At 64.1% G+C, this 42,060-nt stretch carries 40 protein-coding genes, 3 tRNA genes and 1 pseudogene; 25 read left to right on the top strand and 19 right to left on the bottom strand.

What is annotated here, in order from left to right; translation table 11 throughout:
• From OXT71_18880 to OXT71_18860, 5 genes and pseudogenes are all read right to left on the bottom strand, one after another.
• Nucleotides 1-1,077, bottom strand: a 1,077-nt coding sequence (locus OXT71_18880) for an ATP-binding protein (protein MDE2928453.1), incomplete at its 3' end; no start/stop codon positions are given.
• Nucleotides 1,078-1,100: 23 nt separating this feature from the next.
• Nucleotides 1,101-1,490: a hypothetical protein gene (locus OXT71_18875; GenBank protein MDE2928452.1), complete on the bottom strand. Its 390-nt coding sequence runs from the start codon at nucleotides 1,488-1,490 to the stop codon at nucleotides 1,101-1,103.
• Between the two features lie 321 nt (nucleotides 1,491-1,811).
• Nucleotides 1,812-1,976: pseudogene (locus OXT71_18870) on the bottom strand (integrase).
• 186 nt (nucleotides 1,977-2,162) lie between these two features.
• Nucleotides 2,163-2,236, bottom strand: a tRNA-Lys gene (locus tag OXT71_18865).
• A 49-nt stretch (nucleotides 2,237-2,285) separates the two neighbouring features.
• A complete protein-coding gene (locus OXT71_18860; protein MDE2928451.1) occupies nucleotides 2,286-3,161 on the bottom strand; it encodes a sugar phosphate isomerase/epimerase in 876 nt (291 codons plus the stop codon).
• A 245-nt stretch (nucleotides 3,162-3,406) separates the two neighbouring features.
• On the opposite strand from OXT71_18860, the gene OXT71_18855 reads away from it, so the two are divergent.
• The 3 genes from OXT71_18855 to OXT71_18845 all read left to right on the top strand — a co-directional run bounded on the left by OXT71_18855 (nucleotide 3,407) and on the right by OXT71_18845 (nucleotide 6,352).
• Nucleotides 3,407-4,474: an FAD:protein FMN transferase gene (locus OXT71_18855; protein MDE2928450.1), complete on the top strand. Its 1,068-nt coding sequence runs from the start codon at nucleotides 3,407-3,409 to the stop codon at nucleotides 4,472-4,474.
• Nucleotides 4,471-4,971 carry a DoxX family membrane protein gene (locus tag OXT71_18850; protein ID MDE2928449.1) on the top strand — a complete coding sequence of 167 codons (501 nt, stop codon included), beginning with the start codon at nucleotides 4,471-4,473 and terminating at the stop codon, nucleotides 4,969-4,971. Before OXT71_18855 ends, OXT71_18850 begins: the two co-directional genes overlap by 4 nt.
• Before the next feature lie 106 nt (nucleotides 4,972-5,077).
• Nucleotides 5,078-6,352 carry a Gfo/Idh/MocA family oxidoreductase gene (locus OXT71_18845; GenBank protein ID MDE2928448.1) on the top strand — a complete coding sequence of 425 codons (1,275 nt, stop codon included), beginning with the start codon at nucleotides 5,078-5,080 and terminating at the stop codon, nucleotides 6,350-6,352.
• A 37-nt stretch (nucleotides 6,353-6,389) separates the two neighbouring features.
• On the opposite strand, the gene OXT71_18840 is transcribed toward OXT71_18845, so the two are convergent.
• The 3 genes from OXT71_18840 to OXT71_18830 form a co-directional block, all read right to left on the bottom strand.
• The gene (locus OXT71_18840) at nucleotides 6,390-7,559 is read right to left on the bottom strand and encodes a Gfo/Idh/MocA family oxidoreductase (GenBank protein ID MDE2928447.1); all 1,170 of its coding nucleotides are present in this window, start codon (nucleotides 7,557-7,559) and stop codon (nucleotides 6,390-6,392) included.
• Between the two features lie 3 nt (nucleotides 7,560-7,562).
• On the bottom strand, nucleotides 7,563-8,003 hold the full coding sequence (locus OXT71_18835) for a dimethylsulfonioproprionate lyase family protein (GenBank protein ID MDE2928446.1): 441 nt from the start codon (nucleotides 8,001-8,003) through the stop codon (nucleotides 7,563-7,565).
• A 180-nt stretch (nucleotides 8,004-8,183) separates the two neighbouring features.
• On the bottom strand, nucleotides 8,184-9,740 hold the full coding sequence (locus tag OXT71_18830; GenBank protein MDE2928445.1) for a YifB family Mg chelatase-like AAA ATPase: 1,557 nt from the start codon (nucleotides 9,738-9,740) through the stop codon (nucleotides 8,184-8,186).
• Between the two features lie 285 nt (nucleotides 9,741-10,025).
• Between OXT71_18830 and hemE the strand changes: the two genes are divergently transcribed.
• The 3 genes from hemE to OXT71_18815 are packed head-to-tail and all read left to right on the top strand — an operon-like array spanning nucleotide 10,026 to nucleotide 12,750.
• Nucleotides 10,026-11,072: a uroporphyrinogen decarboxylase gene (hemE, locus tag OXT71_18825; GenBank protein ID MDE2928444.1), complete on the top strand. Its 1,047-nt coding sequence runs from the start codon at nucleotides 10,026-10,028 to the stop codon at nucleotides 11,070-11,072.
• Nucleotides 11,069-11,719 carry a hypothetical protein gene (locus OXT71_18820; GenBank protein MDE2928443.1) on the top strand — a complete coding sequence of 217 codons (651 nt, stop codon included), beginning with the start codon at nucleotides 11,069-11,071 and terminating at the stop codon, nucleotides 11,717-11,719. The genes hemE and OXT71_18820 overlap by 4 nt, the downstream gene beginning before the upstream one ends.
• Nucleotides 11,716-12,750 (top strand): hypothetical protein, encoded by a 1,035-nt coding sequence (locus OXT71_18815; GenBank protein ID MDE2928442.1) that lies wholly within the window; start codon nucleotides 11,716-11,718, stop codon nucleotides 12,748-12,750. The genes OXT71_18820 and OXT71_18815 overlap by 4 nt, the downstream gene beginning before the upstream one ends.
• Before the next feature lie 80 nt (nucleotides 12,751-12,830).
• Here OXT71_18815 and OXT71_18810 read toward each other — a convergent pair whose 3' ends face one another.
• The gene (locus tag OXT71_18810; GenBank protein ID MDE2928441.1) at nucleotides 12,831-14,726 is read right to left on the bottom strand and encodes a prolyl oligopeptidase family serine peptidase; all 1,896 of its coding nucleotides are present in this window, start codon (nucleotides 14,724-14,726) and stop codon (nucleotides 12,831-12,833) included.
• Between the two features lie 84 nt (nucleotides 14,727-14,810).
• Between OXT71_18810 and sucC the strand changes: the two genes are divergently transcribed.
• The 5 genes from sucC to OXT71_18785 are packed head-to-tail and all read left to right on the top strand — an operon-like array spanning nucleotide 14,811 to nucleotide 18,536.
• Complete coding sequence (gene sucC, locus OXT71_18805) at nucleotides 14,811-15,995, top strand: ADP-forming succinate--CoA ligase subunit beta (GenBank protein MDE2928440.1); 1,185 nt, start codon at nucleotides 14,811-14,813, stop codon at nucleotides 15,993-15,995.
• Complete coding sequence (gene sucD, locus OXT71_18800) at nucleotides 15,996-16,865, top strand: succinate--CoA ligase subunit alpha (GenBank protein ID MDE2928439.1); 870 nt, start codon at nucleotides 15,996-15,998, stop codon at nucleotides 16,863-16,865.
• Entirely contained in the window at nucleotides 16,862-17,281 is a 420-nt protein-coding gene (ndk, locus tag OXT71_18795; GenBank protein ID MDE2928438.1) for a nucleoside-diphosphate kinase, read from the top strand. Before sucD ends, ndk begins: the two co-directional genes overlap by 4 nt.
• Nucleotides 17,282-17,288: 7 nt before the next feature.
• Nucleotides 17,289-17,510, top strand: a complete 222-nt coding sequence (locus OXT71_18790; GenBank protein ID MDE2928437.1) for a DUF2905 domain-containing protein — start codon at nucleotides 17,289-17,291, stop codon at nucleotides 17,508-17,510.
• 6 nt (nucleotides 17,511-17,516) lie between these two features.
• Nucleotides 17,517-18,536: an SAM-dependent methyltransferase gene (locus tag OXT71_18785; GenBank protein MDE2928436.1), complete on the top strand. Its 1,020-nt coding sequence runs from the start codon at nucleotides 17,517-17,519 to the stop codon at nucleotides 18,534-18,536.
• A 40-nt stretch (nucleotides 18,537-18,576) separates the two neighbouring features.
• Here OXT71_18785 and OXT71_18780 read toward each other — a convergent pair.
• Nucleotides 18,577-18,653, bottom strand: a tRNA-Val gene (locus OXT71_18780).
• A gap of 35 nt (nucleotides 18,654-18,688) precedes the next feature.
• Here OXT71_18780 and OXT71_18775 point away from each other — a divergent pair.
• The 6 genes from OXT71_18775 to eutB all read left to right on the top strand — a co-directional run bounded on the left by OXT71_18775 (nucleotide 18,689) and on the right by eutB (nucleotide 24,475).
• Nucleotides 18,689-19,687, top strand: a complete 999-nt coding sequence (locus OXT71_18775) for a YpdA family putative bacillithiol disulfide reductase (GenBank protein MDE2928435.1) — start codon at nucleotides 18,689-18,691, stop codon at nucleotides 19,685-19,687.
• Nucleotides 19,688-19,718: 31 nt separating this feature from the next.
• Entirely contained in the window at nucleotides 19,719-21,056 is a 1,338-nt protein-coding gene (der, locus tag OXT71_18770) for a ribosome biogenesis GTPase Der (GenBank protein MDE2928434.1), read from the top strand.
• Nucleotides 21,057-21,122: 66 nt separating this feature from the next.
• Nucleotides 21,123-21,389, top strand: coding sequence for an HU family DNA-binding protein (locus OXT71_18765; GenBank protein ID MDE2928433.1), 267 nt, complete (start codon nucleotides 21,123-21,125; stop codon nucleotides 21,387-21,389).
• Between the two features lie 10 nt (nucleotides 21,390-21,399).
• Nucleotides 21,400-21,822: a MerR family transcriptional regulator gene (locus OXT71_18760; GenBank protein ID MDE2928432.1), complete on the top strand. Its 423-nt coding sequence runs from the start codon at nucleotides 21,400-21,402 to the stop codon at nucleotides 21,820-21,822.
• 91 nt (nucleotides 21,823-21,913) lie between these two features.
• Nucleotides 21,914-21,990: transfer RNA gene (locus tag OXT71_18755), tRNA-Pro, on the top strand.
• 85 nt (nucleotides 21,991-22,075) lie between these two features.
• Nucleotides 22,076-24,475 (top strand): ethanolamine ammonia-lyase subunit EutB, encoded by a 2,400-nt coding sequence (gene eutB, locus OXT71_18750; protein ID MDE2928431.1) that lies wholly within the window; start codon nucleotides 22,076-22,078, stop codon nucleotides 24,473-24,475.
• Between the two features lie 20 nt (nucleotides 24,476-24,495).
• On the opposite strand, the gene OXT71_18745 is transcribed toward eutB, so the two are convergent.
• The 5 genes from OXT71_18745 to OXT71_18725 are packed head-to-tail and all read right to left on the bottom strand — an operon-like array spanning nucleotide 24,496 to nucleotide 29,299.
• The gene (locus OXT71_18745; protein ID MDE2928430.1) at nucleotides 24,496-25,410 is read right to left on the bottom strand and encodes an amidohydrolase family protein; all 915 of its coding nucleotides are present in this window, start codon (nucleotides 25,408-25,410) and stop codon (nucleotides 24,496-24,498) included.
• Entirely contained in the window at nucleotides 25,407-27,026 is a 1,620-nt protein-coding gene (locus OXT71_18740; GenBank protein MDE2928429.1) for a M14 family zinc carboxypeptidase, read from the bottom strand. The genes OXT71_18745 and OXT71_18740 overlap by 4 nt, the downstream gene beginning before the upstream one ends.
• Nucleotides 27,023-27,745 carry an HAD family hydrolase gene (locus OXT71_18735; GenBank protein MDE2928428.1) on the bottom strand — a complete coding sequence of 241 codons (723 nt, stop codon included), beginning with the start codon at nucleotides 27,743-27,745 and terminating at the stop codon, nucleotides 27,023-27,025. The genes OXT71_18740 and OXT71_18735 overlap by 4 nt, the downstream gene beginning before the upstream one ends.
• A gap of 54 nt (nucleotides 27,746-27,799) precedes the next feature.
• Entirely contained in the window at nucleotides 27,800-28,762 is a 963-nt protein-coding gene (locus tag OXT71_18730; GenBank protein ID MDE2928427.1) for a hypothetical protein, read from the bottom strand.
• Between the two features lie 36 nt (nucleotides 28,763-28,798).
• Nucleotides 28,799-29,299, bottom strand: a complete 501-nt coding sequence (locus tag OXT71_18725; protein ID MDE2928426.1) for a ferritin — start codon at nucleotides 29,297-29,299, stop codon at nucleotides 28,799-28,801.
• A gap of 138 nt (nucleotides 29,300-29,437) precedes the next feature.
• On the opposite strand from OXT71_18725, the gene OXT71_18720 reads away from it, so the two are divergent.
• Together OXT71_18720 and OXT71_18715 are read left to right on the top strand one after the other, a co-directional pair.
• Entirely contained in the window at nucleotides 29,438-29,875 is a 438-nt protein-coding gene (locus OXT71_18720) for a hypothetical protein (protein ID MDE2928425.1), read from the top strand.
• A gap of 54 nt (nucleotides 29,876-29,929) precedes the next feature.
• Nucleotides 29,930-30,985 carry a membrane dipeptidase gene (locus OXT71_18715; protein ID MDE2928424.1) on the top strand — a complete coding sequence of 352 codons (1,056 nt, stop codon included), beginning with the start codon at nucleotides 29,930-29,932 and terminating at the stop codon, nucleotides 30,983-30,985.
• 40 nt (nucleotides 30,986-31,025) lie between these two features.
• Here the strand turns inward: OXT71_18715 and OXT71_18710 are convergent, their stop codons facing one another.
• Nucleotides 31,026-31,448, bottom strand: a complete 423-nt coding sequence (locus OXT71_18710; GenBank protein ID MDE2928423.1) for a cupin domain-containing protein — start codon at nucleotides 31,446-31,448, stop codon at nucleotides 31,026-31,028.
• 4 nt (nucleotides 31,449-31,452) lie between these two features.
• A complete protein-coding gene (locus tag OXT71_18705) occupies nucleotides 31,453-32,649 on the bottom strand; it encodes a lactonase family protein (protein ID MDE2928422.1) in 1,197 nt (398 codons plus the stop codon).
• A 147-nt stretch (nucleotides 32,650-32,796) separates the two neighbouring features.
• Between OXT71_18705 and OXT71_18700 the strand changes: the two genes are divergently transcribed.
• From OXT71_18700 to OXT71_18690, 3 genes are all read left to right on the top strand, one after another.
• The gene (locus tag OXT71_18700) at nucleotides 32,797-34,398 is read left to right on the top strand and encodes a hypothetical protein (protein MDE2928421.1); all 1,602 of its coding nucleotides are present in this window, start codon (nucleotides 32,797-32,799) and stop codon (nucleotides 34,396-34,398) included.
• A gap of 62 nt (nucleotides 34,399-34,460) precedes the next feature.
• Nucleotides 34,461-35,387, top strand: coding sequence for a dihydrodipicolinate synthase family protein (locus OXT71_18695; protein MDE2928420.1), 927 nt, complete (start codon nucleotides 34,461-34,463; stop codon nucleotides 35,385-35,387).
• Between the two features lie 2 nt (nucleotides 35,388-35,389).
• Complete coding sequence (locus OXT71_18690) at nucleotides 35,390-36,241, top strand: aldo/keto reductase (protein MDE2928419.1); 852 nt, start codon at nucleotides 35,390-35,392, stop codon at nucleotides 36,239-36,241.
• A gap of 14 nt (nucleotides 36,242-36,255) precedes the next feature.
• Here OXT71_18690 and OXT71_18685 read toward each other — a convergent pair whose 3' ends face one another.
• Complete coding sequence (locus OXT71_18685; GenBank protein MDE2928418.1) at nucleotides 36,256-37,584, bottom strand: Gfo/Idh/MocA family oxidoreductase; 1,329 nt, start codon at nucleotides 37,582-37,584, stop codon at nucleotides 36,256-36,258.
• A gap of 228 nt (nucleotides 37,585-37,812) precedes the next feature.
• Here OXT71_18685 and OXT71_18680 point away from each other — a divergent pair, with 228 nt between their 5' ends.
• Nucleotides 37,813-38,766, top strand: a complete 954-nt coding sequence (locus OXT71_18680) for a hypothetical protein (protein MDE2928417.1) — start codon at nucleotides 37,813-37,815, stop codon at nucleotides 38,764-38,766.
• 33 nt (nucleotides 38,767-38,799) lie between these two features.
• On the opposite strand, the gene OXT71_18675 is transcribed toward OXT71_18680, so the two are convergent.
• Nucleotides 38,800-39,342, bottom strand: a complete 543-nt coding sequence (locus OXT71_18675; GenBank protein MDE2928416.1) for a hypothetical protein — start codon at nucleotides 39,340-39,342, stop codon at nucleotides 38,800-38,802.
• Nucleotides 39,343-39,681: 339 nt separating this feature from the next.
• Between OXT71_18675 and OXT71_18670 the strand changes: the two genes are divergently transcribed.
• Together OXT71_18670 and OXT71_18665 are read left to right on the top strand one after the other, a co-directional pair.
• Nucleotides 39,682-40,173 (top strand): SRPBCC domain-containing protein, encoded by a 492-nt coding sequence (locus OXT71_18670; protein ID MDE2928415.1) that lies wholly within the window; start codon nucleotides 39,682-39,684, stop codon nucleotides 40,171-40,173.
• Nucleotides 40,174-40,564: 391 nt separating this feature from the next.
• Nucleotides 40,565-41,344 (top strand): DUF1828 domain-containing protein, encoded by a 780-nt coding sequence (locus OXT71_18665; protein ID MDE2928414.1) that lies wholly within the window; start codon nucleotides 40,565-40,567, stop codon nucleotides 41,342-41,344.
• Nucleotides 41,345-42,060 lie beyond the last annotated feature (716 nt).

The raw sequence follows: 42,060 nt of genomic DNA, 5'->3' as shown, positions 1-42,060 counted from the left end.
CTTAGCGTGCAGGAGTCCTTCGCCGCTTCTCCAAATCGGCAACGTCGGGTCCAAACAGGTACCGGGCTGGATACCGGCCTGCGCTGCATGGGTTCCGTCCTCTTGGTAGCCGCGAAGCAAGAAGGCGCGCCCACCGCGCGTGACGCGCCAGAAATCGGAGTAGGCGGCATCTCGGAGATACCCTTGGCGATTTTCGCCTGTATGCCTACCGAACCAGCACTCGATGGCGCCGCCCCTAATGTATGGAGCAAGGGCCGGCCGAGTTGGAGCCCACCACGTGTTCCAGCCCGTGAGACGCGGTGCATCGCGCAGAACATCCAGCAGGGCGCCGTCTGATCGGAGGGGCGTCCCGCCGTCAACGTGGTAGGCGAACGTAAAGAACCCGTACGGACAACGTGCAGGGCTGTCGGATTGGAGTTCGGCGATTTTGTCTCGCCAGATATTTTCACAATCCTCCGCCCATCGATTCAGTCGGGACATTTCGTCCTGATCTCCTCCCGGCGAAGGCCTGACAGGCAGCAGATTGTGGATTTGACGAAGCAGACCGTGGATGTGATCAAGCGACTCATCACGCTGGACGCTTAAGCACTTTGCAAATAGCTCATTCCACTCGAGCCCAGTAAGAGGCGGTGCGCTTTGCGGCCCCGGACGGCGGATGTAGATTGCGTGCTGTTGAACAGTCTGACTGTTCGGACTGTTGCGCTTGGCGCGTATGGGAAATGGGTGACTTCCCGGAACGCCGATGATCGGATGAGTGACGCCTGAGATGGGATTTTGGATGCACTGCACCGAACAATGAAACGGAGGTTCTGCGTAACGGTGAACAATTCCGTTCACGTTATCCTGAGAGTAGCCTTTGAGATCGTCCGGTCGTCCCGAGGCAGGCGCGAAACCGGACGTCTCATCGAGTCCGATGATCACATACCCCCCGCCATGGTTTGCCAACGCAAGCAATGCCTTCGCGAGTGTCGCTTTGTCGTCGCCATCAGCGAGATCGAGCCAACATTTGATCTCAACATCAGGTGCTTCCCGAGGATCGCTCAGTAGGCCCTCAAGCCGATTGTGTTCTCCGTTCATCGGGCCATCCTCCAGACTGTGTACTATGGCCGATTCGTTTTTTGCTGGACCAATTTTCGGAGGATCTTCTCTGCGTGGAGGTAGAATTGTTCCGCTTCACGCAGGCTCGTGATCGACGTCACGATACCGCCCTCTGGCTCTCCGCGGCCGGGCAAAATCTCGATGACTTGTATGCCCCCTCTGCTGCCAATTGTGTGGTCATATTTGACCTTGAACTTGCAGTCCTGAAACGTGAACCCTAGTTGGCGAGTGTGGCGGCGCCACCAACTGTTTCCGACTTTATCGACGGCGAGTACGATCAGACCGACCCACGACGCAACCCGGCGAACGTGACGTGCGCCCTGGTAGTTATTGAAGAGGTAGTTGACGAAATAGTCGGCCACCCCTTCGGGTCCCATTTGATTTCTGGACATCAGCCACTCCAATCAGTTCTTCGATTCCCCAAACATGGTCCACAACTTCCACTTTCCATTGTAGCTTTCGGCGATGAGTCATCAAAGGTCGCAACCGGTGTGTGTCCTTCAGGATGAGCAGGTGTTCTTCCGAATGGGCGACGATCCATTTCAACGCGGTGCGGGCCATGCTAGCATCGGCAACCGGAGAGCGAACGTCGGCAGTTATCCGTCCGCGATTCGATACGCGCAGATCACCACTACGGCCCGGTTATCACGCTCAGAAACCAGGATGCGTCGGAATTACTTGGTCACTGCCTTCAGCTGGTCCACAAGGTCTGGCTATTTTTGTATCATCTCCCACTGTTCCGGGAGATAGGCCGTGCGGTTGTACGCCCGCCCGTTGGGGTCCCGCACCGCGTGGGCCAACTGGTGCTCGATGAGGTCAAGGCAGAATCCCAACACTTCATCCAGGATCGTTCTTGCCATCGCCCGAAACCCATGGCCTTTCATCTCCGGACCGCCCTAGCGTTCCAACAGGTCGTGGAATCGGATCGGGAGACATTCGGCATAAATTTTCGGCTTGCTCCGCACGGCATATCGAGTGTAGGTGTGGAACCCATACGGAACCTTTTTTGGAAGAACCCCGGATTTCAAATAATGGAGTCCCCGTAAACCGTTGAAAATAGTGGGTGAGCCGCCAGGGAATCGAACCCCGAACCTACTGATTAAGAGTCAGTTGCTCTGCCTGATTGAGCTAGCGGCCCAAGCTACCCCAGAAAGAAGTCCAGTTTAACAGACCGCCGCGCGCCGCGCCTACGCGGAGCCGGCGGCGGAAATGGCTTCGGCAACCATGTCCAGGCACTCGAGCATGGCCGGAACGGGATCTTCCTTGTCCCCTTCGAACTCCAGCGAGACGGGACCGAGAAACCCCAATTTCCGAAAGGTCTCGAAGGCCTTGACCACGTCCAGCCTGCCCTGGCCCAGGACCACGTCATTCTCGTCGGCATCGAAGTCCTTGAGGTGAACGCCCAGGACCCGGCTTCCAAGGATCTCCAGAGCCGACACCGGATCGACTCCGGCGCGGATGAAGTGCCCCAGGTCGGCACAAGCGCCGATGCGGGGGTCGAGGCCGTCGACCGCCTCCATGATCCATTCGGGACGCCGCCAGCGCTCGTCCTCAGGACCGTGATTGTGGATGGCGATCCGGATGTCGTATTGATCCACCAGCTTCTCCAGGCTGGCGAAGGCCCTTTTGGAAGGGTTGGCGCTGAGGACACTAACCCCAAGATTCCGCGCCAGTCCAAAGATCGCCTCGTTTTTTTCGTGTTCGTCGGTGAAGCGTTCCACCCCGAACGCGTTCACAATGATTCCCGCCTCCCGCAGCCGATCTCGAAAGCGGACGATCTCTTCCTCGCCGGCGTTCTCCGGAAGGTGGCCTCTCCAGATCTCCACGTAGGGCAGATTCAACCGTTTCGCCTGTCCGAGAAAGTCCCCGATGGGCACGAAATGCCGAAGCGAATAGCTCTGGAACCCCATTTCGTAGTTCCCATAGCCGCGATCCGGTTCCGGTTGTTCCGGCGAGTCCGCCGGCGGCGAAGAACAGCCCGAAAAGCCGGTGGCCAGGCCCGCTCCGGCAACGCCCAGGGACAAGTGCATCCAATCTCTGCGGTTCAACTGTTCCGTTAGCATCAGCGATCTCTCCTCCTCCGGGCGACGGCCTGTTTCCATGCCAGTCTACTACGACGCGAGGAGAGTGTCGCAGGCTGGGAGACGGGCCGAATCGGCCCGGCCGGCAATATCCGGTCCTCCCGGAGCCGCCGGCCCCGGGACCGGGGACGCCGCGTCTTGATCTCGTGCTGAATTTCCGGTTACCTTGTCTGGCGCCAGGGACCCCAGCGGGAAAACCATCCCCCTGAGTTCGAGGAAATCGGAACATGGCGACTCCCGGAACCCGCCGGAGAGATCTGCTCCATCCCCAACGCATGGCGGCTGTGGCCGCCGCAGCCCTGCCGCGCGTCCCTGCGGAAATCGAAGCCGTCCCGGATGAGCTGATCCGGGCCGGACGGCCGGCCATGGCCTGCCAATTCGAGATCTTCCTGTCGACCCGGGACCGGGCTCGCATCATGACGGTCCACCGGGCTCTGGATCTGATCCAGGAGCTGGAAGGCCGGATGACCGTCTTTCGGGACGACAGCGAGATCTCCCGCCTGAACCGCCGTGCCTTCGAAGGTCCGGTCACCGTCGAGACCGGCCTCCTCGAGTTGCTGACCCTGGGACGGAGAATTTCCAGCGAGACGGGAGGAGCCTTCGACATGACGGCCGGTCCCCTCTGGAAGGTCTGGGGTTTCTCCCGGCGCCGCGGCACGCTTCCCGATCCGGAGGCGGTCGAGAAGGCTCGAAGCCAGGTGGGCTACCGTTTCCTGGAATTGGACGCGTCGGCCGGAACCGTTCGCTTCCGGCGCCGCGGCCTTGAGCTGAATCTGGGAGCAATCGGAAAGGGGTACGCACTGGACCGCGCCGGCCGGCTGCTGCAGCGGGAAGGCATGGGCCGCGCACTGCTCCACGCCGGCTACAGCAGCATTCTGGCGCTGGGACAGGGCCCCGGGAAGGAACCGTCTCCGGGATGGAAGGTCAGCATCCGGGATCCGTTGGGACGGACCGGACCGCTGGCGGCCGTGCAGCTTCGAAATCGCGCCCTCTCCACTTCGGGCGTGGGGGAGCAGTTCTTCCGGGCCGGAAATCGACGCTATGGCCATGTTCTGGACCCTCGGACCGGCCATCCGGTGGAGAAGAATCTTGCCGCCACGGCCCTGGCTCCCACGGCGGCGGAGGCGGACGCCCTTTCCACGGCTTTTCTGGTCATGGACCTGGACGATATTTTGTCGTACTGTCATCGGCGCCGGGGCATAGGAGCCGTCGTGGTCGCCGCTGATCCCCGGGATGGAGCCGTTCAGGTCCATCACTGGGGCCTGGACGCCGATCATCTGGAGGTCTTCCGTTGAATCGATTCAATCAACTCTCTCCGATCCATAAATTCATGCTGCTGGTGCTGCGTTTCTGCATCGGATGGCACCTTTTCTACCAGGGCGTGGGGAAGATCCTGGCTGTGAATTGGACCTCCCGCGGCTATCTGGAAAACTCCACGGGGCCTTTCTCCGGAGTCTTTCACTGGATCGTGGAGAATCCTTCAATGCTGGCCCTGGCCGACGTCGGCACCAAGTGGGGACTCGTCATTTTGGGTCTGGGACTGATGTTGGGATTGTTCACCCGCCTGTCCGCCTTCGGGGGATTCGCGCTGCTCATGTTGTTCTACCTGGCTTCGCCGGCGCTGGTGTCGGACGGCTTCCTGGTCCAGTCGGCCGAAGGGACCGAGCTTTACGTCACCAAGACGTTGATCGAGGCTCTGGCCCTGTCGCTGATTCTGGTCTTCCCCACCGGTCAGATCGCCGGTCTGGACATATTGGTCCGTCACTGGACGGCCAACCGGTTCAACAGGTAGCGGCCGGGCAGATCAAGTTTTCCGGGTGGAGCAAGCGAGGACAAACCGCCGGCCTGATTGATAATATGGCAAGACCCGATCCGATCCGATCTCCATGGAGGTGGGTATGGTGAGCGACGAACAGAGAACACTGGGACGCAGGAATTTCCTCAAGGCCGTGGCCACGGTTCCGCCCACCGGAGCACTGCTCTGGAAGACTGCCTCCATGTGGCCGGTGAAGGCCGGCATCATCGGCATCGGAGGTCAAGGCGGCGTGTTGATGGAGAACGCCCCGCCCAGCCACATGAAGATCGCGGCGGTCTGCGACATCTTTCCCCCCAACCGGGAGAAAGCCCTCAAGATCGCCCAGGAACGGTTCGACCCGAACGCCGTGGCCTACTCGGATCATCGCGAACTGTTGAAACGCGGTGATATCGAGGCCGTCCTCATCGCGGCGCCCCTCTGGATGCACGAGGCTCTCGCCATCGACGCACTGAACGCGGGAAAGCACGTCTTCACCGAAAAGGCAATGGCCCACAGCATCGACGGTTGCCGACGCATGATCCAGGCGGCCGATTCCGCCGGCAAGCATCTCCAGGTGGGTCACCAGCGCAACTACAACCCCTTGTACCAGGAGGCCTACCAGCTCATCCGCGAGGGTGTCATCGGCGACGTCTACCACGTCCGCAGCCTCTGGCACCGGAACAAGAGCTGGAGGCGCCCGGTGCCCGAAACCGACTTCGACCCATCACCCTGGGGTTACCCGGACATGGAGCACCTGAGGAACTGGAGGCTCTACCGGAAGTACTCGTTCGGACTCAATGCCGAATTGGGCAGCCACCATCTGCAGGTGGTCAACTGGTTCACCGGCAAGCTGCCCAAGGCCGTCTACGGTTCGGGCGGGATCTACGCCTACGACGACGGCCGCGAGGTGGAGGATCACATCTACGTCACCTACGAGTATCCGGGAGGCCTGACCTACACGTTCTCGTCCATTCAGACCAACGCCTTCGACCACTTCTACGAGCAGTTCATGGGCACCGAGGGCACCATCATCCTCACCCGGGAGCGGGAAGCCATGCTCTTCTCGGAGGGTGGGAAGGCGGCGGCGACCGAGCTCAAGACCCAGGCCATGGGAGACGCTCCTCTGCTGGAGGCTTCGGAAAGCCGCGTCCGGGATGCCGCCGGGTCCCAGGTCACGGGTGGAGGCAAGAGCGCGGCCTCGGCTCTGAGGGGGTATTCCAAGGAATTGGAAGGATTCTGCCGGACCATCCGCTACGGGACCGAGAATCTTTGCGACGGGCCGTCGGCCATGAACGTGTGCGTGCCCATGATCAAGGCCGGCGAGTCCATGGATTCCCGGCAGAAGGTGGAAATCCCCCAGAATCTCTACTGGACCTGATCCACCGACCGGTGTCCCCGGCTTGATGGGAGGCCCGTCAGCCGGAATCCGGCGACAACACGGGAATATCGACCCAGGAACGGCTCAGCCAGGACTCGCGGGCGCACTCGGCCAACTGGACCCCCTTGGCTCCCTCCAGCATGTTCCAGGGGAACGGTTCGTCGGCAAGAACATGGCGCAGGAAGAGTTCCCACTGCGTCCGGAAGGGACCGGACGCCGGCGCGGGACCGGGTGCGGGCGACCACGATTCCAGCCAGGCGTGCGACTGCTCCAGATCCGGATTCCAGGTCACCCGGGGGGTGGAGCGGGCGAGTTGCACCCAACAATGGTTCAAGCCGCAGACGGCCGATCCCAGAGTTCCGTCGACTTGAAGGGTGAAGAGGTCGTCCCGGCGCACTCGAACCGCCCAGGAACTGTTGAAGTGGGCGACCACGTCTCCGTCGAGTAGAAACGTGGCGTAGGCCGAATCGTCGGCGGTGACCGCGTACTCCCGGCCCTTTTCGTTCCATCGCCTGCGAACGTGGGTGGCTCCCAGGCAGGAGACGGCCCGCACGCGGCCGAAGAGGTTTTCCAGCAGATACCTCCAGTGGGGAAACATGTCCAGAATGATGCTGCCCCCCTCTTCCCTGCGGTAGTTCCACGACGGCCGCTGCAAGGGGGCATCCCGCCCGTCAAAGACCCAGTAGCCGAACTCTCCCCGGACCGAAAGGATCCGCCCCAGACTTCCGTCTCGCAACAACCGTTTCAAGCGAACGATCCCGGGCACCCAGAGCTTGTCCTGGACCACGCCGTGCTTGAGTCCCCTCCCTTGGGCCATCCGGTAGAGCCGATGCGCCTCGGCGCTGGTGGCGGCGGCCGGTTTCTCGCAGTAGACGTGCCGGCCCGCCTCCAGGGCCCGTTCCATCGCCGCAGCCCGCAGCGGAGTGGTCTGAGCGTCGAAGTAGATCCGGTTGGCGGGGTCTTCCAAGGCCCGGTCCAACCGGTCGGTCCAGGTTTCGACGCCGGTCTCGCGGGACAGCCGCTCCAGCTTGACCGGGTTCCGCCCCACCAGAACCGGCTCGGGAAGGATCCGGCCGATGCCGGGGATCTCCATTCCTCCGTCCCGGCGGATACTCAGGATGGACCGGCGCAGATGCTGATTGGTCCCCATGCGGCCGGTGACCCCGTTCATGATGACGCCGATCCGGAGGGGGGAGTCTGCGGACATGTTTCAGCGCCAATCGTGTTGGGAGCGGGCCCCCTCCGGCAGGGAGGGCGCCTCGCGGCCGGCGCGGGGAAGGGTGCCCGTGAGTTCCTGGCGCCAGTGGGCCACGTCTCCGGCGGGACCGTAGCAATAGATGAAGGTCAAGGGTTTCTTTCCCAGGTTGGTGAGCTGATGGTAAACGCCCGGCGGAATATAGACGACGTCCCCGGAGCTCAAGGTTCTCCGCTCCCGGCCCAGGCACATCTCTCCGGTCCCCTCCACGACGTAGTAGATCTCCTCCTGCTCCTGATTGTGCCAGGGGACCTGGCCTCCGTCCGGGTCCAGGACCACGGACCCCATGCAGAAGCTGGCGGCTTGAATGGGCGATGGGCCTCCCACCAGGTTCCTCGACTCGCGGCCGGCCGGGAATCGGCGGGAACTCAACCGGTTGAGACTGGCAACGATCATCTGCTCCGTCCTCCAGGATGTTCGGCGGCTACCCGGCCGATCTTCTCCGAAACCGGGGCAGGAGGAAAGAGCAAAGCTCCCGGAGCGGCGGTTTCCTAACCGCCGATTCCCGAGCAGCAAGAGAATAGGAGCCGTGGCGGTCGATCAGGAAATCGCCCTTCCCAACACCGGAACGGTTTCCTAACCGCCGCTCCGGGTCCTTTTCCAGAAACTCCGGTCCAGGGACCGGTACTGGATGGCCTCGGAGACATGGGAGGTGGTCAGTCCGGACGACCCGTCGAGATCGGCGATGGTGCGCGCCATCTTGAGGATGCGGTCGTAGGCTCGAGCCGAGAATCCCAACCTGGGAAGGGCGTCGTCGAACAACCGCCTGACCGTGGGACTCAGGGTGCAGAACCGCTGGATCTCCTGACCCCCCATCTGAGCGTTGCAGAAGATGGGCGTTCCCGAGAAGCGGTCCCGCTGGACGTCCCGCGCCCGGGCGACCCGCTTGGCGATGGCGCGTGACGGCTCTCCCGAAGGCTGGGCCGCCAGGTCCCGGTACGGCACCTCGGGGACCTCGACCTGCAGGTCCATCCGATCCAGGAAGGGTCCCGAAATCCGCGTCAGATAGCGGTGGATCGCCAGCGGAGAACAGACGCACTCCCGGTGAAGACTGGTGGCATAGCCGCAGGGACAAGGGTTCATGGCGGCCACCAGCATGAAACGGGAGGGAAAGGTCAAGCTGCGGGCGGCCCGGCTGATGGTGACTTCTCCGGCCTCGCAGGGTTGGCGAAGCGTTTCCAGCACCCGCCGGTGGAACTCGGGCAGCTCATCCAGAAAGAGGACCCCATTGTGGGCCAGGGAGATTTCGCCGGGCCGGGGCGGCGATCCCCCGCCCACCAGGCCGGCTCCGCTGATGCTGTGGTGGGGAGACCGGAAGGGGCGCCTCGCCAGGATGGAGCGGCCCTTGCCCAGCAATCCGGAAACGCTGTGGACCGCTGTCGTCTCCAGGGATTCGGAGAAGCTCATGGAGGGTAAAATGGAGGGAATGCGCCGCGCCAGCATGGTCTTCCCGGCGCCGGGCGGGCCCATCAGGAGCAGGTTGTGTCCCCCGCCGCAAGCCACCTCCATGGCCCGCTTGGCCGCCTGTTGCGCCTTGACGTGAGAGAAATCGGGCAAGCGGTATTCCGGTCCCGAGTCTCCTGCCTCCGGATCGATGGTGAGGGGACCCTCGCGCCGGTTGCCGTTGAGAAGGTCCAGGACCTGGGGCAGACTGACCCCGCTATAGACGTCGATTTCCCGGACGGCCGCCGCCTCCCGGGCGTTGCCGGCCGGGAGCAGGAGCCGCTTGAACTTCCGCTTGACGGCTCCCAGGGCCACCGGCAGCGCGCCTCGAATGGAACGCACCATTCCATCCAGCGACAACTCGCCGAGGATCAGCCATTTCCGCAGTTCCCGGTTCTCCAGTTTACCGGTCAGACCCAAAATCCCCAATGCGATGGGCAGGTCGTAGCAACTGCCTTCCTTCTTGAATCCCGCGGGAGCCAGGTTGACGATGATGGTCCCTTGGCCGGGAAACTTGAAGCCGCAATTGCGGATGGCGGCCCGCACCCTCTCGCCGCTCTCCTTGACCGCCCTGTCGGGCAAGCCGACCACGTGGTACCGGAAATACATGCTCTGGGTAAAATTGACCTCCACGTCGACGATTTCGGCCTGGATGCCCAACACGGAGGCACTGTGGACTTTGAGCAGCATGGCCCGGAACACCCCTGAATTCACACGACCGCCGCCCGCTGCGGCAGATCCTCTCACCATCGCCCGCCCGGCGCCGAGCCGAGCACGCTATGGTGCGCTTCAACCGCTTGTTAACGTCCCGGGCAGGGAAAATGCGAAGCGGCAGGCCGGTTCCAACGCGCCTTGGGAGGGAGCCGGAGGCCGGAGCCGGGTGGAGTTCAAGGTTCCGGGGTATACTCTCTAGTCTTTCCGGAGCGTACGGAGCAAACCGGCGGGAACTCCGGACCAGCGACTGGGAACGGATCAATGACTGATAGGAACCATCGACGGGAGGGACGCTTCCTGCGGGCTTGCCGGCACCGGGAGGTGGATTGCACTCCGGTCTGGGTGATGCGCCAGGCGGGCCGCTACCTGCCTGAATACCGGCGGTTGAGGGAGCGTTACACCCTCTTGGAAATCTGTGGAAACCCGGAGTTGGCGGCTGAGGTGACCCTGCAGCCCATCCGGCGTTTCGATCTGGACGCGGCCATTATTTTCGCGGACATCCTCCTGCCGCTGAAGGGAATGGGCCTGGATTTCCGGTTCGCCGCCGGAGAGGGTCCCGTCATTTCCCGGCCGGTCAGGAGCCCCGAAGCGGTCCGGGCGCTCCACACCATGGATCCCTGGGAGCACCTGTCCCACGTGATGGAGGCGCTCCGGCTGGTGCGGCAGGAGTTGGACCCGGGGCGGGCCTTGATCGGATTCTGCGGCGCTCCCTTCACTCTCGCCAGCTACATGATCGAAGGGGGCAAGTCCAAGAACTTCCAGGAGACCAAGAAGTTCATGTACACCCATCCGGACGCCTGGAAGGAGTTGATGGGAAAGCTGGTGGAAGTGCAGGTCTCCTATCTGAATGCGCAGGTCGATGCGGGAGCCCAGGCGGTCCAGCTCTTCGACAGTTGGGTCGGCAGCCTGGGCCGGGCCGACTACCGGGAGTACGTCCTTCCCTTTTCCCGGGCCCTGTTCCAAGGGCTCAAACATCGGGGGGTCCCCCTGATCCATTTCGGAACCGGAACCGGGGCTCTTCTGGAAGACATGCAGGAAGCGGACGGGACGGTGCTGGGTGTCGATTGGCGGGTCGACCTGGACCAGGTCTGGGAACGGCTGGGTTCGGGTCAGGCCATCCAGGGGAATCTCGACCCGCTTGCCCTGATGGCCCCCCGGCCGGTCCTGAAGCGGAAGGTGCGCGAGGTTCTGGCCCAGGCCCGGGGACGCCGGGGACACATCTTCAACCTGGGTCACGGCGTTTTGCCGCCCACCGATCCGGACGCCGTCGCGGCCATGGTCGATTGGGTTCGAGAGGAGTCAAAGTGATCGTTTTCGCCAGGGATTCCATCAAGATAGGAATGGGCGTCCACCGGAAGATCATGTGCGCCGTGCCCCGATTTCGATTCGGATGCACCATCCTGTTCCCGTTCCTGTTCCTTTTCGGCGGGACGGAGCCGGTTGCAGCCGGCCCGGACTGCGAATCGATCCTCCCCGGCCTGAAGGTCCCGGCCAAGCTCAAGACCCGGGGAAAGCCGAAACGGGGACGTTGGGAGAACGTGGACAAGGTCGTCACCCGGGTGCGGGAGGCCGTCGAGGAAACGGAATGTTCGTTGACGCCGGCGCAGTTGTTCCGGGTCCGCCGCCAAGAGATCTTCTTTCCCTTGACCAACAACCTGCTCAGGACAATCCCGGAGGAATCCCTGGAGGGCGTTTCCGTCTACTCCAGCGACGGCGAGCGGCTGGGAGAATTTTCCAACATCGTTCCGTATCACCGCAGCGGAGGACTTTACGCCGTCAAGGGGTACACGCTGCACTATTTCCAATACAAGGATGAGGAGGGCGGCCTCCACTCCAGCGGCACGGATCTACTGTTGGACAACTTTCTGCTAAAGTGGAACGACATCAAGGATCGCGTCTTGATCTCCACTCCACGCCAGACCGAAGGGGATCTGCAATTCAGACAACGGCAATGACGAGACCGGTGCATCGATTTCCCGGCAATCCGGCAGGAAGGCTTCTCCTGGTCCTGGTCCTGCTCTGCCCCCAGGTCTGGACCTCGAACCTGTTGGGGCAGGACGGTTCATCCGATACCTACAGGACCGCGTATGGCCGCGGTTACGTGGACGGACAACGGTCGGGAGAAAGCGATCGGGCGGCGCGCCATTACTACGACATGGCCAACAAGCGGGAATATCAGCGGTTGGATCCCGGGGTCGATCCGGACCGGGACGACCCCGAAATCTATCGAAACGGCTATCGCCGGGGTTTCGAAGCCGGCTATGACGACGGGTTCTATCCTGACCGGCCGGGCTCCCGGCGGCGTGCCCCGGCACCGGAACCGGATGGTCCGGAGGCCCGATCTCCGGCCGCAGCGGACTCGGAATCCAAGCTCCGGATCCCGGCCGGGACCGAGATTCGCGTTCGAATGAAGGAACCGCTCACCACCAGAACCCACAAAGTCGGAGACACTTTCTCAGCCCGGGTGATTCAGAGAATCGATGCGGGGAGGGCAAGGGCCATACCCAAGGGCGTCGAGGTTCGCGGTTCCATCTCCCAGTTGGTGAGGGCCGGCCGGATCCGGGGCCGGGCCCGCATGAACCTGCACTTCAAGGAGCTGCGCTTCAGAGACGGACGAGTGGTCCCCATGGATGCCCTGATGGCTTCCCTGGTGGAGCCGCGCAAGAGGAGCGTCCCCGACGAAGAAGGCACGCTGAAGGAACCTGGGGAAAAGGCCGGGGATGCCGGCAAGATCGGGGCCTCATCCGCCATCGGTGCGCTGATCGGCCTGATCGGCGGCGGTAAGGAAGGGGTCGCCGTGGGGGCGGCCGCCGGGGCCGCAGTGGGAGCGGCCGGGATTCTGGTGACCCGGGGGAGGGACATCGTAATTCCAGCCGGGACGGAAATCGTCATTCGACTGAGCAAGGATCTCGACCTCCCCGCGTCGCACCGGTCCACTCCTCATCGCCGCGAGGAAAATTTCCATACCACCGGCGACGCGTTGTAACTGCTGAAGCACCGGTTGATCTTCGGTCCCGGGAAAGCCGCCGGGGCGGTTCCGGGTTTCTCCTTCTCCCTTTTTCCGGATCAGGCCGCGTGTTCGGCCAGGAACTCCTGCAACGCCTCCAGGTAGGTCTCGATGGTCTGCGACTTCTTCCAGCCGTGTCCTTCACCCGGGAACCGATGGTAGATATGGGGGACTCCCCGCCCCGCCAGAACTTCGGCGATCCGGTCCGATTGGCTGGGGGGAACGACTTCGTCGTCTTCGCCCTGAAAGAGTGCGACCGGATCCCGGATCGACCCGGCCCGCCCCAAAGGCGAGCGGTCCCGGTAGCGGGACTCGTCCCGGGGCAGGAGTCCCACCAGCGAGTCCAGGTAATGCGCCTCGAACTTATGCGTCTCCCGGGTCAGGGCGAGTAGATCGGAGACTCCGTAGAGGCAGACTCCGGCTCGAAACAGGCCCGGATAACGGATCAGGCACAACAGTACGGTGAACCCCCCGGCGCTGCCTCCCAGGACGAAGAGGCGATCGGGACGGGCTCGTCCGCTGGAGACCAGGGTTTCGGCGGCGGACCGGGTGTCCTCGACGTCGGCCACTCCCCATTGACCCTTCAGGGCATCCCGGTATGTGCGGCCGTAACCGGAGCTGCCCCGGTAGTTGAGATCCAGCACGGCGAATCCCCGGCTGGTCAGGAAAGGGATTTCGAAACGGTATTCGACCAGGGCCTGAGAGGTGGGACCGCCATGGACCCGAATGACCGCAGGGGGCGGAGCCGTTGGCCGGTGCGCGGGATTTCTGGGACGGTAGTACAAGCCATGACAGTCCAGGGGTTCCGGAAGATCGACCTCGGACCGCACTCGCCAGGAAAGGGGACGGGGATGGCCCAGGTAGGCTGCTTCCGGCGGATCGGGAGTCACCTGGGACCAGGTCTCCACCGCGCCATGAGCTGAAACGGTGAGGACCCGGCGCGGAAGCAGCGGGGAGGAGCCGACGAGTGCGACCCGCTCGCCTTCGGGCGCCGGCGAGAGCTGGCTCAACGCCGAATAGCGGGAGAGGCCGCCGCCGACCGGCTGGGGTCGCCGTTCCTCCAGGTCCACCCGCACCAGCGCCGCACGGCCCCGAGTCAGCCGAATCGCGTAGACCGCGTCGCCCGACGGGGTCCAGGCGTGGGATCTGAGCCCCTGGATCCAAGCCGGCCCCGCGTACTCGCAAGGCTCGCGCACCAACGGCTGCAGCGATCCGTCCGCCAGGTCGTAAAGCCAGAGGTTGAACCAGCCTTCCCGATCGGAGACGAAGCTCAGGTAGCGGCCGTCCGGGGAAAAAGCAGGTTGGAAGACCGCGACGGAACCTGCCGGATCACCGGCCACCAGCACCGGCTCCGGTCCATCTCCGGCCCCTGTCCGGCAGCCGGCCTCGCCCAGGTAGAGGCCGCTTCCGTCCCAAGGCATGTTGGGGTGGTCCCACGCGACCCAGGCGACCCGGCGGCCGTCCGGGTGCCAGGCCGGCTGCATGTAGAAGTCGCGTCCGGACGCCAATTGGACCGGCCAGCCGGAGCCGTCCGTCGGCGCCAGACCGAGGCAGTCCACACCCTCGGAGGAATGGACATAGACCAGCCGGCGGCCGTCCGGAGACGCCGACGGCGCCGCCGCCTTGCCCCACGGCGGGGTCACGGGCGCGGATTCCGAGTCCTCCAATCCCCGGCGAAAGATCCTCCCCCCGGAGACGAAAAAAACCTGGTCGCCGGACACCGAAAAGTCGCCGCCGCCGTATCCCACCCGGGCTCGAACGGAACGCCCGGAGACCAGGTCCCGGGGCGGACCGTCGAGGGATTCGCGAACCACCAGAACCCCTGTCGCGGAACGATTTTCCCGCCAGACCAGACCTCCCGATGCCGTCCATTGGACGTCACTCGGCCGGACCCGCGCCGCCCCTTGGCCGGGCGCCAAGGGACTCTCCCAGAGTCGGCCCGCCGCGCTGTTCATTCCGGCTCGCTTTTCGGTTCCTTTTTCCCGATCTCTCCGGCACCGTCTTGAACTGCGCCCATTGTATGGTGTTTCATAGCGGCGATGAAAATTCACGAGTTCCAGGCCAAGGAGATTCTGGCCCGGTACGGAGTCAGGATTCCCCGGGGAAAGGTCACCCAGAGTCCCGCCGAAGCCTTCGAGATCGCACGGTCCCTGGGAGGGGTCGTAGCGGTCAAGGCCCAGGTCCATGCCGGGGGCCGCGGCAAGGGGGGAGGCGTCAAGATCGTCCGCTCTCCGGAAGAGGCGGAGCGGAGCACCCGGGCGATGCTGGGGACCCGGCTCGTGACTCCGCAGACCGGCCCGGAGGGGACCCTGGTGCGCCAGGTCTTGATCGAGGAGGGTTTGGACATCCGGCGGGAGTTCTACCTGGGCATGGTCATCGACCGGAGCCGGGAGCGTGCGGTGCTCATGGCCAGCACCGAAGGGGGCATGGAAATCGAGGAGGTGGCCCAGACGACTCCCGAACTGATCCTGAAGGAGCAGGTGGACCCGGCCTTGGGACTCCAGGGTTTCCAGGGAAGGAATCTGGCCTACGGTCTCGGCCTGGAGAAGAAGGCCGTGGGCCGGGCCGCCGGGTTCATGAAGGCACTCTCCGAGGCCTTTGCCGCGACCGACGCCTCGCTGGTGGAGATCAACCCGCTGGTGCTGACCGGTGACGGCGATTTCTACGCTCTGGACGCCAAGATGAACTTCGACGACAACGCCCTCTACCGGCATCCGGAGCTGCGGGAGCTGCGCGACTATCACGAGGAGGAGCCGCTGGAGATCCTGGCCCACCGTTCCGGCCTGAACTACATCAAGCTGGACGGGAACGTGGGCTGCATGGTCAACGGCGCCGGTCTGGCCATGGCCACCATGGACATCATCAAGTTGGCCGGCGGCAACCCGGCCAACTTTCTGGACGTGGGGGGCGGAGCCAGCGTGCAGCAGGTGAAGACGGCGTTCGAGATCCTGATTTCCGACCCCAGCGTCCGCTCCGTGCTGATCAACATTTTCGGTGGAATCATGCGCTGCGACACGCTGGCCGAGGGCGTGGTCCAAGCCGCGCGGGAAGTGGGTGTCGGCGTTCCGGTGGTGGTGCGGCTGGAGGGGACCAACGTCGAGCGAGGCCGGGAAATCCTCCGCGACTCGGGTCTGGATTTCGAAGTCGCGTATGGAATGCAGGATGCAGCCGAGAAGGTCTGTCGCCTGGCCGGCGAGGCTGCCCCGTCAACGGAGAATAATTGAGTGTCAATCTGGGTGGATTCGACGACCCGAGTCGTGGTTCAGGGCATCACGGGCCGTGAGGGCAGCTTTCACGCGGCCCAGTGCCGCAGCTACGGCACCCAGGTGGTCGCCGGCGTCACTCCCGGCAAGGGAGGATCCCGGCACGACGGCCTTCCCGTCTACAACACGGTCCGGGAAGCCGCCGTCCGGGAGGGAGCCAACGCCAGCGTCATCTTCGTGCCGCCCCCCTTTGCGGCAGACGCCATTCTGGAGGCGGCCGACGCCGGCCTGGAACTGGTGGTCTGCATCACCGAGGGGATCCCGGCGCGGGACATGCTGCAGGTCTGCAACTTCGTCAGAGGCGGAAAGACGCGCCTCATCGGTCCCAACTGCCCCGGCATCATCTCTCCCGGCCAGTGCAAGATCGGGATCATGCCGGGGCACATCCACCGTCCCGGAAGGGTGGGATGCATTTCCCGGAGCGGCACCCTGACCTATGAGGCGGTGGACCAGCTCACCTCCCGGGGCATCGGGCAGAGCACCTGCATCGGGATCGGAGGCGATCCACTCATCGGGACCGGTTTCATCGACGCCCTGGAAGCCTTCGAAAAGGATCCGGATACGGACGGGGTGGTCCTGATCGGAGAAATCGGCGGCAGCGCGGAAGAAGAAGCGGCGGAGTACATCCGGGACCACTTCCGGAAACCGGTGGTCGGTTTCATCGCCGGGCAGACGGCGCCTCCGGGCCGCCGCATGGGCCACGCCGGCGCCATCATCTCCCAGGGCAAGGGAACGGCGGCGGAAAAGATGGAGACGATGCGGCGGTGCGGCGTTCGCGTGTTGGAGAGTCCGGCCCGGATCGGCGCCGCCATGGAGGAAGCCCTGGGATGAACCAGTCCACTCTGGGCATCGTCAAGCCGGACGCGGTGAAGACCGGGTCGCTGGGCCCCATTCTGAAACGGCTCGAGGCAGGCGGCCTGACCGTCGCCGGCTTGAAGATGGTGCACCTGACCCGCGAGCTGGCGCAGGGATTCTACGCAGTGCACCGCGACCGCCCCTTCTTCGACAGTTTGACGGACTTCATGTCCGAGGGGCCGTGCGTAGTCATGGTTCTCAAGGGGGAAAACGCCATCGATCGCTGGCGGGCCCTGATGGGCGCCACCGACCCGGGCCAGGCCGGCGAGGGCACGATCCGCAAGGACTTCGGCCAGAACATCGAACGCAACGCCGTTCACGGCTCCGACAGTCCCGAATCGGCAAACTTCGAGATCGCTTACTTCTTCAACGCTCTGGAACTCTCCGGGTAGGCCCCCCATGTTCCAAGACCTGGGAAAAGTCCTGATCTTCCTGGGACTGGCCCTGGCGGCGGCCGGATTGTTGCTGACCTGGATGCCGTCGCTGAGGCTGGGACGCCTTCCGGGGGACTTGCACATCCGGCGGGAAAACTGGAGCCTGCACTTTCCCGTCGTCACCTGCCTGCTGGTCAGCGTCGCCCTGACTCTCGTCTACTGGCTGATCCAGTGGTTCCGGCGCTAGCCCCCCATGTCTTCCGGCGAAACCATGACCTTCGCCCGGTTCATGGAGTTCTGCCTCTATGATCCGCAAACAGGCTACTACCGCCGTGGGGCCAAGGTCTTCGGTCCCCGCGGAGACTTCTACACGTCTCCCTATACCCATCCCCTGTTCGCCCGGATCCTGGGAGACGCCCTGGCCGGGTATCTCTCCCGCCTGGACGGGGATGGACCCTTGGACCTCATCGAACTGGGCGCCGGCGAGGGGATTCTGGGAAAGGGCGTTCTGGACCGGCTGGCGAACCGGCATCCCGGGATCTTCGCCCGCGTCCGATACCGGGGCGTGGAGTTTGGAGACGCCGGCCTGCCGGACCGAATCCACGGCGCCGTCTTCTCCAACGAACTCTTCGACGCGCTGCCCGTGCACCGGGTGCGGGTGTCCCAATCCGAATTGAAGGAGATCTTCGTCCGCCTGGGCGAGCCTGTTGCCGAGGTGGAGGGAGAACTCTCCGACCCGCGCATTCCGGAGTACATGCGGCTCGGATTCCCCCGTTGGCGCGAGGGATACGTCTACGAGGCGAATCTCCGGATGGTGGAGGTCCTGGAAGACCTGGACCGCCGCATCCATCGGGGTTTCGTCCTCACCCTGGATTACGGATTCGAGGCGTCCGAATACGAGGCCATGGACCGGAGGGACGGCACGTTGCTCTGCTACCATCGCCACCGGGTTCATTCCGACCCCTACATCAATCTGGGCCGCCAGGACCTGACCTCCCACGTCAATTTTCGAGTGTTCCGCAAGACGGCTGCGCGCCTGGGCTGGACCAACCGTCCGCTTCGAAGCCAGCGCCGGTTCCTGATGAAATGGGGCCTGGAGGCCCGCTTGCTGGAAGAGGAGAGGAGGGGCATTCTGCGGGCGGAAAGAGTGGAGGATCGGCTCGGAATCAAGGCCCTTCTGGCGCCGGGGGGAATCTCCGATACACTCAAGGTGCAGGTGCAGGCGGTCCGCCTCCCGGCGGCAGGCGGCAGCTTCGGAGCAAGCCGGATCTGATACAATCCGGTTTCCGAGCCTGAGGTTGCCGGGGAGGGGATGGTGGGCGATACCGGATTCGAACCAGTGACCTCCGCCGTGTGAAGACGGCGCTCTAACCAGCTGAGCTAATCGCCCGAAACAGGAAATTCATTCTAGAAAGTCGTGTCGAAGTGAGTCAACTACTGGACCTGATCATCATAGGAGCCGGACCCGCGGGTCTGGCCTGCGCCATCGAAGCCCGGAAACGGGGTCTGGACTTCTGGGTGGTGGAGCGAGGCTGCCTCGTCAACTCCATTTACAGATATCCGGTCAACATGACCTTTTTCACCACCGCCGATCTCCTGGAAATCGGCGACGTGCCCATGATCATCTCCGCCGACAAGCCCAAGCGGGTCGACGGCCTCAAGTACTATCGCCGCGTCGTGGAGCACTACCAGCTTCCCATTCGGGACTACGAGGAGGTTCTCACCGTCCAGGGAAGTCTGGGGAACTTCATGGTGAATACCCGGGACCGGCTGGGAAACTCGCACGGCTATCACACCCGCCGGATCGTAGTGGCCACGGGCTACTACGACAATCCCAACCTGCTGGGAATTCCCGGAGAGGACCTGCCCAAAGTCAGCCACTACTACACCGATCCCCACCCCTACTACGGCAAGAACGTGGCCATCATCGGGGGGAACAACTCCGCCGCCGAGGCGGCCTTGGAACTGTTCCGCAGCGGATCGAACGTGACGTTGATTCACCGGGGCGAGCGCATGGGAAGCAAGATCAAGTATTGGGTCCTTCCCGACATCGAGAACCGGATCAAGAACGGAGAGATCCCGGCTCTCCTGTCCAGCCGCGTGGTGGAGATCCGGCCCCGGAAGATCGTGGTCGACACGCCGGGCGGAATCGTGGAGCTGGACAACGACTTCGTCCTGGCCATGACCGGCTACCACCCCGACTCCGATTTCTTGCGGCAGATGGGAATCCGGGTCGAATCCGAGACCCACATTCCCGACCATGACCCCGAGACCCTGGAAACCAACGTCGCCGGCATCTATCTGGCCGGTTCCATCTGCGCCGGCAAGATGACGAACCGCATCTTCATCGAGAACGGACGCTTCCACGGCGGCCAGATCTTCCGCCATTGGGAGTTTCCCGCACCGGCGGCGACGGCGGACTGACCGCCGTCCCAACTTCACTCGACACAAGCCGATGCAGCGTAGCCGTTTCCGAGTGGCCATCGTGGGGCGGCCCAACGTCGGGAAATCCACACTTTTCAATCGGCTGACCGGGACCCGCCGAGCCTTGGTGGACCGCCGTCCGGGAATGACCCGGGACCGGATCTGCGGGATGGCCGAATGGAGCGGCCGGACTTTCGAGGTCATGGACACGGGCGGCATCACGCCGGGGGACCGGGAACATATTCCCGAGCAGGTTCTCCGGCAGGTGGAGGTCGCCATCGGGGAAGCGGACCTCATCCTCCTGGTGGTCGACGTGCGCGACGGTCTGCAGCCCCTGGACGAGAGTCTGAGCTCCATGCTGAGAGCCCGTGGCCGGGAGCCGGTGCTGGTGGTGAACAAGGTGGAGACTCTCCGCATGGAAACGGAGGCGCTCCAGTTCCATTCCCTGGGACTGAGGCATCTGTTTCCGGTTTCCGCCGAGCACAACCTTCAAATGGAGTCCTTGATCGGGGAGATCCTGACCCGCCTGCCCGACGCGGCTCCCGGCGCCTCCAAAGCCGACGAGATCCGGGTCGCCATCGTGGGGCGTCCCAACGTGGGCAAGTCTTCTCTGCTGAACCGGATCGTGGGTGAGGAACGCTCGATCGTGACCTCGATTCCGGGCACGACCCGAGACGCCGTGGACACGCTGGTTCGCGTGGGGGCTCAGGCGTACCGGTTCGTGGACACCGCGGGAATTCGCAGAAAGAGCAAGACGGTGGAGATCGCCGAAAAGCTGAGCGTGGTCATGGCTCGCAAGAACCTGGAACGGGCCGACGTGGCGCTCCTGGTGCTGGATGCCTCCGAACCTCCCACCACTCTCGACGCAATCATCGGCAGGTACGCCCAGGACGCGGGCGTCTCCATTCTGATTGCGGTCAACAAGTCCGACCTGATGCCCTCCGATCCGGAAACTCGCGCCGCCATGACCGCGGCCTACCGGGACCGGATGCCGGCCCTGGTCTTCGCGCCGCTGGCCTTCGTGTCGGCCAAGACGGGAAGCGGCGTCTCCAAGATCTTCTCCCGGGTGGACCGGGCCTACGAGGGCCGGATGATCCGGGTCGGAACTGCCGAGCTGAACGTCTACCTGGAACGGTACGTGGCCGCGGCTCTGACTCCCGAGGGAAGCGCCCGGAAATCGCGCTTGAAGTACGCCTGTCAAGTGGCGACGGCGCCTCCCACCTTCGTCTTTTTCACGCGGGGATCCGGAAAGCTGGATCTTCCCACCCGCCGGCATCTGGCCCGGCGGCTTCGGGAGAAATACCATTTTCACGCCACGCCGATCCGGATCCTCCAACGCAGCGGAAAGAGGAGGCGGGAGCTGTCTTGACACCCGAAAAAGGGCGTGCCTAATATGAATCGCAGCTTGTGACACCGCCTCCTGAGCAGGTATTTCATGGTCAAAGCGGATCTGGCGCGCGCTGTCTACGAGACCCACGGCGGTTTGACTCATCAGGAGTCGAAGGAGGTGGTCAAGCTCATCTTCGACAGCATCAAGTCGGAACTGCTACGTGGAGAGAATGTGAAATTGTCCGGTTTCGGTTCGTTCCGCGTCATTTCACTGAAGCCTCGAATCGGCCGCAATCCCCAGACTCGAGCCCAGATGCGGCTGGGGCCGAGCCGGCGCGTGACGTTTCGCCCCTCTCGCCTGATCAACGTGTGAATCCATCCTGATGGCCAGGAAAGGCAAGCTCTTCTACAAGATCGGGGAAGTCTGCAAGATCTGCGACGTTCCCGCTCACGTCCTGCGTTACTGGGAGACCGAATTTCCGCGGCTGTCCCCCAACAAGAACCGCTCCGGGCAACGCATCTTTCGGGAGAAAGACGTGCGACTGGTGGCCGAAATCAAGCGGCTGCTGTACGAAGAGGGCTACACCATCGCCGGGGCCCGCAAGCAGCTCCGCCGAAACGGCGCCAACTTGCGGAAGACGCCGTTGTTCTCCAAGGCCGGGGCCGATTCTTCCAAGATACTCCTGGCCCAGATCCGGGGCGAGCTTCAGGAACTGATGACGCTTCTGGACCAGGATCTTCCCTCCGCCAACAGGCGACCGGCAAATCGGAAACAGCCCGGCGGGCGCGGCGAAAACGGCGAATAGCCAGCTTTCGCGGCCGCCTGGCCCAACCGCCCGCGGCAAAAACCGTCACGGCTTTCCACACGGGCTGCTATACTGGCCGTCATTCGCCGGCCGGGACGTGGCGCAGTCTGGTAGCGCACCTGAATGGGGTTCAGGGGGTCGGGAGTTCGAATCTCCCCGTCCCGACCAGCATTTCCGGAGTCCTTTCCAGCGGCGCCCCGCGAGCTGCACGGGCCGCCCCGGTTGCGGCGCCGATCCACCGGGCAGGAGTTCAATGCCTTCCCAAGTCCGGACCCCCGAATCCCGTTTTGATGACTCCTCCGCACTACGGCGGCGGCCGGAAACCGAATCGTTCTCCCCGGAGTTTCCAACCCGCCTGACCTCCCCTCGCCGATCCTTCCTTTCGCGCCTGCTTGCGGGAACCTCGCTCTGGGTCGTTGGAGCGGGCGCCAGAGCCGTCCGCAAGGCCGGGGTTGCAACTTCCGCCTCCGATCGCGACGAGGGCATCTTTGCCTACATCGCGCGCTTGAAAGGCCGGTTCGACCCGGCGCTCTACCGGCAACTGCTGGGGGCCGCCAATGAATTCAAGGAAGGAGACCAGGCCATCGGCGTGGCCGCACCGGACGAGCAGGCGCGAGCCCGGGCCCGGGCCCTGCTGGCCAACACTCGCGTCGGCGATCTGATCGCCCGTCCGGTCTTCGAAGACTCCGTTTCGTCGTACATCGACACCGTGGTTGACCGCGAGATCACCCGAACCGTCGCCGGCTGGACGCTGGGCGACCTGAAACGTTTCCTGCTCCGGAAAGAGGAAGCTGCCATCAAGGACATCATGCCCGGTCTGCCCAGCGACATCATCGGGTGCGTGGTCAAGTTGATGAGCAACGAGGAACTGATCGCGGTGGGACGGAAGGTCTTCAATCCGCTGCCCCATTCCAACCTCGGCGCCAAAGGGTACATGGGCGCCCGGATTCAGCCGAACTCGCCCACGGACAACGTCGACGACATCCGATGGCAGGTCTTCGACGGGTGGTCGTACGCCGTCGGAGACGTGGTGCTGGGAACCAACCCGGTCTCCAGCGAAGTCGCTTCTGTCGCCTCCATTCAACGCGCTCTGGCTGAAATCCTGGAGGTGTTCGGCCTGGAAGACGCGTTGCCCCATTGCGTCCTCTCCCACGTCGACGTGCAGGCCGAGGTGGAACGGCGGGACCCCGGGTCCACCGCGATCTGGTTCCAGAGCCTCGGCGGCGTCACGGACGCCAATACGACCTTCGACCTCTCGGTCGAGAAGATGGTGTCCCACGCCGAGCGGAGGACCGGGAAGTACGGCTTCTACTTCGAGACGGGACAAGGCGCCGATGCCACCAACGGTCACGGCAAAGGCTTCGACATGGTGCTGCACGAAACGCGCAAGTACGGGTTCGCCCGGGCCCTGGTTCACGAGGTGGCCAAGGCGCAGCGCAGCGCCGGCCGGACGCCGGCGCCCTGGCTGCACCTGAACGACGTGGCCGGATTCATCGGGCCGGAGATCTTCAGGACCCGTGAGCAGCTCGTTCGCTGCTGCCTGGAGGACACGGTCATGGGCAAGCTTCACGGTTTGCCCATCGGCCTCGACATCTGCTCGACCCTCCACATGGACATCGACCTGGACGACCTGAACTGGTGCATCGAACGGGTGATGCCCGCCAACCCAGCCTATCTGATGGCGCTGCCCACCAAGAACGATCCCATGCTGAGTTACCTGACCACCGGTTTCCTGGATCACGTCCGTGTCCGCGAGAAGTTCGGGTTCAAGGTCAACGACGTGATGTGGCGTTTCTTCCAGGCCCTGAAGGTGATCGACGCGGAGGGAAGGCCCACGGAGCATTTCGGCCAACCCACGTGGGTCTATCTCCAGTACCTGCGGGCCAAGGGCGACCGGCGCCCGGACCGGGAGATCCTGGCCGAGGGCAGGCGCCGGATTGCGGAGGTGCGGAAACGCGGCGTGTTCATCGCGGAGGGGCACGGGAAGAACCCCTGGGATCCGGAGCCCCGGCTCCGGCAACGAGTCCGCTATCTCTACCGGGATTCCAAGAAGTGCATCCGGGCCGAACTGCCCAAGGACTTCGAAACCCGGCTCCCCTCGGCGATCATGGTGAAAAGCCGGTCCAGGGACCGGAACGACTACATCCTGCATCCCCCCACCGGAGAGGAACTGGACGCCGCCTCGACCTCGGCCATTCGCCGTCTGGCCAAAGCCCGCGGGGACCGCTACGACGTGCAGCTCGTCATCTCCGACGGCTTGAACGCCTACTCGCTCACCGACGACGGCCATCTGAATCCCTACCTGGCGGCTCTTCGGACCCGCCTCGAAGCCGTCGGCCACGATTTGGCGCCGGAGCACATCGTGGTGCGGAACGGACGGGTCCGCGCCGGCTACCGCATCGGCGAAATGCTCTTCGGGAATCTTCGCGAGACCGGCCGCAGACGCGCGATCCTCCACGTCATCGGCGAGAGGCCCGGATCGGGACACCACGCCTTCTCCGTCTACATGACCCGTTCGCCGGTCCGCACCTGGGCCCGTGCCGGGGTCACCGACCACAACATCACCAAGGTGGTTTCCGGAATCGCGGACACGGCATTGGATCCGGTGACGGCGGCCGCCGACACGGTGAGGATCCTGTCACGGACAGCGTAGCCCTCCCGCGCAGGGGGCCTTCAATTCCGCAGCCGGAGCATCCGGGCCCCGTTGTCGTAGGTGATCCTCCTCAACATCAGGGGGTCGGGAAGATACTCCCGCAGGCGGTCCAGCGACCGCTGGGCGATGCAGTAGCCTGGCGGGTAGGTCGCACCCCTGCCGTCGTGGCAGTAGCAGTCGCTTCCCCAGAGCAGCTTGCGCGAGTGACGGGCGACGAAATCGGCGGCGAAGTCCGGGTCCCGGCTGAGGGAATTGAGTCCCGACCCGGCCGAAAGGTCTCCGAACATGTTGGGATAGTCGGACAGGAGCCTGTCGGTGAGGCCGCCCTTGACGACCCGGCCCCGCCCCTCGCCGTCCCGGCTGATGTTGGCCCACCAGGTCCCGGCATGGCCCAGAAAATTCACCTGCGGATACCGCTCCAGGATCTTGTGAAACCGGTCCAGCCCGTGGTTGTGCCGGGAGCCGAAATGGAGCAGCACCGGGACTCCGTACTCCCGGGCCACCTCGTACACCCGGCGCATGGGAACAGAGTCGGCGTCCACCTCGAACTTCTGCTCTCCGATGCCCCGGGCCCCCTTCTCCAACTGCTGGCGCAGAACCTGGGTCGAATCTTCGCGCTCCGGGTCCACGTTGCAGAAAGTGACCACCTCGTCCGGATACCTGCGGACGTGGCTCCAGGCCGCCTCGTTTCCGCTGATCCTCCCGGTCATCCAGCCGTCCGCCGGAAGCAGGACCGTGGTCTTGACCCGGTGGAACCTCTGGTGGCGAATGAGCGTTTCGGCCGGGCGGCCGTCGAAGTCCGGGTGCTGGTGGATGTCAAGGATGAGCAGGGGTACGCCCGCCTCTCCACGGGTGCCGGAAGCGGCCAGCAGCGGCAGGCCCAGACCAGCTCCGCCCACCTGGCGCAGCAACTCCCGGCGATGGATCCGCATCATGGCGCCGGCTCTTGCCAACCGAGACCGAAGACCCGCTCTTCCCCCGGGTCGTAGAGGCAGGTCACCACGAAGAGATCCTCTTTCCGGGACCGCTCCGGTGGAATGTTGACCTGGACATAGGTGAAGCCCCGGGCAACCCAACTCAGGTAACCCTCCCGGGACGAGACGGGCGCGAGGCGGCCGTTGACCCGGACCTCGGATAGGCGAGCCTTGGGATAGGGGATTCGCAGGCGAAGCGAAAGCCCGTTTTCGATGGGCTCGCTCTCCGCCATCGGCGGCAGCTCCGACTCGTCGGCGCGGCCCGACATCAAAAGGAGATGCGCCTTGAATTGGCCGTCCGCATCGGGATGATCCTTCAGCGCCGACTGGATGGGTCCGGCTTCGATGCTCCCGTGCCCGCCGATTCGCCGGGCGAACCGGGGAAGACTCTTGTCCGCGAGCCAGCGGCGGGCGGCTCTTCCGGTGGTGGAGCAGACGAACAGAACCATCCCCTCGGTCTGAGGGTTGTTGAGTGCGGTGACGATCTGTCCCTGCTTGTTCCAGAGCTCCACCCGGGACCGGCGGCGGGCAGCGGCCGTCTCCCCATAGGCGGTGACGAAGTGAAGCTCGTTCTTGAGGATGACCCGTGTGGGGTAGCCGGGATAGTACTCGCCGGGCCAGATCTCGTGGCCGATCTCCAGCAGGCGGCGATGACGCAGGAAGCTGCTCCGTTCCCAGGCGTTCTCGTTGGCGAAGGCCAGAGTGTGGTAGTGCTCGTAGCCGTAGGTCGCCGCGTAGTAGAGGGGCCTTCCGCTCCACAACTTGGACCCCAGCTCCTCGATCTCCGGTCCCCAGTAGATCCGTTCCGCGTCCTGCTCCAACTGGTCGGAAGGGTAGCCCTCGGCCAGCGCGGCCTGGTCCATCTGCCGAATGATCTCGTGCTTGTACGACTTCAGGGCGATGTTGGAGTAGGCCGCCCCCGAGTTCTCGGCCATGATGTAACCGCGAAACTGCATTCCGGTCCCGTGGTAGTCGGCGTGGAGTTCGGCCTGGAGCTCGTCCATGAGACTCTTTGCCGCCAGGGCCTCCGGCATCTGCTCCGGGTACAGGGGCCCCTCCCGGTTCCACTCCTTGTAGGTATCCCGATTGTGGCTGTTGCGCAGGCTGCCGGCCACGTAACCGTCCGGGTTGACCACCGGCATGAAGGCGATCACCTGCCCCCGGAGGATCTCTCGGGCGCCCGGACTCCCCTTCAGCAGCCAGTCCATGAGATAGAAGATCCCGGTGGCGGCCGAACGTTCCCCGCCGCAATGGAGCGCCGTAATCAGGACATGCTCCTTTTGATCGGCGGGGGCGTCGGGGTCGGTCAGGACCGCCGCCAGCAGAGGCCGGCCCTGGGCCGACTTCCCCAGCTTCCGAAGCGTCATGATCCGGGGGTGGGCCTTCTCCCATTCCAGCAGCCGGTTCTCAAGTTGGGGGAACGTGGGATGGACGGCGGGACCGAATTTGGGACCCGGGGCCGCGCCTGCTTTCAAAGGCACGCCGCAGAGCAGGATCGCGAGAATCAGGATGGCGCCGTACGCCCGTTTCATCCCGGTGCCGACGGGAACGGACCGATCGAAAGTGGATCGAGTCATGGACCCGGCCCATCCTCCACGACGGCGGCTTCCCGCCCGGTCCGGGAACCGCTCTCCATGAACTCCAGAATCGGTCCCATGGGTTGGAGCCCCGCCACCGCCAGATCGGGACCGCAGTCCTTCAGTTCATCGAGCCCGTAGTTGCCGGTGGCAACCGCGATGGTGGTGGCGCCCGCGGCGCGGCCGTGCCGGACGTCCCGGGGGGTGTCGCCGATGACGAACACTTCCCCTACCGCCAGCGGAGCCGCCAATTCGCTTCCCCGGCGGATGGCGGCCCGGATCAACTCGGTTCGATCTCCCGAATCGGAGCCGTATCCGCCGAAAGGGAAGTAGGAGCTGAGCCCCGCCCTCTCCAGCTTCAATCGCGCTCCGGTTTCGACGTTTCCGGTGGCCAGTCCGATGAGAAAACCGGGATCGGCCGAAAGCCGGATCACCAGTTCCCGCGCTCCGGCCAGGACCTGGAAACCGGGGCTCCGGCGAACTTCGTCCGGCAGGATGGACAGGTAGATGTCATAGAGGTCCTGTCCGGGTTCATCGTCCACGCCGTATTTGGAGACGATCTCTTGAATGATCAGGGGGTCGGTCTTCCCGTCGAACCGAATCGCCGTCCAATCGGGCTCGATCCCATACCGAATCTGGAAGGCGCGATACAAGGACCTCGTACCGGCCCCTCCGGAGAGGAGGAGGGTCCCGTCGATGTCGAAGAGGACGAGCCTCATGCGTCGGATTATAGCAGCCGGTGAAGCAGGCCGGACAAGGGAGGCGGGGCGCCCCTACGTGGGCGGGTTGACCAGGTTGTCTTCGGTGGGCCGCCTCCCCTCGAGCACCGCCATCATGTCCCCCGCCACCGTTTCCAGGACTCCCCGCTGGGCACCCAAAGTCGCGCTCCCCACATGCGGAGTCAGAACCGCGTTGGGATGCCGGAAAAGGGGATGGGACCGGTCGGGCGGCTCGTCCAGGAAGACGTCGAGGGCCACGGCCCGCAGCCGGCCCGTCTCCAGGGCGTCGTAGAGAAGATCGTGGCTTTCGACCAGAGCCCCTCGTCCCAAGTTGACCAGGATCGAACCCGGCTTGAAGCTCCCGATGTTCTTCGAATTGATGAGTCCGCGCGTCTCCCGGTTGAGAGGGGGATGCAGGCTCACGATGTCGGATCTGCCCAGAAGCTCGGGCAACGGCACCGCTTCCACGCCATGGTCCGCCACTTCATCCGGCGCGAGATTGGGGCTATTCACCAGGACCTTGCAATCGAACGGCGCCAGCAGCCTCCGGACCTGCCTGCCGATGCGGCCGTACCCCACGATTCCGACAGTGGCCCCTTGCAGATCCAGGTTACGCCTCCCGTAGCGGTCCTTCCATTCCCCTTCCAGGAGCACGCGGCGCCAGTGGGAAAGGTTCTTGGCGGCGGCCAGCATCAGCGAGAGGGTGTGCTCCGCCACGGCCCGGGCCATGGCCCCGGGCGTATAGACCACCGGGACGCCCCGCCTGGACGCCTCCGCCACGTCCACCGTGTCGTAACCGACGCCGGCGCGTCCGATAACCCTCAGATTCGGAGCGGCTCTCATCATCCCGGCATCGATGAGGACCGGTCCCCGGGCCAGGATTCCCACCACCTCGGGACTCATCCGGGCCAGGACGGCTTCCCGGGTGAACTGATCGGAAAACAACAGGGTGTAGGGGGAGAACAGCTCCCGAGCCCACGCGGGCAGGGGCCCGGTGGACGCGATCGATTCAGACATGGGCGAAACTTGGAACGATTGAGCGACGCGGCGGGCTCAGGCCTCGTCCGTCCGGCCTCCCAGGCGATGATCCAACATGACCAGCGACGCCGGATGGTCTCCGATCATGGCCAGTTGCGCCAGGATGTCCAGGATGGTCTTTTCTTCCTCCACCTGTTCCTGGACGAACCACTGCAGCTCCACCTCGGTGGGGTAGTCCTTCTCTTCCTGAGCCAACCGGTAGAGTTCGTGAATGGTCCGCGTCACCGACTGCTCCTGCCTCAGCGCTTCCTCGAACATGACCCGGGGAGACTCGAAATCCAATTGGGGCTGAGCGATGCTGCCGAGCCGGACCCGGCCCCCGCGGTTCTGGACATAGTCGAAGAGGCGCATGGCATGGCCCCGCTCCTCCTCGCTCTGGGCCCGCATCCAGGCGGCGAACCCGGGCAGGTTCTGCGAATCGCTGTACCCCGACATGGAAAGGTAAACGTACGAAGAGTAGAACTCGCTCCGGATCTGCTGGTTGAGGGCTTTTTCGATCTTGCTGTTCAGACTCATGCTTCCTCCTTGGCGCCACTATGATGACACAGAGGGGAGACCAGATGGCCGGTCCGATGCCGCGACGACCTTTGCCACGGACTGCTAGACTACGGGAAGCTGGCGGCAAGCATTTTCGCAATCGAGACGATGTCGGAATTGACCACGATCACCTTGGGCCTTCTTCTCTTTCTTCCTTCAGTGGAGGCTCGATCCGACACGGTGCAGGTCCAGGGACGGCTGATCTGCGTGGAGGCCGGCGCCGAGCCGCCTGAACCCGTCGATTGTCCGTCCGAGGCTCCGGTACGCGCCCTGCTGGATGACACCGGACGCCTTTACCGGTTCCTTCCCGACGATCCCAAGGTCACCATGTTTGACGATCCCCGGGTCCGGAGGCGGGAACTCCAGATCACCGGCCGCCTGAACCCGCCGGACCGGTTGGAGATCGTCCGGGTCAAATCCATCGTCGACGGACGCCTCCACCATGTCTACTACCGGTGCGAGGTCTGCCACATCACCGCCTACGCGTACGGACCCTGCTGGTGCTGCCAGGACGAGTTCGAGTTTCGCGAGACCCTGACGCCTCCTCCTCAATGACGGGACGGGGGAATTGAAACCAGTCGAAACACAACACGGAAGGGATTGCCCAACATGCTGACCGTCGATTCTCACCTGGACCTGGCCTTCAACGCCGTGGAATGGAACCGGGACCTGACTCAACCCATCCACGCCATTCGGGAATCGGAGGCCGGCATGGGGCAGAAAGGCAGGGGCGCGGGCGTCGTGAACTATCAGGAATTGCGCCAGGGGCGGATCGGCCTGTTCTTCGCCACGGTCCACTGCCGGATCGCCTCCCTGGGGCGCCGGTTTGCGGGGGTCCGCAACCAGGACATCGCCTACGCCAAGGCCCGGGGGGAGCTGGCCTACTATCGGATCATGGAGTCCAAGGGAGTGCTCCGCCAGATCCGGAACCTGGAGGAACTCGAATCCCATCTGGAGGAATGGGACCGCAACCCCTCCTTCGCGCCTCTGGGATACGTGTTGAGCATGGAAGGATCCGACCCCATCGTGAGTCCCGAACAGGTGCCCGAGTGGTGGGACCAGGGCCTCCGCTTGGTCAGCCTGTGCCACTACGGCGTGAGCACCTATTCCCACGGCACGGGCGCCCCGGGAGGACTGACTCCACGAGCCCCTGAGCTGTTGCGGGCACTGGAGGAGGCGGGAATGATCCTGGATGTGAGCCACTTGGCGGAGCAGGCCTTCTGGGAAGCGCTGGGCCAGTTCGGCGGCCCGGTCGGGGCCACGCACAACTGCTGCCAGGCGCTCTGTCCGGGAGACCGGCAGTTGAACGACAAGCAGATCCGGACCCTGATCAGCCGCGGGGGCGTCATCGGAGTGGCCCTCGACGTCTGGATGCTCTCACCGAGTTGGAGCGGCGAGGACCAGGACAACAGCTCCATCAGCCTGGAGACGGTGACCGACCATATCGATCACATCTGCCAGTTGGCCGGCGACGCCCGCCACGCCGCCATCGGATCGGACCTGGACGGTGGATACGGCAGGGAGCAGTGTCCGCACGATCTGCATACCATCGCCGACCTGCGGAAGATCCCCCCCCTGCTGGAAAGGCGCGGCTACAGCCTGGAGGACGTGACCTCCATCATGGGCGGCAACTGGGTCCGGCTGCTGCGGGAAACCTGGAGCTGACGGCCGGTTTCGCCCGGCAGACGGGGCTCGGGGCGGAGCATCAAGCCTCCCAGAAGCCGGGAACCGGTAGCGCCTCGTCCTCTCCCGGCCAGGGAGGCATGGTGACGATGACGATCTCCAGCGGACCGGCGCCCGTGTTGCGGAACTGAAAACGGGTGCCCAGGGGGATGTCCACCGCCGTCCCCGGGCCCACCGCCTCGACGGTCCCCGAGGCCGCCTCGGCGGGCTTGCGCCACAGTTCTCCGGTTCCCCGCAGGAAGTACCAGATCTCCTCCACGGTCCGGTGGAGCACCGGGCTCGACACCTGACCCGGGGCCAGGGCGCAGTGGACCATGCTCCCACCCTTCAAAGCGGGCAGGAACCGGATCCGGGACCCGTCGGGCGCCAGACAGTCATAGCCCGCCTCGCCTGCTTCCCGCGCGGGCCGATCCAACAGCCGGCCGGAGATCCGCCTGGTCTGCATGGGGTCAGCGCGCCAACATGCGGATGCAGACCGGCATGGGGACATCCGCCGTCTGGCCGTTGGCCTCCAGCGCTCCGGTCTGCGAGTCGATCCGGAAGACCACCACGCTGTCCGAGTCCTGGTTGGCCGCCAACAGCCAGGTCCCCGTGGGATCGATCTCGAAGTTCCGAGGCGTCTTCCCCCGGGTCGGTTCCTGGCCCCGGGCCGTCAGCCGGCCCGTCTCCTGGTCGATGGCAAAGATCGCGATACTGTCGTGTCCGCGGTTGGAACCGTAGAGGAAGCGGCCCGAAGGATGGACCCGCACTTCGGCGGTGTGGGTGACGCCCTCGAAACCTTCGGGAAGCGTGGTAATGGTCTGAATCGGATCCAGCGTCCCCTTCTCGCCATCGTAACGGAAGGCGGTCACGGTGGAGCCCATCTCGTTGATGACGTAGCCGAACCGGCCGCTGGGATGGAAGGCGAAATGGCGGGGTCCCCCACCGGGATCGACCGGGACCGAGGTCGGCGTATTCGGTTCCAGTTCTCCCGTTCCGGCGTCGAAGCGATAGACCAGGACCTCGTCCGTGCCCAGATCTGCCGCCACGGCGAACCGGTTCTCCGGATCCAGATTGATGCTGTGGGCCCGGGGACCCGTCTGCCGCACCGGGTCCACGCTGGAACCCTCATGTTGGATGACCGAAATTGCAGGGCCCAGGCGGCCTTCGGAATCGATGGGGAAGGAGGCGACGCTTCCCCCCGAGTAGTTGGCCAACAGCAAGGTGCGTCCGGTCCGGTCCACCACCAGGTGGCATGGAATGGCGCCCTGCGAAGGCTGCAGGTTCAGGAAGGAGAGTTGGCCACTGGAAGAATCGATGGAATAGGCGGAGACGGTCCCCGTCTTGCCGCCCTCGAACTCGCCGATCTCGCTGACCGCGTAGAGATGGCGGCCGTTGGGGTGGAGCGCCAGGAAAGAAGGGCTTTCGATCCCCGAGACCACAGAAAGGCGTTCCAGAGCCCCCGATTCGGGATCCATCCGGTAGGTGTAGATCCCTTCGCTGTCGGTCCTGGTGTAGGTGCCGAAAAAGACGAGCAGATCACCTGAGCTCTCCGGTTGATCCATGGTTTTCACCTCTTCCCGGGTGCAGGATGCGGCCCCGCCCATCAGGATCAGCAGGACCACACCAAGTTTCTCCCATCGATTCCGGGCCGGCCGACTATTCATGGCGCCTCCACTTGCGTTGGCATAACGAAAACGTGTCCAGGAGGGCACCCGCACGGGGTGACGCTACCCGCCCTCATGTTACCCTTTTCCGTCACTCCCGTCGGTCACGGTTCCCGGCGGGCGGAACCCGGACTTTTCGAGGAAACCATGCGGAAATCAATACTCAGTTCCATCGGCACCGTCACTGCAATCGTTCTCCTGATCGGCTTGGCAGCCCCGGACCAGGCCGGGGCGTCGTCCCACGCCGAACGGATCAAGGGGGGACGGGAGCTCCACGACCCCGGACTGCACCTCTTCCTGGACGACGAAGAGGTGCAGGACCGGCCCGGATTCAGCCGGGTAGTCAAGAATCCGACCCGGATCCGGCGCGATCCGGTGTTGGTGCCCGACCGCCCCTGGGAAGGGCACGCGTTGCAGCTCTGGGGCTCGGTCCTCTACGACCGGGAGGAGAGGGTCTTCAAGATGTGGTACTTCTCCGCCAACACCCCCATGTACCGCCGCACGGGGCGCGGATACCTCATGTGCTACGCCACTTCCAAGGACGGCATCGTCTGGGAGAAACCGAACCTGGGGCTCGTGCCGATCGACGGCTCGGCCGCCAACAACGTCGTCTACCCCACGCCGGAAGTGCCCGCCTCCTGGGGCCTCGACCCCTGGGGCGTGGTCAAGGACCCTGACGAGCCGGACCCGGCCCGGCGTTACAAGATGGGCATGTACCAGCAACGTCCCACCGGCGCCGAGTCGGACCTGGAGCGCCCCGGCATGAATCGGGAGGAAAAGAACCGGGCGCGGAAGGTCTTGTTGCAGGCCATACGGGACCGGCACGGAATGTACGCGGCCTTCTCTCCCGACGGGATCCGGTGGACCCTGGGAGAGGAGATCCTGGTCCCCCGGGGCGGCGACGCCGGGGCGATGGTCTACGATCCGCTGGGCCGGCAATACCTGGCCACGACGCGGCGGTTCGGAACCATCATGGATCACTTCGTGGTGGAGTGGAAACGGTATCGCCGCGTCATCGCCCTCTCCACCAGCAAGGACTTCGTCCATTGGACCCCGCTGAAGACGATCCTCAAGCCGGACGATCTGGACCATCCCCGGGACCAGATGTACGTCATGACCGCCTTCGCCTACGGAAACCAGTACATCGGGTTCATCGGCATGCTCCACTCCTCCACCGAGCTGGGGCCGACACAACTGGCCAGCGCCCGCGATCTGGCCCACTGGCGCCGGGTCGGACGCCGTCAGGAATTCCTGCCGGTGGGCGCTCCGGGAAGTTGGGACGGGGCGTGGTCCACGCCGTCGGGGAATCCGCCGGTCCTGAAGGGGAACGAACTCTATCTCTGGTATTCGGGCCGTCCCCAGGCCCATGGCACCTCCGGAATGTGGAAGAGCTCCATCGGGGTCCTGACCCTGCGCAAGGACGGTTTCGTAGCGCTGCGCAGCGGCATCCGGGGCGGCGACGTCATGACCGAGGCGGTGACGGTGGCCGGCCCCAAACTCTACCTCAACGCCTACTCCTTCTTCGGCACCGTCCGGATCCGGGTCATTCACGATGGAGCGGTTGCGCCCGGCTACGCCTTCGAGGACTGCAACGGCCTGGAAAAGGGGGACGAGACCGATTTTCCCGTCACCTGGGGTCCCGGCCGCAAGGACCTTTCCGCCTTTGTGGGCGAGAAGGTGCGGCTTCACATCCAGTCGGACAACGCCACCAGCCTCTTTTCCTACCGCTTCGCCGCGGCGGACGACTGACGCCTCTTGGTTTGTCCTCCCCTCGAACGTATCCTCGTGGGCGGTATGCGGAGACCAACGCCATGAGCCGGGACCCAGGCGCTCTCAAGCGGACGAAAGCGGGAATGCTGGGCGCCGTGGACATCCCCTGGAACGCCGATTTTTCCCTGGACCAGGAGCATTTCCGGGGGCTGATCCGGCGGCTGCAGACGCTGGGAGCCGGGCGGCTCTACATCATGGGGACGGCGGGCGAAGGCTACGCCATGTCGGACACACGCTTTTGCGAGGTGGTGGACGTGTTCGTGGAAGAGATGTCCGGCTCGGGCATCGAGGCCCAGGTGGGGGTCATCTCCCTGGCCATGGAGCAGGTCGTGGAGCGGCTGGAGTACGCCCACGCCCAGGGAGTCCGATCGTTTCAGATCTCCCTGCCCGCTTGGGGAGCGCTTGAGGACGCGGAAATGATGGGGTTCTTCAAGACCGTCTGCGGCCGGTTCCCCGATTCCGACTTCCTGCACTACAACCTGGTTCGGACCAAGCGCCTCCTCACCGGCGACGACTACCGGAAGATCCTGGACCAGGTCCCCAACCTGGTGGCCAGCAAACAGAGCACCACCGACATGAACCGGGTCCGGGACTGGATGGTCAAGGCCCCCGAGATGCAGCACTTCATGCTTGAAACCTGCTTCGCCTACGCCTGCCAGTTCGGAGAGTGCTCCCTTCTCTGCAGCATGCACGGCGCGTTTCCCCGTCTGACCCGCGAGTACTTCGGCGCCGGCCGGAAGGGGGACATCGCCCGGGCGCTGGAGATCGCCGAAAAGTTCAGGCGCCACGGGGAAGGCCTTTTCGGTCACCTGAACCGGCCCATGATCGACGGTGCCTACGACAAGCTGATGGTCTGGCTGACGGACCCCACGTTTCCCATTCGCCTGCTGCCGCCGTACGAGGGGTTCACCGGCGAAGAGGCGAAGATCAGCCTGGATTACTACCGCAGTCTGCGCGGCGAGGCCTGAACATGGGGAGCCACCGGACCTACAACGGCGTTGCCATGCCCGAGTTCATGTACGGGACCGCCTGGAAGAAGGAAGAGACCACCCGCCTGGTCAAGCTGGCGGTCTCGAGCGGCTTCACCGCCATCGACACCGCCAACCAGATCATCCACTACGACGAGGCCCGGGTCGGGGACGCCCTGCTGGATCTGAGCCGCCAGGGAATCGAGCGGGAATCCCTCTTCCTGCAGACCAAGTTCACGTCCGCCGGAGGCCAGGACCACCGGACCCCTTACGACGCGTCCGCGGACATCACCACCCAGGTGGGGCAGTCTTTCCGCAGCTCCCTCCGGCATCTGCACACCGACACCCTGGATTCGTACGTCCTGCACGGTCCTTATTCGCGAATGGGGCTGGGGGCAGAGGACTGGGAAGTCTGGGAGGCCATCGAAGGGATCTACAAGTCGGGCGGAACCCGCGTGATCGGGATCAGCAACGTCAGCGCCGAACAACTCGACGAACTCTGCCGGAAGGCCGAAGTCAAGCCCATGGTGGTGCAGAACCGGTGCTTCGCCGTCCTGGGATGGGACTTCAGGGTCCGGGAGATCTGCCGCGCCCACGGGATCGTCTACCAGGGATTCTCGCTCCTGACGGCCAATCGCCCGGTCCTGTTCCATCCCCGGGTGCGGGAGATCGCCGGCCGTCTGGGAGTCGGCCCCGCCCAGGTGGTCTTCCGGTTCGCCCTGGAGGTGGGGATGCAGCCCCTCACGGGCACCAGCAGCCGGGACCACATGTTGGAGGACCTGGCGGTTCGATCGTTGCGGCTCTCCCGGGAAGAGACCACCTTCATCGAGGCCATTGCCCTGAGCCGGCCCTGAGCCGGGTGACGCCCCTACGCCCCGCGGGGGATCGCCCAGTGGCCCTTCCGGTAAGTGCGGGCCAGCAGGGCGTCCGCTTCCTCGTCGCCGGCGATCCGTTCCCTTTCCGGATCGAAGTGGAAGGAACGGCCCACCCTCACGGCGATGTTGGCCAGGTGGCAAAGCGAGGTGGACAGGTGCGCCGTCCCGGCGTCGGCCGTGAGATCGGCCTGCCCCCGTATCGCCTTCACCCAGGTCAGGAAGTTGCTGGTCATGTCCATTCTCGGCGTCACCCCCGGACGTTTGTCGAGCGGCTTGTTCTCTTCGTCCCAGAGTTGGAACCGGCCCCGGCGGCTGAACATCATCTTCCCCCCGGTCCCCAGAAACTCGACGCCGCCGTCCACGTCGTAGGGATGGTTGGCGGACCAGATCCTCATCTCGAACACCAACTGCCGGCGCTTGCCGACTTCTCCGTTGCCGGGATAGTCGAAGGCCGCGGTGACGGTGTCGGGGAACTCCTGGTCGTCGTCGAAGTAGAACTTGCCTCCGGCTACGGCCACCCGGGCGGGATGAACGTCCAGCCCCAGGCCCCAGCGGGCCATGTCGAACTCGTGGACGCCGTCGTTGCCCAGATCGCCGGTGCCGAAGTCGTACCACCAGTGCCAGGAATAATGGTGCCGGTTCTTCTGGAAAGGGACCCTGGGAGCCGGCCCCAACCAGAGGTCGTAGTCGAACCCGCCCGGCGGCGGGCCGGGCTGCTCGCGGCCGATGTTGCGCCGCTTCTGGACGTTCCAGGCCTTGGCGACGAGCACGTCTCCGATGATCCCGTCGTGGAGCATCCGGACCGCCTCGACGAACCCCCGGCTGCTGCGGGCCTGGGTCCCGTGCTGGAGGACACGCCCGGAACGCCGGGCGGCTTCCACCAGGAGGCGGCCTTCGCGGAGATTGTGGGAGCAGGGTTTTTCCAGGTAGACGTGCTTTCCGGCGTCCAAGGCCAGGATCGCCGCCGGGGTGTGCCAATGGTCGGGAGTCGCGATGGTCACCGCGTCGACGGACGTGTCGTCGAGAATCCTGCGCAGGTCGTCCACCGGCTTGGCGCCGCCGGCCTCGGCGGAGGCCTGATTTCGCCGCTCATCGTCCGGGTCGCACACATAGGCGATCTCGGTGTTGACCCCCTTGGGAAACCGGCCGATGTGGGAGCGCCGCCCCTGTCCTCCGCAACCGATGACCGCGAACCGGATCCGGTCGTTGGCGCCGGCCGCTGCGGCCGGGACCGAGGTCAGAACCGGGGAGGCCGCGGCAACGGTGGCCACTGCCCCGGACCCCTTCAAGAATTCCCTTCGATTGACTTCACCTGTTGTCATTGCGCCTCCTCTTCCCGCGGCGGCCGTCCGGCGCCGAAACCGGAGCGGCTCTGCAAACTCTCAAATTCGTCTTCCTACTCTACACATGCGAGAACGGGACTGTCCCCGTCTCGCGCTCTCAAGCCGCGCCGCAGATGGGAATGACGTTTTCTTACAATTAATTTATGGCCTTGTAGTCAACGATATCCTGCCGGATAGAGACGAACGCCGAAAGGAGGGGGATGGCCGATGATTCCAGAACAATCACACCGCGAGTTCCAACTGGAACCATTCGGTTGGACGGGCCGCGAGGCCGAGTGGATCGCCTTGGTCTGCCGGCATAGCGGCCTGTTCACCCACTCCCAGTTTTGCAGCTACCTGCACGCGCGGCCCCATCGGGCGCGCCGGTTCGTCCGCTGCTTGCGGGATCGCCGTCAAGCGGTCGAAGAGAATCTGGCCAGTCTTCCGGCTGCCGCCCGGCCCTGCCGGATCTCCGGCAAGGCCATCTACCGCGCGCTGGGCATCGAGAACGTGCGCCATCGCCACACCGCCTCCGGTCTCGTCCTGATGCGCCGGCTCCTGGCCCTCGATTACATCCTGGAGCACCCGCAGGAGCGTTGGCTCACCTCCGAACAGGAAAAAGTCGCCGTCTTCGATGACTTGGACATTCCCCGCCATCTCCTCCCCCGCCGCTATTGCACCCGGAAAGAGACGGTTTGGGTCCGGTACTTTCCCCAGGAACTCCCCATTTCCATCAGCCCCGGGAAGGCCACTTTCGTCTACGCGGAGTCCGGCTCCGGCAGCGGCGGGAACCTGGTGTCCTGGGGATCGGCTCACGCGCCACTCTGGCGGGCATTGCAACAGAACGGAATCCGGATCCGGGTCGTGGCCGTCGTCCGCGACGATGCCGGATTGGCACGGGACAATCGGATCTTGCGCCGTTGGATCCAGGGGCAATGGCCGAAGGCCTGCCGTCCGCTCACGTCCGACGAGGAACAGGAGATGGAAGAGATCCGTCTGGCGTTCTTTCGGAGTGACTGGAACGCGCTGGAACGTTGGGGCGGACCCCAATCGGCCCTCTTCCACCAACGCGAACTGAAGCGCCGGCCGGCGTTCGAAAACACCGAATCCGGATTCCGGATCGACCGGGCCGACTCCTGGCGCTCACGACGATTGTCGCTCCCGGGGACTGACCCCAGTTGATTCGCGTTGCGGACGTCGAATTCGGACGCCGCCTCAAAATGCGTAGCCCACGGCGACCGTGGAATGCACCGCGGGAATCAACCCGATACGGAGTTCCGGCGCCACGAAGATACGCTTGCTCAAGAACAGCCGAATGCCGAACCCTCCGGTGAAGTTGAAGCTTCCCTCCTTGCGCCACTCGAACTCCGGGAGCGACCGGTCATAGTAGTGCTCCACGTTGGGTTCCAAACTCCGGTACTGCGTGAATCCGAATCCGGCCACCAGGTAGGGATTGATGCGCCGGTCCGGCGAAAACTCATACTCCACGATCGGAGTGACCAAGAGGGCGCGCCTCTTGTAGTACCTGATCTTGCCGAACAGGTTCGCATTCAGGATTTCCACTCCGACCCTGAAGTTCCGCCCGGCCGCAGCGGTGACGGCTCCGCCGCCCAGCCAGGCGTGCGGAGGCGTGTCTTCCAGTCCCAGGGTGTAGCCGGCCTCTCCCCGCAGGTTGACCTTGCGTTCTTGCCCGAACATCGGTTGCAGGATCAACGACGAGATTGTGACGCAGTACAGGATCACACGTGCAGTTGTCATGGATGCCTCCTTCAACGGCGTTTCGCAAACCCCAGTCAGACGGAGAACCGAAGGTTGGACTCGAGACCGGGACCGAACTGGGGTGAAATGAAGAAAAGTAATGCGTCCGGCAAACTTCATAACGATCCTCCCGAGAAACGATGGCTACCGGTAAATGTGATTTTTCCGCCTGAGTTGGCTCACGGATGTCGTACAGGGGGAACCGTCCGGACGGTCAGAATGTTGGCTCCGGCAGGAGCCGCGGAAGGGATCCGACGCTGATGGTCACGCTGGGCGCAAGCGGTCTGCCGCGTGCGCGAGATAGTGACTGTCCCCGTCTCGTTTGCCAGACTGTTGGGCATGAGTGACCTGCATGTACGGACTGAACCCATCCGGATTGACGCCCCGGCCGGATTGGTCTGGCAGGTTCTGAAAGACGTTGAACGATACGGTGAGTGGAATCCGTTCACGCCGCAAGTACGGACCGATTTCAGGATCGGTTCGCCCGCTCATCTGCTGGTCAAAATGGGGCCGGCCAAGGTGCGAATCGCCGAGACCGTCTCCGCGTTCGAAGAACCCCGGCTCATTGCTTGGGGCAAGACATTCGGAGCGCGCTGGCTCCTGGCTGCAGTGCGGGAGCAGCATCTGGAACCCGTAAGCGAGGCGAGCTGCCGTTACCACAACACGGACCGGTTGACCGGTCTGCTCGCGCCGCTGGTGTTGCTTTGTGCTGGCGGTTATATGCGCGTCGGTTTCACCGATGTTGGCGAGGGATTGAAGCGTCAATCGGAGGCGCTGTACAAGAGGTCGAAGCCGCGAGGCGCTCGGGGCACACTCTTCCCTGATTCATGACTTCGAAGTCCCCACTATCTGAACCGGGTTTTGTCCCGGCCTGCGAGCCCGGACGGTCATCAACGATCAACCTGCCATTGGAATCGCGAGTTTCCGACTTCAAAGTCTTGTGTTCCAGAAGGGACTGTCCCCATCTCGATCCGTCTGCCACCAGGTGGTCCGAAGCTCACGCTGGCCCGGTACAATGGGCCGAGCCATCAGCATGGAGACATCCGTTACAAGCCTCACATTCATCGAACCACGGAGGCTGCCATCTCGGCGGGAAGGAAACCAGAACACGCGGCCGAAGGAACTCTGCGCTACAACACCCTTGAGGGTGCGCTCGCATGTCTAATCGAAGATTTTAGCCTGTCTGGAGTACGCGCCAGACGCGATCATCCGAGCTTGTTCAATGGCCATCAATCCTGACGACATCCAGCGGCGACTATGCGACCAGCTCTGCGCGGTCGTTCGCGTGGAGCAACGTTCCGATGGCGAGTTCATGCTCGCTACTGATTTCGAGTTCCCCGATGGGGACCGCTACCCGATCTACCTGTCGGAAACCCCGGGCGGCGTCCGCCTATCCGACAAGGGCGACACGTTGATGCGCATAAGCTACGACCATGATATCGAGGCCTTCCTTGCCGGAAGTCGCGGGCTCCTTATCGAGCGCATTCTCGGTGAGGAACGAGTGGACCAAAACCGAGGCATATTCTACCTGGATACACCCACCGACCGTCTTTCTAGTGCCCTCTTTCGGTACGGCCGCGCCCTCACCCGAATTTACGACCTCACTCTCCACTCGCGGTCACGGGCCGTCACCACGTTTTACGATGACCTCGCGGACCTAATCCTCCAGACAGCCGAGGAAGAACAGATACAGCGCGACCACCTTCTGCCCGACATTCCGAACTCGGAGGCCTATCCGATCGATTATCGATTTGAGGGGAAGAGTGGTGGACAGGTTTTCCTGTATGGAATTCCGAATCGAGACAAGGCCCGTCTGACCACGATCATCCTGTCCCACTTTCACCGAATTCACCTGGATTTCGACTCGATTCTAGTGTTCAACGATCAGACCGAAATCCCCCGGATGGACTTGGCTAGACTCTCGGATGTGGGAGGAGACCAAGTCTCGTCGCTCGCGTCGATTGAAGACCTGCGCCGAAAGATGGAACGGCGAATCGCGTAATTCCGGCGGGGTGACGACACAGACTGGACTTGAGGAACCTCGGGATGCTGAGGAACCGACCAGATGGTCTATGGAGCCACACCAGAACTTCACAAACGAAGCTTGATTGTTGCTCGTAAAGCGACTGCAACACCCCAAGCATAGTTGTTGATACCGGCCAGTGTGTTTTCCGCCCCGCCGCGAGGCGCTGGCGACCCTCGCACCACCCAGATCTACGACCGGAACCGCCGACACGCCGAACTCTCCAAAGCGATCCATCCCGCCGTCGGTCGAAGACTTCGTGAGCCCTTCGCTGCCGAGGGAACCGTGTCGTGGGAGTCGCAAGGATTCTCGATGGCCATTGACACACCCAAGACTCTTCCATTTGGGAGTTCATGACGGTACGGTTGTTTCCCACCCAGTCTGCTACCTCAGCGGTCAATTCCCCGGACATTCAGTGGGAGAACCTGACTGTCCCCATCCCGTGTTTCCGTGCGTCTCGACGCGACGTGACTGTCCCCGTCTCGCGACGAACGGTTACGCGCCAGGACTACCTCGGCTTCGCGCTGGGCGCCGTGAAACAACGAAGGTCAGAATGCAGCCCGCAGCCCGGGTGAGCGCGGCTCGAGCATCATGCGCAGACCGTAGCGCGGGCGAAGGGTAATCCCGCCTTGCGCTTCAACCCGGTGTCCGGGCGCCATACGCAGGCGATAGGCGCGGGCGATGGTGGCAAGCAC

This window comes from Acidobacteriota bacterium (assembly GCA_028874215.1).
Taxonomy (GTDB): domain Bacteria; phylum Acidobacteriota; class UBA6911; order RPQK01; family JAJDTT01; genus JAJDTT01.
Note: the sequence above shows the minus strand (reverse complement) of the source record. Positions and strands in the feature narration are given on the sequence as shown.

Bases quoted from the DNA above. Each gene is read 5' to 3' on its own strand.
- OXT71_18705 (MDE2928422.1), bottom strand. From the start codon at position 32,649: ATGAATAGTCGGCCGGCCCGGAATCGATGGGAGAAACTTGGTGTGGTC.
- OXT71_18790 (MDE2928437.1), top strand. From the start codon at position 17,289: ATGTTCCAAGACCTGGGAAAAGTCCTGATCTTCCTGGGACTGGCCCTG.
- OXT71_18810 (MDE2928441.1), bottom strand. From the start codon at position 14,726: ATGAACAGCGCGGCGGGCCGACTCTGGGAGAGTCCCTTGGCGCCCGGC.
- OXT71_18745 (MDE2928430.1), bottom strand. From the start codon at position 25,410: ATGATGCGGATCCATCGCCGGGAGTTGCTGCGCCAGGTGGGCGGAGCT.
- OXT71_18875 (MDE2928452.1), bottom strand. From the start codon at position 1,490: ATGTCCAGAAATCAAATGGGACCCGAAGGGGTGGCCGACTATTTCGTC.
- der (MDE2928434.1), top strand. From the start codon at position 19,719: ATGCAGCGTAGCCGTTTCCGAGTGGCCATCGTGGGGCGGCCCAACGTC.
- OXT71_18685 (MDE2928418.1), bottom strand. From the start codon at position 37,584: ATGACAACAGGTGAAGTCAATCGAAGGGAATTCTTGAAGGGGTCCGGG.
- OXT71_18830 (MDE2928445.1), bottom strand. From the start codon at position 9,740: ATGCTGCTCAAAGTCCACAGTGCCTCCGTGTTGGGCATCCAGGCCGAA.
- OXT71_18690 (MDE2928419.1), top strand. From the start codon at position 35,390: ATGGGGAGCCACCGGACCTACAACGGCGTTGCCATGCCCGAGTTCATG.
- OXT71_18765 (MDE2928433.1), top strand. From the start codon at position 21,123: ATGGTCAAAGCGGATCTGGCGCGCGCTGTCTACGAGACCCACGGCGGT.
- OXT71_18665 (MDE2928414.1), top strand. From the start codon at position 40,565: ATGGCCATCAATCCTGACGACATCCAGCGGCGACTATGCGACCAGCTC.
- OXT71_18710 (MDE2928423.1), bottom strand. From the start codon at position 31,448: ATGCAGACCAGGCGGATCTCCGGCCGGCTGTTGGATCGGCCCGCGCGG.
- hemE (MDE2928444.1), top strand. From the start codon at position 10,026: ATGACTGATAGGAACCATCGACGGGAGGGACGCTTCCTGCGGGCTTGC.
- OXT71_18860 (MDE2928451.1), bottom strand. From the start codon at position 3,161: ATGCTAACGGAACAGTTGAACCGCAGAGATTGGATGCACTTGTCCCTG.
- OXT71_18740 (MDE2928429.1), bottom strand. From the start codon at position 27,026: ATGACTCGATCCACTTTCGATCGGTCCGTTCCCGTCGGCACCGGGATG.
- OXT71_18735 (MDE2928428.1), bottom strand. From the start codon at position 27,745: ATGAGGCTCGTCCTCTTCGACATCGACGGGACCCTCCTCCTCTCCGGA.
- OXT71_18835 (MDE2928446.1), bottom strand. From the start codon at position 8,003: ATGATCGTTGCCAGTCTCAACCGGTTGAGTTCCCGCCGATTCCCGGCC.
- OXT71_18700 (MDE2928421.1), top strand. From the start codon at position 32,797: ATGCGGAAATCAATACTCAGTTCCATCGGCACCGTCACTGCAATCGTT.
- OXT71_18840 (MDE2928447.1), bottom strand. From the start codon at position 7,559: ATGTCCGCAGACTCCCCCCTCCGGATCGGCGTCATCATGAACGGGGTC.
- eutB (MDE2928431.1), top strand. From the start codon at position 22,076: ATGCCTTCCCAAGTCCGGACCCCCGAATCCCGTTTTGATGACTCCTCC.
- OXT71_18845 (MDE2928448.1), top strand. From the start codon at position 5,078: ATGGTGAGCGACGAACAGAGAACACTGGGACGCAGGAATTTCCTCAAG.
- OXT71_18680 (MDE2928417.1), top strand. From the start codon at position 37,813: ATGATTCCAGAACAATCACACCGCGAGTTCCAACTGGAACCATTCGGT.
- OXT71_18760 (MDE2928432.1), top strand. From the start codon at position 21,400: ATGGCCAGGAAAGGCAAGCTCTTCTACAAGATCGGGGAAGTCTGCAAG.
- OXT71_18815 (MDE2928442.1), top strand. From the start codon at position 11,716: ATGACGAGACCGGTGCATCGATTTCCCGGCAATCCGGCAGGAAGGCTT.
- OXT71_18730 (MDE2928427.1), bottom strand. From the start codon at position 28,762: ATGTCTGAATCGATCGCGTCCACCGGGCCCCTGCCCGCGTGGGCTCGG.
- sucC (MDE2928440.1), top strand. From the start codon at position 14,811: ATGAAAATTCACGAGTTCCAGGCCAAGGAGATTCTGGCCCGGTACGGA.
- OXT71_18785 (MDE2928436.1), top strand. From the start codon at position 17,517: ATGTCTTCCGGCGAAACCATGACCTTCGCCCGGTTCATGGAGTTCTGC.
- OXT71_18725 (MDE2928426.1), bottom strand. From the start codon at position 29,299: ATGAGTCTGAACAGCAAGATCGAAAAAGCCCTCAACCAGCAGATCCGG.
- OXT71_18855 (MDE2928450.1), top strand. From the start codon at position 3,407: ATGGCGACTCCCGGAACCCGCCGGAGAGATCTGCTCCATCCCCAACGC.
- OXT71_18695 (MDE2928420.1), top strand. From the start codon at position 34,461: ATGAGCCGGGACCCAGGCGCTCTCAAGCGGACGAAAGCGGGAATGCTG.
- ndk (MDE2928438.1), top strand. From the start codon at position 16,862: ATGAACCAGTCCACTCTGGGCATCGTCAAGCCGGACGCGGTGAAGACC.
- OXT71_18670 (MDE2928415.1), top strand. From the start codon at position 39,682: ATGAGTGACCTGCATGTACGGACTGAACCCATCCGGATTGACGCCCCG.
- OXT71_18715 (MDE2928424.1), top strand. From the start codon at position 29,930: ATGCTGACCGTCGATTCTCACCTGGACCTGGCCTTCAACGCCGTGGAA.
- OXT71_18675 (MDE2928416.1), bottom strand. From the start codon at position 39,342: ATGACAACTGCACGTGTGATCCTGTACTGCGTCACAATCTCGTCGTTG.